56 protein-coding genes and 1 pseudogene (2 of these 57 only partly in view) are annotated in these 56081 nt (G+C 70.2%); 49 read left to right on the forward strand and 8 right to left on the reverse strand.

The features are described from left to right. Positions 1-431: the end of a RelA/SpoT family protein gene (locus ACIA1L_RS27110; protein WP_396075783.1), read on the forward strand. It extends 2044 nt beyond the left edge of the window; 431 of the gene's 2475 nt are visible here — the last part of the coding sequence; its start codon lies off the left edge, out of view; it ends in the stop codon at positions 429-431. A gap of 89 nt (positions 432-520) precedes the next feature. Here the strand turns inward: ACIA1L_RS27110 and ACIA1L_RS27115 are convergent, their stop codons facing one another. Both ACIA1L_RS27115 and ACIA1L_RS27120 read right to left on the reverse strand, forming a co-directional pair. Next, positions 521-1348: a peptidylprolyl isomerase gene (locus ACIA1L_RS27115; RefSeq protein WP_396075784.1), complete on the reverse strand. Its 828-nt coding sequence runs from the start codon at positions 1346-1348 to the stop codon at positions 521-523. Positions 1349-1416: 68 nt separating this feature from the next. Further along, on the reverse strand, positions 1417-2334 hold the full coding sequence (locus tag ACIA1L_RS27120) for a peptidylprolyl isomerase (RefSeq protein ID WP_396075785.1): 918 nt from the start codon (positions 2332-2334) through the stop codon (positions 1417-1419). A 172-nt stretch (positions 2335-2506) separates the two neighbouring features. On the opposite strand from ACIA1L_RS27120, the gene ACIA1L_RS27125 reads away from it, so the two are divergent. Then, complete coding sequence (locus tag ACIA1L_RS27125) at positions 2507-3205, forward strand: MBL fold metallo-hydrolase (protein ID WP_396075786.1); 699 nt, start codon at positions 2507-2509, stop codon at positions 3203-3205. Between the two features lie 23 nt (positions 3206-3228). Further along, the gene (hisS, locus tag ACIA1L_RS27130) at positions 3229-4563 is read left to right on the forward strand and encodes a histidine--tRNA ligase (protein WP_396075787.1); all 1335 of its coding nucleotides are present in this window, start codon (positions 3229-3231) and stop codon (positions 4561-4563) included. A 53-nt stretch (positions 4564-4616) separates the two neighbouring features. Here the strand turns inward: hisS and ACIA1L_RS27135 are convergent, their stop codons facing one another. Continuing rightward, positions 4617-5135 (reverse strand): PaaI family thioesterase, encoded by a 519-nt coding sequence (locus tag ACIA1L_RS27135; protein ID WP_396075788.1) that lies wholly within the window; start codon positions 5133-5135, stop codon positions 4617-4619. Between the two features lie 57 nt (positions 5136-5192). Between ACIA1L_RS27135 and ACIA1L_RS27140 the strand changes: the two genes are divergently transcribed. From ACIA1L_RS27140 to ACIA1L_RS27170, 7 genes and pseudogenes are all read left to right on the forward strand, one after another. Then, entirely contained in the window at positions 5193-5681 is a 489-nt protein-coding gene (locus ACIA1L_RS27140) for a winged helix-turn-helix transcriptional regulator (protein ID WP_396075789.1), read from the forward strand. A gap of 166 nt (positions 5682-5847) precedes the next feature. Then, the gene (locus ACIA1L_RS27145; RefSeq protein WP_396075790.1) at positions 5848-6660 is read left to right on the forward strand and encodes a cyanophycinase; all 813 of its coding nucleotides are present in this window, start codon (positions 5848-5850) and stop codon (positions 6658-6660) included. Then, positions 6657-9389 carry a cyanophycin synthetase gene (gene cphA / locus ACIA1L_RS27150; RefSeq protein ID WP_396075791.1) on the forward strand — a complete coding sequence of 911 codons (2733 nt, stop codon included), beginning with the start codon at positions 6657-6659 and terminating at the stop codon, positions 9387-9389. The genes ACIA1L_RS27145 and cphA overlap by 4 nt, the downstream gene beginning before the upstream one ends. A 483-nt stretch (positions 9390-9872) precedes the next feature. Beyond that, positions 9873-10778: pseudogene (locus ACIA1L_RS27155) on the forward strand (serine/threonine-protein kinase); the annotation flags it as partial. Between the two features lie 249 nt (positions 10779-11027). Then, a complete protein-coding gene (locus ACIA1L_RS27160; protein WP_396075887.1) occupies positions 11028-12158 on the forward strand; it encodes a cellulose binding domain-containing protein in 1131 nt (376 codons plus the stop codon). Between the two features lie 295 nt (positions 12159-12453). Next, on the forward strand, positions 12454-12711 hold the full coding sequence (locus tag ACIA1L_RS27165) for a hypothetical protein (protein WP_396075792.1): 258 nt from the start codon (positions 12454-12456) through the stop codon (positions 12709-12711). Positions 12712-13200: 489 nt separating this feature from the next. Next, positions 13201-14103: a sigma-70 family RNA polymerase sigma factor gene (locus ACIA1L_RS27170; RefSeq protein WP_396075793.1), complete on the forward strand. Its 903-nt coding sequence runs from the start codon at positions 13201-13203 to the stop codon at positions 14101-14103. A 47-nt stretch (positions 14104-14150) separates the two neighbouring features. Here ACIA1L_RS27170 and ACIA1L_RS27175 read toward each other — a convergent pair whose 3' ends face one another. Then, positions 14151-14531: a RidA family protein gene (locus tag ACIA1L_RS27175; RefSeq protein ID WP_396075794.1), complete on the reverse strand. Its 381-nt coding sequence runs from the start codon at positions 14529-14531 to the stop codon at positions 14151-14153. A gap of 93 nt (positions 14532-14624) precedes the next feature. On the opposite strand from ACIA1L_RS27175, the gene ACIA1L_RS27180 reads away from it, so the two are divergent. From ACIA1L_RS27180 to ACIA1L_RS27230, 11 genes are all read left to right on the forward strand, one after another. Beyond that, positions 14625-15824, forward strand: a complete 1200-nt coding sequence (locus tag ACIA1L_RS27180; RefSeq protein ID WP_396075795.1) for an alanine racemase — start codon at positions 14625-14627, stop codon at positions 15822-15824. A 114-nt stretch (positions 15825-15938) separates the two neighbouring features. Continuing rightward, positions 15939-16871 carry a hypothetical protein gene (locus ACIA1L_RS27185; RefSeq protein ID WP_396075796.1) on the forward strand — a complete coding sequence of 311 codons (933 nt, stop codon included), beginning with the start codon at positions 15939-15941 and terminating at the stop codon, positions 16869-16871. After that, positions 16868-17851, forward strand: a complete 984-nt coding sequence (locus tag ACIA1L_RS27190) for a hypothetical protein (protein ID WP_396075797.1) — start codon at positions 16868-16870, stop codon at positions 17849-17851. The genes ACIA1L_RS27185 and ACIA1L_RS27190 overlap by 4 nt, the downstream gene beginning before the upstream one ends. Positions 17852-17973: 122 nt before the next feature. Continuing rightward, positions 17974-18645, forward strand: a complete 672-nt coding sequence (locus ACIA1L_RS27195; RefSeq protein WP_396075798.1) for a hypothetical protein — start codon at positions 17974-17976, stop codon at positions 18643-18645. Between the two features lie 89 nt (positions 18646-18734). Beyond that, entirely contained in the window at positions 18735-20537 is a 1803-nt protein-coding gene (aspS, locus tag ACIA1L_RS27200) for an aspartate--tRNA ligase (protein WP_396075800.1), read from the forward strand. 51 nt (positions 20538-20588) lie between these two features. Then, positions 20589-21083: a GyrI-like domain-containing protein gene (locus ACIA1L_RS27205; RefSeq protein WP_396075801.1), complete on the forward strand. Its 495-nt coding sequence runs from the start codon at positions 20589-20591 to the stop codon at positions 21081-21083. Between the two features lie 70 nt (positions 21084-21153). After that, complete coding sequence (locus ACIA1L_RS27210; RefSeq protein ID WP_396075802.1) at positions 21154-21717, forward strand: ArsR/SmtB family transcription factor; 564 nt, start codon at positions 21154-21156, stop codon at positions 21715-21717. Next, positions 21714-22988: an MFS transporter gene (locus ACIA1L_RS27215; RefSeq protein WP_396075803.1), complete on the forward strand. Its 1275-nt coding sequence runs from the start codon at positions 21714-21716 to the stop codon at positions 22986-22988. The genes ACIA1L_RS27210 and ACIA1L_RS27215 overlap by 4 nt, the downstream gene beginning before the upstream one ends. A gap of 71 nt (positions 22989-23059) precedes the next feature. After that, complete coding sequence (locus ACIA1L_RS27220; protein ID WP_396075804.1) at positions 23060-23269, forward strand: hypothetical protein; 210 nt, start codon at positions 23060-23062, stop codon at positions 23267-23269. Positions 23270-23343: 74 nt separating this feature from the next. Next, positions 23344-24783 (forward strand): replication-associated recombination protein A, encoded by a 1440-nt coding sequence (locus tag ACIA1L_RS27225; protein ID WP_396075805.1) that lies wholly within the window; start codon positions 23344-23346, stop codon positions 24781-24783. Between the two features lie 613 nt (positions 24784-25396). Continuing rightward, on the forward strand, positions 25397-25783 hold the full coding sequence (locus ACIA1L_RS27230) for a hypothetical protein (RefSeq protein WP_396075806.1): 387 nt from the start codon (positions 25397-25399) through the stop codon (positions 25781-25783). A 616-nt stretch (positions 25784-26399) separates the two neighbouring features. Here ACIA1L_RS27230 and ACIA1L_RS27235 read toward each other — a convergent pair. Next, a complete protein-coding gene (locus ACIA1L_RS27235) occupies positions 26400-26621 on the reverse strand; it encodes a hypothetical protein (RefSeq protein WP_396075807.1) in 222 nt (73 codons plus the stop codon). Between the two features lie 583 nt (positions 26622-27204). Between ACIA1L_RS27235 and ACIA1L_RS27240 the strand changes: the two genes are divergently transcribed. The 8 genes from ACIA1L_RS27240 (at position 27205) to ACIA1L_RS27275 (ending at position 34724) form a co-directional block, all read left to right on the forward strand. Next, positions 27205-27660 carry a hypothetical protein gene (locus ACIA1L_RS27240; protein WP_396075808.1) on the forward strand — a complete coding sequence of 152 codons (456 nt, stop codon included), beginning with the start codon at positions 27205-27207 and terminating at the stop codon, positions 27658-27660. Positions 27661-27848: 188 nt separating this feature from the next. Then, positions 27849-28649 (forward strand): hypothetical protein, encoded by an 801-nt coding sequence (locus ACIA1L_RS27245; RefSeq protein WP_396075809.1) that lies wholly within the window; start codon positions 27849-27851, stop codon positions 28647-28649. Between the two features lie 109 nt (positions 28650-28758). Further along, on the forward strand, positions 28759-29205 hold the full coding sequence (locus ACIA1L_RS27250) for a DUF948 domain-containing protein (RefSeq protein ID WP_396075810.1): 447 nt from the start codon (positions 28759-28761) through the stop codon (positions 29203-29205). 29 nt (positions 29206-29234) lie between these two features. Further along, the gene (locus ACIA1L_RS27255) at positions 29235-29510 is read left to right on the forward strand and encodes a hypothetical protein (RefSeq protein ID WP_396075811.1); all 276 of its coding nucleotides are present in this window, start codon (positions 29235-29237) and stop codon (positions 29508-29510) included. Then, positions 29507-32191, forward strand: coding sequence for an alanine--tRNA ligase (gene alaS, locus ACIA1L_RS27260; RefSeq protein WP_396075812.1), 2685 nt, complete (start codon positions 29507-29509; stop codon positions 32189-32191). Before ACIA1L_RS27255 ends, alaS begins: the two co-directional genes overlap by 4 nt. 16 nt (positions 32192-32207) lie before the next feature. After that, positions 32208-32669 carry a Holliday junction resolvase RuvX gene (gene ruvX / locus ACIA1L_RS27265; protein WP_396075813.1) on the forward strand — a complete coding sequence of 154 codons (462 nt, stop codon included), beginning with the start codon at positions 32208-32210 and terminating at the stop codon, positions 32667-32669. Further along, on the forward strand, positions 32666-33853 hold the full coding sequence (mltG, locus tag ACIA1L_RS27270; protein WP_396075814.1) for an endolytic transglycosylase MltG: 1188 nt from the start codon (positions 32666-32668) through the stop codon (positions 33851-33853). Before ruvX ends, mltG begins: the two co-directional genes overlap by 4 nt. Before the next feature lie 10 nt (positions 33854-33863). Continuing rightward, a complete protein-coding gene (locus ACIA1L_RS27275) occupies positions 33864-34724 on the forward strand; it encodes a shikimate dehydrogenase (protein WP_396075815.1) in 861 nt (286 codons plus the stop codon). A 128-nt stretch (positions 34725-34852) separates the two neighbouring features. Here ACIA1L_RS27275 and ACIA1L_RS27280 read toward each other — a convergent pair whose 3' ends face one another. Further along, positions 34853-36106, reverse strand: a complete 1254-nt coding sequence (locus ACIA1L_RS27280; protein ID WP_396075816.1) for a Bcr/CflA family multidrug efflux MFS transporter — start codon at positions 36104-36106, stop codon at positions 34853-34855. Positions 36107-36259: 153 nt separating this feature from the next. Between ACIA1L_RS27280 and aroC the strand changes: the two genes are divergently transcribed. After that, positions 36260-37438 (forward strand): chorismate synthase, encoded by a 1179-nt coding sequence (gene aroC / locus ACIA1L_RS27285; protein ID WP_396075817.1) that lies wholly within the window; start codon positions 36260-36262, stop codon positions 37436-37438. After that, positions 37438-37941 (forward strand): shikimate kinase, encoded by a 504-nt coding sequence (locus ACIA1L_RS27290; protein ID WP_396075818.1) that lies wholly within the window; start codon positions 37438-37440, stop codon positions 37939-37941. Before aroC ends, ACIA1L_RS27290 begins: the two co-directional genes overlap by 1 nt. Here ACIA1L_RS27290 and ACIA1L_RS27295 read toward each other — a convergent pair. Continuing rightward, a complete protein-coding gene (locus ACIA1L_RS27295; protein WP_396075819.1) occupies positions 37931-38623 on the reverse strand; it encodes a Clp protease N-terminal domain-containing protein in 693 nt (230 codons plus the stop codon). The two genes, ACIA1L_RS27290 and ACIA1L_RS27295, sit on opposite strands and share 11 nt — an antisense overlap. 70 nt (positions 38624-38693) lie before the next feature. Between ACIA1L_RS27295 and aroB the strand changes: the two genes are divergently transcribed. The 6 genes from aroB to ACIA1L_RS27325 all read left to right on the forward strand — a co-directional run bounded on the left by aroB (position 38694) and on the right by ACIA1L_RS27325 (position 42533). Then, on the forward strand, positions 38694-39770 hold the full coding sequence (gene aroB / locus ACIA1L_RS27300; protein WP_396075820.1) for a 3-dehydroquinate synthase: 1077 nt from the start codon (positions 38694-38696) through the stop codon (positions 39768-39770). Next, entirely contained in the window at positions 39767-40198 is a 432-nt protein-coding gene (gene aroQ / locus ACIA1L_RS27305; protein WP_396075821.1) for a type II 3-dehydroquinate dehydratase, read from the forward strand. The genes aroB and aroQ overlap by 4 nt, the downstream gene beginning before the upstream one ends. An 85-nt stretch (positions 40199-40283) precedes the next feature. Continuing rightward, positions 40284-40841, forward strand: coding sequence for an elongation factor P (gene efp, locus ACIA1L_RS27310; protein ID WP_396075822.1), 558 nt, complete (start codon positions 40284-40286; stop codon positions 40839-40841). 23 nt (positions 40842-40864) lie between these two features. Continuing rightward, positions 40865-41275 carry a transcription antitermination factor NusB gene (gene nusB / locus ACIA1L_RS27315; protein ID WP_396075888.1) on the forward strand — a complete coding sequence of 137 codons (411 nt, stop codon included), beginning with the start codon at positions 40865-40867 and terminating at the stop codon, positions 41273-41275. A gap of 309 nt (positions 41276-41584) precedes the next feature. Next, positions 41585-41962 carry a hypothetical protein gene (locus ACIA1L_RS27320; RefSeq protein WP_396075823.1) on the forward strand — a complete coding sequence of 126 codons (378 nt, stop codon included), beginning with the start codon at positions 41585-41587 and terminating at the stop codon, positions 41960-41962. A gap of 379 nt (positions 41963-42341) precedes the next feature. Beyond that, entirely contained in the window at positions 42342-42533 is a 192-nt protein-coding gene (locus ACIA1L_RS27325; RefSeq protein WP_396075824.1) for a hypothetical protein, read from the forward strand. A 231-nt stretch (positions 42534-42764) separates the two neighbouring features. Here the strand turns inward: ACIA1L_RS27325 and ACIA1L_RS27330 are convergent, their stop codons facing one another. Next, entirely contained in the window at positions 42765-43253 is a 489-nt protein-coding gene (locus tag ACIA1L_RS27330; protein WP_071807762.1) for a transcriptional regulator, read from the reverse strand. Between the two features lie 304 nt (positions 43254-43557). Here ACIA1L_RS27330 and pyrR point away from each other — a divergent pair, with 304 nt between their 5' ends. The 12 genes from pyrR to coaBC all read left to right on the forward strand — a co-directional run. Next, a complete protein-coding gene (gene pyrR, locus ACIA1L_RS27335; RefSeq protein WP_396075825.1) occupies positions 43558-44118 on the forward strand; it encodes a bifunctional pyr operon transcriptional regulator/uracil phosphoribosyltransferase PyrR in 561 nt (186 codons plus the stop codon). Between the two features lie 103 nt (positions 44119-44221). After that, positions 44222-45145, forward strand: coding sequence for an aspartate carbamoyltransferase catalytic subunit (locus tag ACIA1L_RS27340; RefSeq protein WP_396075826.1), 924 nt, complete (start codon positions 44222-44224; stop codon positions 45143-45145). Continuing rightward, entirely contained in the window at positions 45142-46407 is a 1266-nt protein-coding gene (locus tag ACIA1L_RS27345; RefSeq protein ID WP_396075827.1) for a dihydroorotase, read from the forward strand. Before ACIA1L_RS27340 ends, ACIA1L_RS27345 begins: the two co-directional genes overlap by 4 nt. Then, on the forward strand, positions 46404-47513 hold the full coding sequence (gene carA, locus ACIA1L_RS27350) for a glutamine-hydrolyzing carbamoyl-phosphate synthase small subunit (RefSeq protein WP_396075828.1): 1110 nt from the start codon (positions 46404-46406) through the stop codon (positions 47511-47513). Before ACIA1L_RS27345 ends, carA begins: the two co-directional genes overlap by 4 nt. Continuing rightward, a complete protein-coding gene (gene carB, locus ACIA1L_RS27355) occupies positions 47513-50821 on the forward strand; it encodes a carbamoyl-phosphate synthase large subunit (protein WP_396075829.1) in 3309 nt (1102 codons plus the stop codon). The genes carA and carB overlap by 1 nt, the downstream gene beginning before the upstream one ends. After that, positions 50818-51822 carry a quinone-dependent dihydroorotate dehydrogenase gene (locus tag ACIA1L_RS27360; protein ID WP_396075832.1) on the forward strand — a complete coding sequence of 335 codons (1005 nt, stop codon included), beginning with the start codon at positions 50818-50820 and terminating at the stop codon, positions 51820-51822. The genes carB and ACIA1L_RS27360 overlap by 4 nt, the downstream gene beginning before the upstream one ends. Further along, positions 51819-53078 carry an adenosylmethionine--8-amino-7-oxononanoate transaminase gene (locus ACIA1L_RS27365; RefSeq protein ID WP_396075833.1) on the forward strand — a complete coding sequence of 420 codons (1260 nt, stop codon included), beginning with the start codon at positions 51819-51821 and terminating at the stop codon, positions 53076-53078. The genes ACIA1L_RS27360 and ACIA1L_RS27365 overlap by 4 nt, the downstream gene beginning before the upstream one ends. A gap of 19 nt (positions 53079-53097) precedes the next feature. Next, on the forward strand, positions 53098-53928 hold the full coding sequence (pyrF, locus tag ACIA1L_RS27370) for an orotidine-5'-phosphate decarboxylase (RefSeq protein ID WP_396075834.1): 831 nt from the start codon (positions 53098-53100) through the stop codon (positions 53926-53928). Between the two features lie 183 nt (positions 53929-54111). Next, positions 54112-54429: an integration host factor, actinobacterial type gene (gene mihF, locus ACIA1L_RS27375; protein ID WP_396075835.1), complete on the forward strand. Its 318-nt coding sequence runs from the start codon at positions 54112-54114 to the stop codon at positions 54427-54429. 32 nt (positions 54430-54461) lie between these two features. After that, on the forward strand, positions 54462-55061 hold the full coding sequence (gmk, locus tag ACIA1L_RS27380) for a guanylate kinase (protein WP_396075836.1): 600 nt from the start codon (positions 54462-54464) through the stop codon (positions 55059-55061). A gap of 54 nt (positions 55062-55115) precedes the next feature. Next, on the forward strand, positions 55116-55379 hold the full coding sequence (gene rpoZ / locus ACIA1L_RS27385; protein WP_015623990.1) for a DNA-directed RNA polymerase subunit omega: 264 nt from the start codon (positions 55116-55118) through the stop codon (positions 55377-55379). 247 nt (positions 55380-55626) lie between these two features. Then, on the forward strand, positions 55627-56081 hold the start of the coding sequence (gene coaBC, locus ACIA1L_RS27390) for a bifunctional phosphopantothenoylcysteine decarboxylase/phosphopantothenate--cysteine ligase CoaBC (RefSeq protein ID WP_396075838.1). The gene runs 769 nt beyond the window's last position; 455 of the gene's 1224 nt are visible here — the first part of the coding sequence; its start codon is at positions 55627-55629; the stop codon falls past the right edge of the window.

Consider the following 56081-nt stretch of genomic DNA (forward strand, 5'->3'; position numbering starts at 1 on the left):
ACGTCAGCGATGTGTGGGTGAAGCTGGCCCGCTGCTGCACTCCGGTGCCGGGCGACGCCGTCTTCGGTTTCGTCACCCGCTCCGGCGGCGTGAGCGTGCACCGTGAGGACTGCGCGAACGCCGAGGACCTGCGCGAGCAGAACGAGCGCGTGGTCGAGGTGAGCTGGAAGCCGACGTCGGCCTCCACGTTCCTCGTCGCCATTCAGGTCGAGGCGCTGGACCGGCACAAGTTGCTCGCCGACGTCACCCGGGTGCTCTCCGAGGAGCGTGTCAACATCCTGTCGGCGACGGTCACGACGACCCGCGACCGGGTGGCGGTCAGCCGCTTCACGTTCGAGATGGCCGACCCGAAGCACCTCGGCCATCTGGTAGCGGCGGTGCGCAAGGTGGACGGTGTCTTCGACGCCTATCGGGTGACCTCCGGCGCCTAGGGAACAGACGGCGAAAGCGCATAGCGCAAGAGACAGCGAAAGGGCGGCTCCCCAGGTGGGGAGCCGCCCTTGTCGACGGGTGCCGTGGGTCAGGCCGCAGCCATCGTCATCGTCTTGATGTCGATTTCCTTCTTGGGGTGACCGTCGCCCTGGCCGTTGGAATTGTCGCTGCCCGCCTTGGCCACGCCCTCCACGATGTCGAGCCCCTGGGTGACCGTGCCCAGGACGGTGTAGTCCGGCCCCAGCTCGGTGTCGGCGTACACGATGAAGAACTGGCTGCCCGTCGTGCTGGGAGCCGCGGTCTTGGCCATCGCGATCGTGCCCTTGGGGTACGGCGGCTTGGCGTTGACCGGAAGGTTCTCCTCCGGGTACTTGAAGTTCGGGCCGCCCTGGCCGTCGGTCTCGCGGTAACCCTTGCCCGACGCCGAGGGGTCACCACACTGCAGCACCTTGATGCCCTCGGTGGTGAGCCGGTGGCACTTGGAGCCGTCCCAGAACTTCTTGTCCGCCAGGTACTTGAACGCGGCGCCGGTGCAGGGCGCCTTCGACAGGTCCACGGCGGCCTTGACCGCGCCGAGGCTGGTGTCGATGGTCAGCGTGGCCTCGCCGGTGTTGGGCACATTGGCCGGGGGGACACCGCCGGTGTCCTTGACCTTGCCGCCGCCGCTGCCGTCGTCCGGGATCCAGTTGCAAGCAACAGTGCCGGGCGGCGGTGCGCCAGCCTCGGTGCTCTTGTCGTCGTCGCCCAGCGCGGCGATGACCCAGACTGCCGCTCCGGCAATCGCGACGACGGCGAGGGCCGAGCCGATGATGGCCTGGCGTTGCCGGCGCTTCTTGGCGGCCGCGGACCGCTCGGCCATCTCTTTCTCGAGGCGGGCCCGCGCCGCCGCGCGCTGCCTGTCCTTGATCGACGACACGGTGTTCCTCCTGATATGCCTGCGTGCGTTGAGGGGCTGCGGTCGGGTGGGATGCTGCGCCGCGATGCTTAGGATTTCCTGGACGTGGACGGCGCTGCGGACGGAGCCGCGACCGTGGGCGTGGCCCCGGGCACGGTCGCCGTCTCGGCGCTGGGCTGGCCGACGGTGATGCTCTGCACCGTGATCTTTTCCTTCGGCTTGACCTTGCTGCCCGCGGCGTCGGCCTCGGTCGCGATCCTGCCGATCTTCGTCACCGTGTCCATGCCGCCGCTGACCGTGCCGATGATCGGGTACGCCGGGACCTTGGGCGAGAAGTCCTTGAAGAAGATCAGGAACTGACTGCCGTTGGTGCCCGGCGGGTCGCCGATCAGCGCCACCGTGCCCTTCGGATAGAGCGGAGCGGCGGCCGGAGCCTTCGCCGGCGAGCTGCTGGCGCTGGGCGTGGGCTCGGGAGCCAACGGCACGTTCTCGTTGTAGATGCTGTAGGCCGGGCCGCCCTGTCCGGTGGCACTCGGGTCACCACAGCGGATCGCGCCCTCGGTCGTGATCTCGTGGCAGGTGGTGTTGTCGAAGAACTGCTTGCCCGCGAGGTACGCCAGGTTCGCCGCGCTGCACGGGGCGTTCGCCAGGTCGAGGTTGACCACGATCGGCGCGCCCTGGTCGGTGGTGATCGTCATCGGCCGGCTGCCGGAGGTGGGGATGCCCGAGGTCGGCGGCTCGCCCACGTCCTTGAGGCTCTTGTTCGACTCGACGTTCTGCGCGGTCCACGCGCACACGTCGGAGTCGGCGGCGTCGGTGCTCGATTCATCGTCGTCGAAGGCACCACCCAGCCAGGCGATGCCGCCCACGACGAGCAGAAGTGCGGCCGCGGCGCCGAGGCCGGCCTGGATCTGGCGCCGTCGTCGCTGCTTGGCGGCCCGGCGGACCAACTGGCGATCAAGTTTGACTCGCGCCAGTTTCCGCGCACGATCCTTGCTGGAGACCACCTAGGGCTTCCTTCCTCACTCACCGCCCGTGCGCCACGCCACACGCCCGCAAGAGTGTACGGGTAACGACTGAGAATGTGGTGTGCGAGGTTGCGTGCCGGTGTGTACGGTGCGTCCCGCTAGGCTTTCGAGGGAACCCGACAGCTTTTCGTCAGCTAGAGAGGGGTGCCGAGTGCTCGTCACCGGCTTTCCGGCCGATGCCTTCGGCACGAACTGTTACGTCGTGGCGCCCGGCCCGGGCGAACAGTGCGTGGTGATCGATCCCGGCGTCGGCGTGGTGGACCGCCTCGACGAGGTGCTGGCCCAGCACCGCCTGCACCCGGCGGCGGTGCTGCTGACGCACGGGCATCTCGACCACACGTTCTCGGTGGCCCCGGTGTGTGGCGCGCGGGGCATCACCGCGTACGTGCATCCGGCCGACCGTGAGTTGCTGGCCGATCCGGGCAAGGGCCTGGGTGTCGGCCTCGACGAGCTGTTCGGTGGCCGGCTGACCTACTCGGAGCCGGACGACGTCGCGGAGCTGACCGACGGCGCCACGATGAGCCTGGCCGGCCTCGAGATCACCGTCGACCATGCGCCCGGCCATACCGGCGGGTCGGTGCTTTTCCGGCTGCCCGGCGCGGCCACGTCCTGGGATGCGGAGCAGATCTGCCTCTCCGGTGACGTGCTCTTCGCGGGCAGCATCGGCCGCACCGACCTGCCGGGCGGCAACACCACGGCGATGCTGACCAGCCTGCGGGACAAGATCCTGCCGCTGGCCGACGACACCGTGGTCCTGCCCGGCCACGGACCCGAGACGACGATCGGCCGCGAGCGCGCGGTCAACCCGTACCTGCGGGAGCTGACCGAAGCGCCCAGCCGAGGTTTCTAGACCTTCGCTAGGAGAACAGCACCATGAGCAAGCCCACGCCCATTTCCGGCTTTCCGGAGTGGCTGCCCGCCCAGCGGATGATCGAGCAGAACGTCATCGAGCGCATCCGCGCCACCTTCGAGCTGTACGGCTTCGCCCCGCTGGAGACGCGCGCCGTCGAGCCGATGGATCAGTTGTTGCGCAAGGGGGAGACCTCCAAGGAGGTGTACGTCCTGCGCCGGCTACAGGAGGACCCCGCCGCCGGTGGTGGCGACGATGCTCTCGGCCTGCACTTCGACCTGACCGTGCCGTTCGCTCGGTTCGTCCTGGAAAACAGCGGCAAGCTGCAGTTCCCGTTCCGGCGCTACCAGATTCAGAAGGTGTGGCGGGGCGAGCGGCCGCAGGAGGGGCGGTACCGGGAGTTCCTGCAGGCCGACATCGACGTGGTGGATCGGGACTCGCTGCCGTTCCACTACGACACCGAGATGCCGTTGGTGATCGGTGACGCGTTCCGGTCGCTGCCGATCCCGCCGGCCACGATCCTGGTGAACAACCGCAAGGTGTGCGAGGGCTTCTACCGCGGGCTCGGTCTCGAGGACCCGGACGAGGTTCTGCGCATCATCGACAAGCTCGACAAGATCGGCCCGGCCAAGGTAGGCCAGCTCTTGGCCGACACCGTCAACGCGACGCCTGCCCAGATCGACGCTTGCCTACGGCTCGCGGAGATCTCCGCGGTGGACGGTTCCTTCGTGGATGCGGTCCGCAAGCTCAATGTGGACAACGAGCTGCTGAACGAGGGCCTCGAGGAATTGTCCCGCGTCGTGGAGGCCGCCGCCGAGCACGCTCCCGGCCTGGTCCGCGCCGAGCTGAAGATCGCCCGGGGGCTCGACTACTACACCGGCACCGTCTACGAGACCCAGCTTCAGGGGTACGAGCGCTTCGGCTCGATCTGTTCCGGCGGCCGGTACGAGAACCTGGCCTCGACGGGCAGTGAACGGTTCCCCGGTGTGGGCATCTCGATCGGCGTTTCTCGGATGCTGGGCCTGCTCTTCGGGCACCAGGCGTTGACGGTGTCGCGCAGTGTGCCGACAGCCGTGCTGGTCGCGCTGCCGCAGGAGGAACTGCGCCCGCGGTGCGACCGGGTCGCTCAGTCGCTGCGGTCGCGACGGATCAGCACCGAAGTGGCGCCCTCTGCGGCGAAGTTCGGCAAGCAGATCCGGTTCGCCGAGCGGCGCGGGATTCCGTACGTGTGGTTCCCGGGCATCGATGGCGAACCCGACACCGTGAAGGACATTCGCTCGGGGGAGCAGGTCGAGGCGAGTGCGGGAGACTGGATGCCGCCGGCCAGCGACTTGATTCCCGCGATCAGCGCGAGCTGATCCGCAGCTGACTCAGCCCGCGTCGGTCTCGGCCGACGCGGGCTGCTGCATGCTCAGCGTCCCGCGGGCGCTTCGAAGATCATGCAGCTGGACGTGGCGTGGGCGACGAGGCGCCCGGCGGCGTCGGTCATCCGGGCCTCGGCGAGGGCGGTACGCCGGCCGCGCTGGAGCACGACGCCGGTGGTGGTGAGCCGACCCGAGGCGATGGTGACCGGGCGCAGGAACTTCACGGTAAGGTCGAGGCTGGTGTAGCCGACGCCGGCGGGCAGCGTGGAGTGCACCGAGCAGGCGGCCGCGGTGTCGAGCAGCGTGGAGAGCACCCCGCCGTGCACGGTGCCGAGCGGGTTGTAGTGGAACTCCTGCGGGTGCAGGTGGAGCGTGACGCTGCCGGCGGTGACTTCCATGCCGGCGATGTCGACCATGTGCATCACCGGCGGGGGCGGCAGTTCGCCGGTCGCCATGGCCTGCAGCAGCTCCAGACCTGAGCGGCGGCCGAGCAGCTCGGCGTGCTGGGCCGGGTCCGACCAGGCGAAGGTGCGGGTGCGGTCGGTCTCGGTCTGAGTCTGCGTCATGGATGCAGGTTCCCACCGGCTTGCTGCGTCTGTCAATCAGACCTAGCCTCGACACCTATGACCCCGACCACAGCGCGCCCCCCGGCTCTCGACTGGTCCATCGACACCTGCACGATCGCCCGAGCCATGGCGGTGCTGGGGGAGAAGTGGACCCTCGTGGTGCTGCGCGAGGTGTTCAACGGCGTACGGCGCTTCGCCGACATGCAGGAGCGCACGGCGATTCCCCGGCAGGTGCTGACCAACCGCCTCGCTTCGCTGGTCGAGCACGGCGTCCTGCGGCGGGAGCCCTATCAGGAGCCAGGTGCCCGGGTGCGGCACGAGTATCGCCTCACGCCCAAGGGCTTCGACCTTTATCCCCTGCTGGTCGCGGTGAAGGAATGGGGCGACCGCTACCTCGCCGACCCCGAGGGACCGCCGCTGGAGATGGTGCACCGGGAATGTGGTGCAGAAGTGCACGCCGCCCTGCAGTGCGGGGCCGGGCACGCGGTGACGGAGTTTCGCGAGGTCGTCCCGCGCCCCGGACCGGGCGCTAAGCGCCGTCACTGACCACCTCTCCCTGGATTGAGCAGATGTTTCGCATTTGTTCCGTTTAACCTCATAAGCGAGCCGCGGTCCCGCAGCGCACCTGGCGTTTCGCCCAGCGCAGGGTCGCGGTGCCGACTGGCATCCGCCGGTGCCGGCTGCCGGCGACGGCTCGCGGAGGGGGTGGGTCGTGGCGGCCCGGTTGCTGATCATCGGTGGGGCCGAGCGGCGCGGGACCAGCGGCACGGCCATCCTGGAGCGCTTCGTCCGGCTCGCCGGCGGGATCGCCGCGGACATCCTGGTCATCGCCACCGCCAGCGGCGAGCCCGCCGTCCTGGAAGCCGAATACACCAAGCTCCTCACCACACTCGGCGCCGGCCGGGTCCGTGGACTGCGCATCGCATCCCGGGCCGCGGCGAACGAGCCGGAGGTGGTCCGGGCGCTCGCCGCCGCCACCGGCGTGTTCTTCACCGGCGGTGACCAGACCCGCATCACCACGGTGCTCGGTGGCACCCTCGCCGACTCGGCCTTGCAGACCCTGGTGCGGGACGGCGCAGTCGTGCTCGGCGGCACCAGCGCCGGTGCCGCGATGATGGCCGGCACCATGATCCTCGGCGGGACGGCCCCCGGGGTCACCCGCGACAGCGTCCAGACCGGACCCGGCCTGGAATTCCTGCCCGGCGTGCTGATCGACATGCACTTCGCGGAGCGGGGCCGGTTGAACCGGCTGCTCAGCGCCGTGGCGTTGTATCCGCACGAGTTGGGGCTGGGCATCGACGAGGACACCGCGATCCTCGCCGACGGGGACCGGTTTGAGGTGCTGGGGTCCGGCACGGTCACCGTCGTCGACGCCGGCGCGGCCACCGACATTCGCGTCCCGGATTCCGGGCCGATCACGCTGGCGGACGCACGCCTGCACGTGCTGCCCGCCGGGAGCAGGTTCGCATTGTCCAGCCGCCGCCCCGAGATCGCCGTGGGGGCCGCTCAGGGAGCCGTCCGATGAAGATCCTCAGCTTGCGCCACCTCCGCGGCCCCAACGTGCACGTGTCGCGACCCGCGATGGTCGCCAGGCTGGGCCTCGAGGAGCTCGCCGGCCGGGAGACCACCGACCTCGCCGGCTTTCCCGAGCGGCTGCTGCGCGCGCTGCCGGGGCTGACCGAGCACCACTGTGCGGCCGGTGTCCCGGGCGGGTTCGTGAGCCGGATGCGCGGCGGCACCTACTTCGGGCACGTCACCGAGCATGTCCTGATCGAGCTGTCCCAACGCATCGGGCGGGACGTCAGCTTCGGGCGTACGGTATCGACGGCGGAGCCCGGGGTCTACGACCTGATCGTGGAATGCCCGCAGGACGAGGCCGCGGAGTCGACCCTGCCCGAGCTGCTGCTCGACGCCGCTGTCGAACTGGTGACGACGGTGGCCGCCGGCGCCACGGTGTCCGCGGGCGAGCTCACCGAGCGGCTGCGCAGCCTGGCCGACCGCGCCGAGCGGGAGGCAACCGGCCCCAGCACCACGGCCATCATCGCGGCGGCCCGGCGCCGCGGCATCCCGGTCGAGCGGTACGGCGACCTCAGCCTCCTCCGCCTGGGATGGGGAGTCCGCCGCCGGCTGGCCTGGGCCGCGATGACCGACCGCACCGGCGGCGTTGGCATCGATGTGGCGGCTGACAAGCTAGTGACCCGGCAGTTGCTCGCCGACGCGGGCATCCCGGTCGCTCCCGGCGGCGCGGCGCACAGCGTGGAGGAAGCCGTCCAGCTCCTCGACGACCTCGGCGCGCCGGTCGTCGTCAAGCCGCGCCGCGGTCGTCAGGGTGAGCACGTAGCCCTGAACCTGAGGACGCCGGCGGAAGTGATCGCGGCCTGCCTGGCTGCGGGCGGCGACGTCGTCGTGGAGCGGCAACTGCCCGGTCACGACTACCGCGTCCTCGTGGTCGCCGGTGAGGTGGTGGCCGCGGCCGAGCGGACGGCCGCACACGTCGTCGGTGACGGTCACAGCACGGTCGCCGAGCTGGTCGACCGGGTCAACGCCGACCCGCGGCGCGGTCCCGGACACTCCCGCATGCTGACCCGCATCGCCCTCGACGACACCGCGACCGCTGTCCTGGCTCGGCAGGACTGCACCATCGAGACGGTGCCGGCGGCCGGTCGGCAAGTGTGGCTGCGCGACAACGCCAACCTGTCCACCGGCGGCACCGGGCGCGACGTCACCGGCCGCATCCATCCCGCCGTCGCCCGGCTGTGCCTGCGCGTCGCGGCGGTCGTTGGGCTGGACGTCGCCGGGATCGACCTGCGGCTGCCGGACATCGCCGCCCCCATCCCGCCGACCGGTGACTCCGATCGAATCACCGCGGGCGTCATCGAGATCAACGCCGTACCGGGGCTGCGCATGCACCTTTCACCGGTGCAGGGGCGGGCCCGTGACGTCGGCGATGCGATCGTGCGGGCGATGTTCCCGGGCGGCTCCGACGGGCGAATCCCGGTCGCTGCCATCACCGGGACCAACGGCAAAACCTCGGTGGCCCGGATGACGGCCTACCTGCTCGCCGCCGCCGGGGTTCGGGTCGGCCTGACCACGACCGACGGCGTCAGCATCGACGGGCGCGGGGTCTACCGGGGCGACGCCACCGGCCCGCGCTCGGCCCAGATGGTGCTCGGCGACCCGGGGGTCCAGGCCGCGGTCCTGGAGACCGCGCGGGGCGGCATGCTGCGCCGCGGACTCGGGTACGACCACAGCGACGTCGGCGTGCTCACGAACATCACGGCGGACCACTTCGGCCAGGACGGGCTGGACTCCATCGAGGACATTGCGCACGTCAAAGCCCTGATCGCGGAGCGGGTGCGGGACGGCGGCACGCTCGTGCTCAACGCCGACGACCCATGGGTCCGCAGCCTGGTCGAGCGGCCCCGGGTGCGCGCCGACCGCAAGCGGATCATCTGGTTCGGTGCCGATCCGAGCCAGCCGGTGCTCGCCACCCACCTCGGCCGGGGCGGTACGGCGTACCTGGTGCAGGACGGCTGGCTGGTGCAGGCCACCGGGGCGCGGCGCACTCACCTGTTGCGGGTGGCGGAGGTGCCCGGTGCGTTCGGGGGTGCGGCGCCGTACGCGGCCGTCAACGCGCTCGCGGCCATCGCGGCGGCTCGGGCGTTGGGCGCCTCGGCCACGATCGTCGCCGAGCGCCTGACCGACTTCGAGCCACGGGTCGACAATCCGGGCCGGGGGACGGTGTTGCGGCTCGGTGACGTGCACCTTTTCGTCGACTACGCGCACAACCCGGCGGCGATCGCGGCGGTGCTGCGTACCCTCGACCGTCTTTACGGCCCGGACCGGTGTGTCGCGGTGGTGACGCTGCCGGGTGACCGTCGCGACGATCTGCTCGCGGCGTCGGCTCAGGTGCTCGCGGACGGGGTCAGCCGGGCTGTCCTGCACGATGACGAAGACCATCGTGGACGGGAGCCGGGCGAGGTGTCCGCCCTGGTCGAGCGGGAGATGCGGGGCCGCCGCCCGAAGCTTCGCGCGGTCCGCGTCGAGGGCTATCGGGCAGCTGTGGCGGAGGCTCTGCGACTGGCCGTGCCGGGCGACGTCGTGCTGGTGTTGTACGAGCACTTGTCGCCGATGCTGGCGTATCTCGAGGAGCTGGGCGCGGTGCCAGTGGACGCGCCGTCGGTGGCCGGTCTGCGGCGCGCCGCGCTGACCGCTTTGTCGCACGTTCCGGTGAGCGCGACCAATAAAGCATGATCGGAGCCGGATATTCGGCCGATCGGCCGGGTCGCCGCAGGTCACTGCCCATAGTGAGCGTGCGGTAGCCACTCTCCGTGTCAGACTGTCGACATCGTCGCCGGGTCGGCGGAGGGTGATGCAAGGGCAACTGCACGTGCAGATTCCTTTGTGGATACGACTCGAACGAGGGATACCCGCAAGTACCGACGAAGCGGGCATTAGCCGCGTAGCCCAGCAACCATGATCATTTACGTCGCGCTGACCTGGGATTTCAGAGTTCGTGAGGAGTGCGCACCCCGGGCGCACGCTCCGAAACGGAACGTAACGAACCGCAGGTCCTCCGGGGCCTTGATCAGTCGAGCTTGTGGCCTTTCGTCGGCTACGATCCTGGCCGTCGAGTGGGATTCGGCCGGCCTGTGCAACGGGCCGTTCGGCTACCCCCGCACCGGGCCGCATGGCGGTGTGTCCCGGTGTGTCATCCGAGCGCGCATGTGGGGGCACATGAGCACGACGGACCTGCCCGGTTCGAGTTTGCTGGCCGGTCGATACCGACTGGTCGAGCGCCTCGGTGCCGGCGGGATGTCAGTGGTGTGGCGGGGCTTCGACGAGGTCCTCGGCCGACAGGTGGCGGTCAAGGTGCTGCCCCCGTCGACCAGCACCGACCCCTCGTTCCGGCGCCGGCTGCGCGCGGAGGCCCAGGCCGCCGCCCGCCTCAGCCACCCGCACATCACCAACGTGTACGACTACGGCGAAGCCACCACGGTCGACGGTGAACCGGTCCCGTACGTGGTGATGGAACTGGTCGACGGTGAGTCGCTCGCCGCCGTCCTGGCCCGGTCCCGGCGGCTGCCCTGGCAGGCGGCCGTCCAGATCAGCGCCGAGGTGGCTGCCGCGCTGGCCGCCGCCCACGCCCGCGGCATCGTGCACCGCGACGTGACCCCGGCCAACGTCATGCTGACCCCGACCGGCGCCAAGGTCGTCGACTTCGGCATCTCCGCCCTGATCGGCGAGAACGACATCGACCCGGACGGCAGCCTGCTCGGCACCCCGGCCTACCTCGCGCCCGAACGGCTCGAGGGCGGCCAGGTCAGCCCGGCCACCGATGTGTACGCCGTGGGCCTGCTGATCTACCGCTCCCTGATCGGTCAGCTTCCGTGGGATGTCGGCACCACTACCGCACTGCTCCGCGCCCACCAGTACACCGAACCGGAACCGTTGCCGCCCGTGGAGGGCTTGCCCGCCGCGGTGTCCGCGCTGATCGCCCGCTGTCTCGAAAAGCGGCCTGCCGACCGGCCGGCTAGCGCGGAGCTCGCCCACATCCTCGGTTCGGTGTCGGCCGGAGTCGCCGGCGCCCGGGCGTACGTGCCGGAGTGGGGCGAACCCGGCGAGGACACGACGATCCTGCCGACCGCGCAGTCGCATACCGGAGTTGCGGGCAGCTTCGGGTATTCCGTCGGCCGCGGAGTCGCTGCGGTGCCGGCAGAGGACGAGCTCGCAGCGGCTTCCGTTGCCGAGGAGATCGAGCACGATCCGGCTTTCCCGGATGCTCCGGCCAGCGTCGGCGCCGCCGCGGTCGTGAACGCGGTCGGGATCAATGCGCCGTCGATGCCGCAGTCCGCCCCGCCCCGCGGCGGGCGTAACAGCCGGTTCGGTCCGATGGCACCCGCGGCTGCGCCACCCGTCACCGGGCCACCGCTGGTCGGTCCGTCCTCGAACCCCGCTCTCGGCGAAAGCCCGGAGGATCGGCTCGGCAGCGTCGAGGTGGATCCGCCCGCCCCCGCTCTTCGCCCCGCTCTCGGCACGCCGGCGGCTCAGCCCGGCGCGCCCACCGCGCCCGGTGTGCCGCTTCCCGCCGGCGGCCTTCCCCCCGTGCAGCGACAGCCCGGCGGTCAGCCCGGCACATCTGGCCGGCGCCGGCTTTTCGTGGTGGCCGGTTCGGTTGCCCTGGTGGTCGGTGCCGGCGCGTGGGCGCTCGGTCAGGAGGCTGGCGGCTCGCCGCGCGGCGTCGTTGCCAATTCCGGGCCGCAGCCCACCCAGGTGGCCGGTGCCAACAAGTGCGTGGTCAGCTACGCCGTCTGGTCCGACGACGGCGACCGGTTCAAGGCAGCTGTCACGATCGCCAACCGGGACGTGAAGGCCGTCAAGAACTGGAAGCTCTGGTTCGTCATGCCGGGAGACCAGGTGGTCTCCGGCAACGGCAAGCTCAGCCTGGACCAGCAGTCGCGGGCCGTCACCCTGAGTTCCGGCAAGACGCTGAGCCCGCAGGCGACCGAGACCATGCAGTTCACCGGCCGTTACAAGGACAGCAACGCGGCCCCGATGGTGTTCCAGCTCGACGGGCAGACCTGTGAGACGTTCGTGTCGCCGAAGCCCGGCGAGCCGTCTCGGCCGGTCGAGCACCTGGACAACGGCACCGTACGCCTGGGGACGCCGCCCTCGTCGCGGACGCCGACACCTGGCATCTCGATCGGCCCCGGCGGCGTCGTGGTCCCCGTCCCGGTGAAACCGGGGGAGCCGCAGGTGCCGGGACCGGGCCCCAACCCGTCGACTGGCCCCTCCGGCAGCGGAGAACAGCCCGGCGGCGGTGGGAACGGCAACGGCAACGGTAACGGTAACGGCAACGGGAACGGGAGTGGCAGCGACGATGACGAGCCGGCGCCGCCCGCGCCGCCGCCGTTGCCGGACGAGCCGCCCGTGGACGACGAGGAGCCGTCGGCCCCGCCGTCGATCCCTTCGGAGCCGCCGGAAGACGTGGATCAGGACGGACCACCCGGAACAACGGGATAAATCAGGCGAAATGACAGGCGGTCGATCGGAGTGCCCGGTCGGCCGTCCTTTCGCGCGTTACAGTCAAAAGTGATCCCGGCCGGCAGAAAGGCCCCGTGCGGACTCCCCGCCCGAGATGGACGAGTTCTCCGCCGTCGCCGATATCCATGCAAACTGCATCGGCGCGCCTCCAGGCCCGCCGGACGCCCGCGAGGAAGATAGTTGATACCGGTCCGCAACCTAAGCGGAATCGGTCCGCACCACCGCGAGCGTTAGCTGGATCACAGGCAAGTCGTCGCACATCGGGGAGTCCGACATGATCAGCACCGTTCGAGAGCTCGCAGCGGAGGCCCTGTTCGTCTCCGACCTGCAGCCCTCCCAGTGCCCCAGCCGCGAAACGGTCGAGCGGACCGTCACCGCCATGATCCTGCGCCACGGCAGTGACGGCTGCGCCGCCGGCGTCGCTGAGGAGTTCGGCGACCACCCGGAGGTCGCGGTCCGTCGGATGAACTGGGTGCACCAGGAGCTCCGCAACGTGCTCGCGTCCCAGCGCCGCCCGCACTTCGCCAGCTGAAGCAGCGCTGACACCAGCAGTCCCGCGGTCCACTGACCGCCCCTCCCGGCGCGTCGTTCGCTGACGCGGCCCGAAATCACCTGCCTCGCAGCGGCAACACCGAGTTCGTGATGCGCGGTCAGTGCTCCACAGCTGTCCCCTGTGCGGATCAAGCTGCCCAGCATGCGCATGAGCCACAGGAATCGTCTTCTCTGTCGGCCCGCGGAACCGATCTGCGATCTTGCGTTTCCCGCGCGGGCCCGGCGGGCACATCCAGATTCGCGTCGCGTGTCTTCTTCCGCGGCTGCCGTTACCGCCCTCGCGGCCCGTGTGGCCCCCGGGCTCACCTTTCTTGTGCAGGGGGCGGGAGCCTCGGACAGCACCTGAGCCTTTTCATGAAAAAACTCCATAAATGCAACCGAGTTCGGCTGACGCTGCACCCGTCGGCCGCAAATGTCTTCCTCAACGGCCGGATCAACCTGCCGGCTATGTACGAGCGAGGAGGACTACGTGACCGTCACGACCGAACTCCCCGCCACCATCGGCACGACCCACGACGCGCCGTCCGCGCGCGCCATCGAGGACCTGGTCCGCGAACACATGCCGATGGTGGGCCACCTGGTCCGGGAGCTGCTGAACCGCGTGCCCGGCCATGTCCACTCCGACGATCTGTCGTCGGCCGGGTTCGCCGCACTCCTCGGTGCCGCGCGCTCCTTCGACGTCAGCCGGGGCATCCCGTTCCACCGGTTCGCCGCGGTGCGGATCCGGGGCGCGCTCCTCGACGAGCTGCGCGGGCAGGACTGGGCCAGCCGGTCCGTCCGGGCCCGGGCGAGGCGCACCGCGACGGCTCGGCAGGAGCTGACCGCCGCCCTGGGGCGTACGCCCACCGAGGCCGAGGTTGCCGAGATGCTGGGCATCGGCGTCAACGAGCTCGCCGCGGTTGAGGACGACGTGCAGAAGGCGGCGCTGTTGAGCCTGCAGGGGTTCCCGACCGGTGCGGCCGAGGAGATGGTGCCGGAGCTGTCCGAAGGCCCGGAGGACCTGCTGCTCAAGCGGGAACGCCTCGGGTACCTGCACCAGGCGATCCAGGCTCTGCCGGAGCGGCTGCGCATGGTCGTCACCCAGTCGTTCCTGCAGGAGCAGCCGCTCAGCGAGGTGGCCGCCGAGCTGGGGGTGACCGAATCCCGGATCTCCCAGCTGCGCACCGAAGCGCTGCGGCTGCTGCGGGAGGGCTTGAACAGCTCACTGGCGCCGGAGCTGCTGACGGTGGCTGCGGGCGGCCCGCGGACGCGCAAGGGTTGTCTGCAACGCCGCCGCAGCGAGTACTTTGCGCGCGTCGCCGAGCAGGGCAATTTGCACACTCGGCTGGCGTTGACCGACAGTCACGGCGTACCCATCGCTTTTGCTGCTTGATGGCCGCGGACGGCCGCACGGTTCGCGGTGAACCGTGCGGCCGTTGCTCACGCTCCGGTGTAGAGGATCGCGTCGAGCTCGATGTCGAAGCCGACCAGCCCGACCGGCACGGTGGTGCGCACCGGCAGCGGATTGCCCTTGATGTACTGCTGGTAGATCTCGTTCAGCTCCGCGAAGTCCTGATAATTGCGCAGATAGACACCGAGCTTCACCGCTTGGTCCAAGCTCGCGCCGGCAGCGTCAGCGACAGCTGCCAGGTTCGTGAAGGCCGCGTGGGCCTGCTCGGCGAAGGTGCCTGTCACCCGGGTGCCGTCGGGTAGCGCCGGGATCACGCCACTCAGGTAGATCGTGTCGCCAGCGACCACGGCCTGCGAGTACGGGCCGGCGGCCGGTGCGGCCCGGTCGGCCACGATGGCGCGGATCGGCATGTCGGATTCTCCTTGTCGGATAGGGGGAAACGCCCGATATTGTCCTACGTGGATGGACCCGGATCGTCGGTGTTCCGTAGTAGCTTCCACACCATGCGTGACGATGCTGCGATGGTCAAGAGAGCGGCGATCATCGATACCCCGGACGAATTACTCGACTGGCGGGCCAAGGGCTTCTGGCTCCCCGAAGGCGAGGTGCCCACCCGCACGTTCGCCGCCGCCCGCCACTCACTGTTCGACGGTTCCTTCACCTGGCCGCTGCTGGTCGTCCGGGAATCGGCCGTACGAGCCAACATCGCCACCATGGCCGAGTTTGCGCACCGGCACGGCTTCGCCTTCGCCCCGCACGCCAAGACGACGATGGCGCCGAGCCTGCTGGCGGCGCAGCTTGACGCGGGGGCCTGGGCGTTGACGGTCGCCACCGCGAACCAGGCGCTGGTGCTGCGCCGCCTCGGCGTGCCCCGCGTGCTGATCGCCAACCAGGTGCTCGACCGCACCGCACTGAGGTGGCTGGCAGCTCAGGCGGCCCAGGGCTGGGAGGTGCTGGTCCAGGTCGACTCGGTCGCCGGGGTAGCTGCGGTGTCCGAGGCGGGCGGGCTGCGAGTACTCGTGGAGCTCGGTCATGCGGGTGGGCGAACCGGCTGCCGTACCGTCGAAGGGATCGTGGCTGTCGCGCAAGCTGCCGCCGAGGCGCCGGGGGTGACCCTCGCCGGGGTGACCGCTTATGAGGGTGCGCTGACCGAGGTGGCCGCCGTCGACGCGCTGCTTGCTGCGCAGGTCGAGTCGGTCCGGGCGATCGCCGACCTGCTCCCCGCCGAAGTGATCGTTTCCGCCGGTGGCAGCGCGTGGTTCGACCGCGTGGCGCACGCCTTGGCGGGGCAGTGGTTGCCGGGGCACACCGTCCGCGCGGTGCTGCGCAGCGGCGCATCGGTCACCCACGACGACGGCTTCTATCGGCTGCGGACACCGTTCACCCGGGTGCCCTCCGAGGGCGCATTGACGCCGGGGCTGGAGATGTTTGCGCAGGTCCTTTCCACTCCCGAACCCGGCTTGGCGATCGTCGGCATGGGCAAGCGGGACGCGCCGTTCGACGAGGGCTTCCCGCTCCCGGCCGCCGGCGAGGTGGTCCGGATGAACGACCACCATGCTTACGTACGCGGCAGCTCGGCGGCCGTCGGCGATGTGATCCGATTCGGACTCTCGCATCCCTGCACGGCGTTCGACAAGTGGCGGTTCATCCCGGTGGCTGACGACGCGGACGTGGTGGTGGACGTGCTGCACACGTACTTCTGAGCTGGCGGCTGGCCTGCGCGATCGCGGGACACTTCCGTGGGATTGACCGGCCTCGGGGACGTCATAGGCTTTCCATAGCTTTTCGCCTGCTGCGTGAGGCTTTGAGGAGTTCGCGTGAGTTCTGCTGATCTTCGGAACGTGATCGTCGTCAGGCAGCGGGAGCTCGCCTCCCGCCACGAGGTGCTGGGCCGCGAAGGCCGCGACCCCGGCCGGTACGAGGACCTGCTCCTGCGGGTCTTCGACGCCACCAACGACCTCATGCGGGACCTGGACCGGCTGCAGGCCCGGACTGCCCGACGCCGCCGGCTCCTGGCCGCGGGGTGCGGCGGAATCGCGTTGGTCCTCGCGGTGCTGGTCGCCACAGCGGTGCTGCCGAGCTACGGGCTGATCGGGGCCGCGGTCGCGGTGGCCGCGGCGGTCGTGCTGGGACTGCTGGCCCGCGCTGCCGCACCGCCGGAACCCCCACCTCCGGGCTCAGCGGGACAGGTCGATCCGCTGCTCGGCGGCCCGGAGCCGGCCGACCCGGGCTTCGAAGCCCCGGCGCCGGGCAACGCGCCGGCCTCCGGGCCTCCGTCGCCGTCGCCGTCGCCCGGCCGATCCACGCCCGCCGCCGCCACGCCACCCGGTCGATCCACGCCGACTGCTGGCGCGTCGCCCGGCCCCGCTACGCCGACTGCTGGCGTATCACCCGGTCGACCATCGGCCGCTGCCGGTCCGTTTGGCCGCGCCGCACCCGCCAACGCGGCGCGGACGGCGCCGCAGGCAGCACCGGCGGCTCCGAGCGCCCGCCGGCAAGGCCGGGCCTCCGCCGCTCGGCCGGCAACACCGAAGGAAGCGGCAGCCGGGCAGGCGGGATCGCAGACTGTTTCCGCTCAGTCCACGCAGCCTCCCGCACGCAGCCAGAAGACCGTCTACATCCCGCAGCAGGTGCTCGAACGCCGGGACGCCGGGTCGAGGCCGGCCGGTGTCGGCGGGCGCCCGGCCCAGAAATCCCTGTCCGCCGAGGCGGACGCCGACCCCGGCGAATCCCGGAAGGCGGGCGCATGACCAGCACCGAGGCACCCACCGACCTCGCCCGCGTCGCCGACGCGCTGCGCAACGAGCTCAAGCGCAAACTCAACACCCTGCGCCTGCAACTGACCGAAGACCTGCGCGAGGTGGCGCGAGCGGACGAGGAACGAGCGCGGCAGCTGTCTCGCCGGCTTGACGAGTCCGACGATCGCGTTGCCCAACTCGCCGAACTGCACGACGAACTGCGGCACCAGGTCGAGGCGGAGCTGCGCGGCGCCCGGCAGGCCATCACCCGGCTGACCGGCGAGATCCACCTCATCGAAGGACGGCTGCGGCTGGAGCACGGGGTTCGCCCAGTCGACCTGGACGCGATCCCGCCGGACCTCGAAACGGTCGTCGCCGAGGTGCGGGCGGCCGAGGCAATCCGGTCCGGCATGCTCGACGACAAGACCCGCGAGGCGCATCACACGGTGCTGGACGCGTACGCGGAGCTGCGCCGGCTTGCCGCAGAAAGCCGGGCGCGCGCCCTGGATGCCAGTTCGGTCCTGGCTCGCGCGCGGTCCGGCCGGCGTGGTTTCCGTCGGGCAGCCTCCTCCTATCGGCACCACTGGCAGCGGCTCGGCGCCCAGAACGCGGAACTGGCCGCGACCCGAGACGCGGTCGCCGTCGCCGAGGCCGAGCTGGCCGCCGACATGCGACAGCAGAAGGAATTCCGTACGCATCGCGGCGCGGTCGCCGTCCCCGAACTCACCGCCGAGCTGCGCCGGCGCATCGAGGCCGCCGTGGAAACCCATGCGCTGTTCCCGTCGTGGTTCACGATCACCGAGCTCGGACATCGCCCCAGCGCCGCCCGCGCCGGCGCGTGGTGTGAGGTAGCCACGCGGGTCGCGCTCTACCGGATCACGTACGGGATCACCGACACCGTCTCCGCGCTGGGTGAGCAACCCGCAGGCGGACACCGCGCGCAGCGGTACGCCGAAGTGCGCGCCGCACTCGCCGAACTGGCCGCGGGATGAGCGTGCCCCCTTTGGGGGATGGGCGGCGCCAGGCCGTGATCTTAGGGTCGGTCAATGCCGGTCTGTGGCGGTTCGCCCCGATCACCGGTGCCCGCACGACGACCCTGCGAGCGGAGTCGCCCATGTCGGTTTTCCGTGGTTCGAACTCGTCCACCGCCTGGCCCGAGCAACCCGAGCCGATACCCGACGGCCCCACCGAACGCCTCGGCGGCGTTGACCCGGACCGGCTGTCCGCCCCGCCCCGGCGCGGCGCCATCCTCGCCGTGCTGCTCGCCATGCTGGCCTTGCTGGCCGCCGCCGGATCCGGCCTGCTCGCCTGGCGGGCCCTGGAACGCGCCGACCAGGCGTACGCCCGCCCACTGCCCGTCTCCCAGGCGACCACGGCAGCAGGTGGGTACGGCGAAGAGGTGCTCCGGATCCAGGCCGGCTGCACCGGGGTGACCTTCCTCGACCTGGACGAGCCGCGGGTCAACGCCGCCGGCCCGGTCAGCGACCTGCGCTACGACAGCCGCTGCGACGACGGGATCCCCCAGCTCACTCTGGCACCCGGAGCGCTGGGCGGCAGCGACGTGGGCGCCGTCGACGTCGACGGGCCGGGCTGCGCCAAAGCCGTCCGCACCAGCCCGCTGGGCGGCGGCCTGATCGTCCAGGTACGCACCGGGCTGGTCATGTGCGTACTCACCGGATCCGGGACCCCGCCCACCGCCGGTGTTCGCCTGGTCCGGGTCCGCGTGGACGAGGTGAAGCGGGACGGCACCGCCCGCCTCCGCGCGACCGCCTGGCCGGCCGGCTGACCGCGGGATCCGGGCCGGTGCCGGTGCCGCCGCGCGGGTGCTGACAGAATGTCGGGTGCGCCCTGTAACCCGTGTGAGGAGACGTTTCCGTGATCCGTACCCATGACGCCGGCAGCCTCCGGGCCGACCACGCCGGTCAGACGGTGACGCTCGCCGGGTGGGTGGCCCGCCGGCGCGACCACGGCGGCGTGATCTTCGTCGACCTCCGCGACTCCTCCGGCGTCGTGCAGGTCGTCTTCCGCGAGGAGGACGCGCACGCGCTGCGCAACGAGTTCTGCGTCAAGGTGACCGGCGAAGTCACCGCCCGCCCCGACGGCAACGAGAACCCGGAGCTTGCCACCGGCGCGATCGAGGTCAAGGTCAGCGAGCTGGTCGTCCTCTCCGAGGCCGCGCCGCTGCCGCTGCCCGTCGACGACAACATCGAAGCCGGCGACGACCTGCGCCTCAAGTACCGCTACCTCGACCTGCGTCGCTCCGGCCCGGCCAACGCCCTCAAACTGCGCAGCCGGGCCAACCAGATCGCCCGCGAAGTGCTGCACGCCCGGGACTTCAACGAGATCGAGACTCCCACGCTGACGCGGTCCACTCCCGAGGGTGCCCGCGACTTCCTGGTTCCCGTACGCCTCCAGCAAGGCACCTGGTACGCCCTGCCGCAGTCGCCGCAGCTGTTCAAGCAGCTCCTGATGGTCGCGGGCATGGAACGCTACTACCAGATCGCCCGCTGCTACCGCGACGAGGACTTCCGCGCCGACCGGCAGCCCGAGTTCACCCAGCTCGACATCGAGATGTCCTTCGTGACCCAGGAAGACATCATCGAGCTCGGTGAGGAGATCGTCACCAAGCTGTGGGGTGAGCTCGCCGACTACACCGTGCCCACCCCGATCCCGCGGATCACCTGGCACGACGCCATGAACCGGTACGGCTCCGACAAGCCCGACCTGCGCTACGGCGTCGAGCTGACCGAGCTGACCGACTACCTGAACGGCACCGAGTTCCGCGTCTTCGCCGGCGCCATCGCCGCAGGCGGCTACGTCGGCGCGGTCGTCATGCCCGGCGGCGCCGCACAGACCCGCAAGGAGCTCGACGGCTGGCAGGACTGGGCCAAGGCCCGCGGTGCCCGCGGTCTGGCGTACGTGGTCCTCGACGACTCCACCGGGGAGGCGCGCGGTCCCGTCGCCAAGAATCTGTCTCCGGAACACCTCTCCGGTCTCGCGGACGCCGTGGGCGCCAAGCCGGGCGACGCCATCTTCTTCGCGGCGGCCACCGAGCGCCGCGAAGCCCAGGAACTGCTCGGCGCGGCCCGCATCGAGATCGCCAAGCGCTCCGGCCTGATCGACGAGTCCGCCTGGGCGTTCTGCTGGGTCGTCGACGCGCCCATGTTCGAAAAGACGGACGAGGGCGGCTGGACGGCCGTGCACCACCCGTTCACCTCACCCAACGAGGACTGGCTCGGCCGCTTCGAGGAGGCGCCCGACCAGGCCCTCGCGTACGCGTACGACATCGTGGTCAACGGCAACGAAATCGGCGGCGGCAGCGTCCGTATCCACCAGGCCGACGTGCAGAGCCGGGTCTTCGCCCTGCTCGGCATCACGCCTGACGAAGCCCAGGACAAGTTCGGCTTCTTGCTGGAGGCCTTCAAGTACGGCCCGCCGCCGCACGCCGGCATCGCGCTCGGCTGGGACCGCACCTGCATGCTGCTCTCCGGCAACGAATCCATCCGTGAAGTCATCGCCTTCCCGAAGACCCGCGGCGGTTTCGACCCGCTGACCGGCGCCCCGACGCCGATCACCACCGAGCAGCGCAAGGAAGCCGGCATCGACGCCAAGCCGAAGGCAACCACCGGCACGCCCGGCACCGACGGTCAAGCCGTACCGGTGGAACGCTCCAACTGACGCGTGCGTGGTCCGGCGGCGTCGCCCCGCCGGACCCGGCATGATGGGCCGATGTTGGCTGAACCCACCATCGTCGAACGCGCCGAGCAGACCTACGTCGGACGGCGCGAGTCCATCACCATGACCGAGTTCGCCCAAGTGGCGGACCATCTGCCCACGATGTTCGACTGGCTGGGGGAGCGCGGCGTCACGCCGACCGGGGCGCCGTTCTTCCGGTACCGGGTCATCGACATGTCCGCCGAGTTGGTCGTCGACGCGGGAATCCCGGTAGCGGCGCCGATCGACGTCGAAGAACCCACGTTTGTCGACGTGCTGCCCGCCGGGCGGTACGCAACCGTCTCGCACATCGGCCACCCGGACGAGCTGATGGGGGTCACGGCAAACCTGCTCGACTGGGCGCAGCAGCGCGGACTGGAGTGGGACATGACGCCGACGCCCGAGGGTGAGGTGTGGGGCGCCCGGCTGGAGCTCCTGATGACCAACCCCGTCGAGGAGCCCGACATGCACAAGTGGGAAACGGTGCTGCTGTTCAAGCTGGCTGACTGAGCGGACGCTCTGCACAAAAATCTTGCATAAAAGCGTTGCACAATTTCTGTGCACAACTATTCTGCAATGTATGGCGCAGCGCGAAGTGCATCTCGACTCCCGGCAGATCAAGGTGCTTGCCCACCCCCTGCGGTTCCGGCTGCTGGGCCACCTGCGGATTGACGGCCCGGCAACCGCGACCCGGCTCGCCCAGGCGCTCGACACCAACACCGGGGCCACCAGCTACCACCTGCGGCAGCTCGCCGAGGTGGGGCTGGTCCTCGAGGAAGTCCGCCCCAGCACCGGCCGGGAGCGCTGGTGGCGGGCCGCGCACGACAGCTCCAGCTGGCAACGGGACAACTTCGCCGGCGACGCCGACGCCACCGCGGCAGCGGACTGGCTCGAGGGGTCCTGGCTGCGCAGCTTCGTGGAACGGGCCGAGGCCTGGCAGCGCGCCGAGGCGGCAGCGCCGCCCGAATGGCGGCAGGCCACCAGCTTCGCCGACTTCTGGCTCGACCTGTCGGCTGAGCAACTGGAAGCCCTGAACGCCGAGCTCTACGCCGTTCTCGAACGCTACCGGGCCGCCGGTGCGGGACCGGACGCCCGCCAGATCGCCTATTACCTGTACGGCCTGCCCAGAGTGGATCCCTCATGAGCGTCCTCACCACCGTCCAGGCCCAACGCCGCTTCCTGCTGCTCTGCGCCCTGCGCTGGCTACCGGTCGGCCTGATGATCCCGGTCATCGTGCTGCTCCCGTTGGAACGTGGCCTCACCCTCGCCCAGTACGGTTCCGCGGCAGCGCTGCAGGGCCTCACCGTCCTGCTGCTCGAACTGCCCACCGGCGGCCTGTCCGACGCCATGGGCCGCCGTCCGGTCCTGTTGCTCGCCGGAGCCGTCGACATCGCCGCCCTGTGCGTGCTGACCGTCGCCGACTCGATGCTGCTGTTCGTCGTCTTCTACCTGCTGCAGGGTGTCTACCGCGCCCTGGACAGCGGCCCGCTCGAATCCTGGTACGTCGACCAGTCCCTCGCCGCCGACGCCCAAGCCGACATCGAAACCGGTCTGAGCCGCAGCGGTGTGGTGGTCGGCGTCGCCATCGCCGGCGGGGCGCTGCTCACCGGTGGGCTGGTTGCGCTCGGCCCGTTCGGTAGTGTCACCGCGCTCAGCGCGCCCGTCTACGTCGCGCTCGGACTGCAGATCGTCTCGCTGGCGGCGGTGGCAACTCTGATGACCGAGCCTCGCGCCCGGCGCGGCGTGGGCGCCCTGGTCGCCTCGGTGCGCGGAGTGCCGGCGGCGATCGGGGGAGCGCTCGGGCTGCTGCGGCGGTCCCGCGTCATCGTCGCGCTCATCGCCGTGGAGATCTTCTGGGGATTCGGCATGATCTCCTTCGAGAGCCTGACGTCCGTACGCCTCGCCGACGTGCTCGGCGACCCCACTCAGGCCTCGGCGCTGATGGGGCCGGTCGGGTCGGCGGCCTGGCTGGCGTCGGCGGGCGGGGCGGCGCTGGTTCCCATCCTGGCGCGGCGGATCGGTGCGCCCTGGACCGGCTTCGCGCTGCGCATCGTGCAGGGGCTCACCGTCGCAGGAATGGCGCTGCTGGCCGGGCCGGCTGGTGTCATCGCCGCGTTCCTGCTCTGCTACGCCGTGCACGGCGCCGCCAACCCGGTGCACAGCGGGCTGCTGCATCGACAGGTCGACGGACCGTACCGGGCGAGCCTGCTGTCGCTGAACTCGATGGTGGCGCAGCCCGCCGGCGCTCTCGGCTTGGTGGTCCTCACGGCGATCGCCACCCAGGCCAGCCTGGTTGCCGCGCTATTGACCGGCGCCGTCGTGCTCGCCGCCGCCGCGCCGCTCTACCTGGTCGCGCGGCGGGGTGCACCCGAGACTGTCGCCGCCGGCGCACCGGAGGTGGTTCCGGCGCCGTAACAGCGGGGTTTGCGCGCGATCACCCCCGGGGTATCAGCACGCCAGCGCTCTCACCCCCCAGGAGGACCCCCATGCTCGCCATCGCCGCGGCCGTCGTTTTCGGTATCTGGCTGCTCATCGACCTGCTCGATGTCCAGACCACCGACCTCTTCAACTTCCCCACCTTCGCCTCCCTCGGCCTGCTGCTGCTCTCGCTCTACCTGGCCGGGGTCGGCAGCGGTCCGCGCTCCGGCTCGGGCAGCGGCCGCCGTTTCTACGGTCGTCGTCCCGGCCGCGGCTGAACCGCCCCGCGTTCCGGCCCGCCTGATTCGGTGCATTTCCGGCACCACCGGGCGGGCCGGTACTGTCGTTGCCGATGGAATTCGACGGACTCTTCCCCCTGACCGGCCCGGGCGGCCTGCGCGCCGCGGCACCGGGCGGCGCAGAGTCCGGCTTCACCCGGCCCGCCGCCGACTCGCCACTGCCCGTCCGGATGCGGCCTGCCGGCCTCGACGAACTGGTCGGCCAACAGCATCTGCTCGCGCCCGGCGCGCCGCTGCGCCAGCTCGTCACGGGCACCACCCCGATGTCGGTCATCCTCTGGGGCCCGCCCGGCACCGGCAAGACCACCATCGCGCACCTGGTCGCCGCGGCCACCGACCGGACGTTCGTTGCCATGTCTGCCCTGACCGCAGGCGTCAAAGACGTCCGAGCGGTCATCGACAAGGCCCGCCGCGAACGCCGCTCCGGCGGTTCACCCACCGTCCTGTTCATCGACGAGGTGCACCGCTTCAGCAAAACCCAGCAGGACTCGCTCCTCGCCGCCGTCGAGGACCGCACGGTGACACTGCTCGCGGCGACCACCGAGAACCCCTACTTTTCGGTCATCTCCCCACTGCTGTCCCGCTGCGTCCTGCTCACCCTGCGCGCCCTTGACGAAAGTGACGTCCGCGGCCTGCTGCGCCGCGCGGTCGCCGACGAGCGCGGCCTCGCTGCCGCGGTCACCCTTTCCTCCGAAGCAGAAGATCATCTGGTACGCCTGGCAAGCGGCGACGTCCGCAAAGCCCTCACCGCGCTGGAAGCCGCAGCCGGGTCCGCGGCCGCGCAAGGAGTCACCGAGATCGACCTCGCCACCGCCGAGAAAGCGGTCGATGTGGCCGCCGTCCGCTACGACCGTGACGGCGACGCCCACTACGACGTGACCAGCGCATTCATCAAGAGCATGCGCGGCTCCGACCCGGACGCGGCCCTGCACTACCTGGCCCGGATGCTGGTCGCCGGCGAGGACCCCCGGTTCATCGCCCGCCGCATTGTCATCTTCGCCAGCGAGGACGTGGGCATGGCCGACCCGCAGGCCCTCCTCGTCGCCACCGCCGCCGCCCAAGCCGTGCAGTCGGTCGGCCTGCCCGAAGCCCAGCTCAACCTGGCTCAGGCCGTCGTCCACCTCGCCACCGCCCCCAAATCCAACAGCGTCACCACCGCCATCGGCGCGGCCATCGCCGACATCCGCGCCGGCCGCGGCGGCGCCGTCCCCGCCCACCTGCGCGACGCCCACTACCCCGGATCACGTGGTCTCGGTCACGGTAAGGGCTACCGCTACCCACACGACGACCCCAAGGGTGTTGTGAGGCAGCAATACGTACCGGATGATCTGATCGGCGCGGAGTACTACACCCCGACCGACCACGGCGCCGAACGCGCGGTGGCAGACCGCTTGCCCCGGTTGCGCAGAATCGTCCGGGGAACCAGCCCGGCCGCCCAGCCGGCCCCGCAACGTGACGACAGCGGCACAGCCGCCGGAAAGGACCAGCCGTGAGCAGGCGCGGTGCCGACAGGCCCGACGACTTCGACGACCAGCGCAGCGAGCCGACCGGCCGCGGCCGCCGGCTGTTCGGTCGCGGCCGTCCGGAGCCGGTCGAGCCCGACGAGGTCCCCAGCGAAGAAACCGGCTGGCTCGACGACCTCCGCACCGCCAAAGAAGAAGGCGCCGCGATCGGCCCCGGCACTGCCCCCGGCGAGGCCCGCACGAGCAAGAGCGGTCGGCGTGCCCCCGGCCCCGACGACGCCGAGTCCCTCCCACCCCTCCCGTCATCCGCACCCCGGTCCCCAGCGGCGCCGGCCGCCCCCGAATCCCGCACTTCTTCCCGGCGTACGGCGGCTCACTCGCCGTCGCCTGCGGCACCCACGTCGCCGTCTCCTTCAGCACCTACGTCGCCGGCACCCCGGCGCCCTGCGGACTCGACGCCCTCTGCCGTACCCCCCGCGCCAACGCGGCGGCGTGCTGCCGCCCCGCCGCAGCAGCCCCCCGCGGCCGCGCCGCGTCCCTCCGCCGGCCCGCCCGTCGCAGGCCAGCGCCACCCATCCGACGCAACCGAACCTCGTCGGGGGCGCCGCGGCCCCGAACCCACCGCTGACGCACGGCCCCAGTCATGGCCGCCGCGTTCTCCCGCCACGCCCACCTCAGACGCCCAACCGGCTGCCGCTCCCACCTCCGGCGCACGGCCTCCCGCGGCACCCATTTCCGGGGCGCGGCCCCCGGCCGGGCCGTTGTCCCGAGCGCAAGCGCCGGGGACGCCTTCACCCGGGATGCGCCCTCCGGCTTCGCCTACCTCTGGCGCGCGGCCCCTGGCCTCTGGCGCGCGGCCCCCGGCTTCGTCCGCCTCAGGTGCGCGGCCGTCGACGACGCCTCCTGGCGGGACGCGGCCTGCGACGACGCCTCCTGGCGGGATGCGGCCTGCGACGACGCCTCCTGGCGGGATGCGGCCTTCGGGTTCGCCGACCTCTGGCGCGCGCTCGTCGGCTCCGCCTTCGTCTGAGATGCGGCCTTCGGCAGAGCCACCAGCTGGAGCGTGGCCGCCGGTGCCTGCCTCGGGTAATGCGCCAGAGCTTCCTGGTGCAGCCCAGCCGATCTCGCCTGGCCGTTCCCCGGGCAGTCCGGGCTCGCCAGGCCGACCGGTAGGCGGCCAAGGCGCCTCCGGTCGATCGGCCACCGGTCCGAATGAGGTGGGACCGCAAGGCCGCCAGCGTCGGCGCAGCGCGCCCGGTCAACCCGGACAGGTAACACCTGGCGCTCCCAGTAACCCGGCACCCGACCAGCCGGTTCGTGGCGGGAACCTGCCTGGGGCCGATCGCGCGCCCGGTCTTGGTCGCCGGCCGCTTGCCGGTGACTCAAGCTCTGCAGGTCACTCTTCTGCCGGTGTATCACGGTCTGCGGGCCGCCTGCCCGCGGGTGATCCGCGGTCTGCGGGGCGCCCGCCCGCAAGCGACTCTCCATTAGCGGGCCGCTCATCCGCGGGTGGTCCTCCATCCGTCGGCCGTCCGCCCGCTGGTGGTCCTCCGTCCGCAGGTCACACTCGCGCCGCGGGCGGACCGCCTGCCGGTGGCCGACACGGCGACTCCACCGAACTGGACCTGGGCGGTCGCCACGGCTGGTCAGATCGGCAGGAAGAGTCCGGCCGGCACGGTAGCGCTGAGCAGGACCATGGTCGTGACGGTGGCCGGCACGGTAGGCCCCATGGCGACGGCAACCGCCGCGGTGTGTCGGACCAGGATGCTGGCCGTCATGGTCCGCGGGGCCAGGAAGCAGCACGCCATGGCGGGGCGGAGCAAAGCGCCGGTCGGCATGGCAGCCCGGATCCGGCGGCCGGTCGTCATACTCCGGCGGATCCGTCCGCCAGTCGGCGTAGCTCAGCCGCAGATGCCGGGCCGTCACGGGCCGGTGCAGCTGTCGTGCCCCCCGTGGTTCCTGGTCGTCAAGGTGTCCGTACCCCGCCTGTGCCCGGCCGTGCCGGGGCAATGGCCGGCAGCACTTCCGGAGTGATCGGCCACCCTGCACGTGACGGCCAGCCGGGCGGTCGCCCCGCGGGCACCGCACCTGGTGGGCCGGGAGGTACGCCACATTCGGAGCAAGGCCAGCGGACGGGTGCCGGACGACCGGTCTCGCCCGCTCATGGGCAGCCGCTTCAGGAGCGCTCTGCTCGAGGCCAGGCCGGGTCCGGTAAGGCTGGGCCAGGACATGCATCCGGGGCTACGCCGCAACCAGTACCACCGCAGTCGGCGCACAGTCAGGAAGGCCTGCCGGCTCATAGCGCGCGTGTTCAACAACCCGGCCAGGACCAGCGAGCGCCGAGCCAGCCCGGCCATCGTCAGCAGGGCCTGGGCCAGCAGGGTCGGGGCCAAGAGAGTCTGGGCCAGGCAGGGCCGGGTCATGCGGGGCCGGGTCAGCAAGGTCTAGGTCATGCGGGGCCGGGCCAGCAAGGTCTGGGTCAAGCGGGGCCGGGCCAGCAAGGTTCGGGTCAAACTGGACAGCGTCAGCGAGGGCCGGTTCAGCCTGCGCAGCCTCAGCAGGTGTCAGGCCAGCGGCAGCCGGGTCTGCGGCCTGAGGAAAGCCAGGGAGGTCCGAGCCAGTCTGGTCGAGGCCGGTCTGGCGCCGCAGCTGGTCATGCGAGTGCCGATTCGGTCGAAGGGCCGGCGCGCAGTGGACCGCAACTGCCAGAGCGGGCCCGCGGGGGTCGTGCTGCGGCCGGCATGGCTGCGAGCGGGCGGGGTGCTGCCAGCCGGCCTGGCACGACGACCGGCGGTGTTGCCGGGAGTGCCCGCGTCGCTGGTGCGGCCGCCGTACCGGGAAGCGCGGTTGCCGGGAACGCCGCGGCAGAAAACGCTGCTAGGAACGCTCCCGGACACACTTCCATGAGAAACGCCGCAGCGACGGGCCAGGCAGCAACAGGCAGTGCCGCGATTGGTAGCGCCAGCACTGGCAGCGTCGCGGCGGGCGATGGTGTGGCAGGGACCGCTACCACCGGCCACGGCGCGACGGGCAAGACCGGGAAGGCTTCCGTCGGGAGCAACCGCGCTGGTCGTGCGGCCGCGGGGAGTTCTTCGGTGGCAGGACCTTCGGGCCCCGAGGGGGAGCGAGCGGTCGGGCCGGCGGCGACGTCGGTCCGGGTACGGGCGGCCGCGGGTCCGGCCGACGTCGACGGCGCGGAGTCCGGGGGACCGCTGGGGAGTTTGCGGGGTGCCCGGTCGGAGCTGCGGAACCAGATGCGGGCCAAACGGCGCCTGCGGGTGGTGACCTTGCTCTCGTTGAGCGTGCTCGTGTTGGGCCTGCTGCCGTTGGTGTTCGGCGTACGGTCCGCTTTCCAGGATCCGGTGTTCCAGTCACTCGACGCGTTGCAGGTGCCGGGGTGGGCGGGGCGGGACGTCGATGACCAGAGTGACGGCAGTCGATGGTGTTTCCTGGATTGCCGGTTCCGGGAGCGCACTGCGCAGTCTGAGCGGCCGTTCGAGGAGACGAGCCAGACCTACGCTGCCGCGTTGCAGTCGGCGGGTTGGAAGGCGCGTGCCGGACAGTGCACGGATCAGCCCGGCATGCAGGGGAAGTACACCTGCTGGACCCGGGATGAGTTCACTCTGGACCTGTATGTCCGGCAGCCCGAGTGCGCGGTCGACGCCGTGGCGAAACGGGATCCTGCGGTGGTGCCGTCGACCGGCCCGGATGGGACCGTGGTGACGCCCGATCCGGCGAAATGTGTCGGCTCGACCGTGACGATCAAGGTGCAGAACGCGGTGACTGACGTCCGGGGACGGACGGAGCCGGCGGTGGATCCGTCGCTGATCGGCGAGACACCGGACCCCGTGTTGACGAACGACCCGCTGCTCACCCCGTCGCCCGCGGCCTCCTGACACCACGGCGCAGCGGGCACCGAGGCGTCGTGACGCGGACCGCAGTGACGGACGGTAGGGTCTGCACGTTGTCACGCTTAGCGGTCCGTCGGTAGAGGAGACGCGTGTAATGAACGCCGGAGAAATTGCAGGCCTGATCGCGGCGGGCGCGTTCCTGATGCTCGTGTTGGTGCTTGCTGTGCCGATTCTCAAGCTCCGGCACACCGTGGACGCGGCCACGCAGGCCATCAACGATCTGAACGACCGGACCGGCCCGCTGCTCGGCGGGGTTACCGAGACGGTGGAGAATGTCAACACCGCGCTGGGCCAGGTGCAGGTCTCTTTGGACGGTGTGAACGTCCAGCTCGCCAAGGTCGACACGATGACCGAGCACGCGCAGAACGTCACGGCGAACGTTGCCAACCTGGTCACCGTCGTGTCTGCCGCCGCCGCGAATCCGCTGGTCAAGGTCGCCTCGTTTGGGTACGGGTTGCGTAAGGCCGCCGCCGCGCGCCGGCACGCCGAAGAGGAGCGCGACATCCGCGCCACGCTGAAGCAGCGCCGCAAGTCCCGCTGACGCTGAAGAACGAAACCGGAGAGAGTCCCATGAAGCGGTTGCTCTGGCTGGGCGTGGGCCTGGCTGTCGGTGCCATCATCGTGCGCAAGGCTACGCAGAAGGCCAACGAGTTCACCCCGTCGGGCATCGCCACCTCGTTGTCGGAATCCGCTGGCGGCCTCGTCGAGTCGCTGCGTAGCTTCGTGGACGACGTCCGCGTGGGGATGGCCGAGCGTGAGCAGGAGATCCACGCGGCGTTCGCTGCGGGTGAGCTCTACGAGGACAAGTTCGCGGAGCTGCGCGACGACGAGGGGGATCGGCGATGAAGACAGCGGAGATCAAGCGGCGTTTCCTGGCGCATTTCGAGGCGAACGGGCACACGGTTGTCCCGAGCGCTCCGCTGCCGGCTATCGACGACCCGAACCTGCTGTTCATCAACGCGGGCATGGTCCAGTTTGTGCCGTTTTTCCTGGGTCAGCGCACCCCGCCGTACCGCACGGCAGTGTCGGTGCAGAAGTGCATCCGGACGCCGGACATCGACGAGGTCGGCAAGACCAGTCGGCACGGCACGTTCTTCCAGATGAACGGCAACTTCTCGTTCGGCGACTACTTCAAGGCCGGGGCGGTCAAGCTCGCCTGGGAGCTGTCGACCAGGTCGGTGGCGGACGGCGGTTTCGGGCTGGACGCGGACCGGATCTGGCCGACGGTCTACCTGGACGACGACGAGGCGTACGAGCTGTGGCGCGGCATCGGCGTCCCCACCGAGCACATCGTGCGCCGCGGCAAGAAGGACAACTACTGGCACATGGGCATCCCCGGTCCGGCGGGCCCGTGCTCAGAGCTGTTCTACGACCGTGGCCCGGCGTACGGCCGCGAGGGTGGTCCGGAGGTCGACGAGGACCGCTACCTGGAGTTCTGGAACCTGGTCTTCATGCAGGTGGAAATCACCAACGTGAAGAGCAAGGAAGACTTCACCATCGTCGGTGACCTGCCCGCGCAGAACATTGACACGGGCATGGGCCTGGAGCGCATCGCGTCGATCCTGCAGGGCGTCGACAACCTGTACGAGATCGACGAGGTCCGCCCGATCCTGGCGCGTGCGGCGGAGCTGACCGGCAAGGAGTACGGCAAGCAGTCCGGCCAGGCCGCCTCCGAGAGCCACCCCGACGACGTCCGCCTCCGCGTGATCGCCGACCACGTCCGCACCTCGCTGATGCTGATCGGTGACGGCGTGGTGCCGTCGAACGAGGGCCGCGGCTACGTGCTGCGCCGGATCATGCGGCGGGCGATCCGGGCGATGCGGCTGCTGGGCTGGCAGGACAAGGCGCTGCCCGAGCTGCTGCCGATCGCGCGCGACTGCATGGCGCCGTCCTACCCGGAGCTGGCGCAGGAGTTCGAGCGGATCTCCACGTACGCGTACGCGGAGGAGGACGCGTTCCTCTCGACGTTGCGTTCGGGCACGACGATCCTCGACACGGCGATCACGGACACTCGGGCGAAGGGCGGCAAGGCGCTGTCCGGCGCGCAGGCGTTCCAGCTGCACGACACGTACGGTTTCCCGATCGACCTGACCCTGGAGATCGCGGCGGAGCAGGGCCTGTCCGTCGACCAGGAGGGTTTCCGCCGGTTGATGGCGGACCAGCGGTCCCGTGCGAAGGCGGACGCCGCCGCGCGCAAGACGGGCCATGCGGACCTGTCGTCCTACCGGTCGGTGCTGGACGATGGTGGTCCGATCGAGTTCACCGGCTACGCCGAGGTGTCTCGGGAGTCGCGAGTGCGGGCGCTGCTCGGCTCCGGCGGCACGCGGGTCGAGGCGGCGGGTGAGGGCGAGTACGTCGAGCTGGTCCTGGACAGCACCCCGTTCTATGCCGAGGGCGGCGGCCAGCAGGCGGACACCGGCCTGATCAACGTCGGTGGCGGCCAGGTCGAGATCGTCGACGTGCAGCAGCCGGTGCCGGGCCTGATCGTGCACAAGGCGCGGGTGGTCCGGGGCGAGGTGCGCGCGGGTGAGGCCGGCTTCGCGGAGATCGACGTGACCCGCCGCAAGGCGATCTCGCGGTCGCACACCGCGACCCACCTGATCCACCAGACGATGCGCGCGTTCCTCGGGGAGTCGGCGACCCAGGCGGGTTCGCTGAACGCCCCGGGCCGGCTGCGGTTCGACTTCAACACCCCGGGCGCGGTGCAGCCGAGTGTGCTGCACGACGTGGAGCAGCAGGTCAATGAGGTGCTGCTGCGCGACCTCGAAGTGCACGCGTTCATCACCTCGCAGGAAGAAGCGCGCCGGCTCGGCGCGATGGCCCTGTTCGGGGAAAAGTACGGCGACGAGGTTCGCGTGGTGGAGGTCGGCGACTACGCCCGTGAACTCTGTGGCGGCACGCATGTGGCTCGCTCGGGCCAGCTGGGCCTGGTGAAGATCCTCACCGAGTCGTCGATCGGCTCGGGTGTCCGCCGGGTCGAGGCGCTGGTGGGCATCGACGCGTTCGGCTTCCTGGCGAAGGAGCACCTGCTGGTGTCCCGGATCGCGGAGCTGTTCCGGGTGCCCGGCGATCAGGTGGCGGACCGGGTCGAGCAGACCGTGACGGCGCTGCGTGATGCCGAGAAGGAGCTGGAGAAGATGCGCGCCCAGATGGTGCTGGGTGGTGCGGGTGCGCTGGCTGCGCAGGCCCGGGACTTGCGGGGTGTGGCGTTCGTCGGTGCCGAGGCGCCCGAGGGCGCGGCGGCCAACGATGTGCGTACGCTGGCGCAGGAAATTCGCGGGAAGATCGACGCCGGCCGGCCCGCCGTGGTCGCGGTCGCGGCCCGGACCAACGGCAAGGCGTCGCTGATCGTGGCGCTCAACGCGGTAGCCAAGGACCGCGGCCTGTCCGCGGCCGACCTGGTCAAGGGCGCGTTGTCCGGCCGGGGTGGCGGTAACGCCGACCTGGCGCAGGGTGGCGGAGTGCCCGCGGACCAGGTTCCGGCGCTGCTGGCGGCGGTCGAGAAGGCGGTCGGTGACGCCGCCTGAAGGGACGGGTGGCGCCATGTTCGCACTGCCGCGGGGTAGGCGGCTGGGCGTCGATGTCGGTAAGGTGCGCGTCGGGGTCGCACTCTGTGACCCCGACGGGATCCTCGCCACCCCCCTGGTAACGGTCTCCCGTGACATGGCGGCGGCGCCCGATGCCGTCCCTAGCGACATCGCCGAGCTCGTCCGCCTCGTGGGGGAGCACGAGGTGGTGCAGATCGTGGTGGGACTCCCGGTACGCCTGAATGGTGCCGAGGGACCTGCCGCCGCGGACATCCGCGCGTACTCACTGCGACTCGAACAGGCGGTTGGGCCGGTTCCGGTCGTGCTGGCGGACGAACGGATGTCGACCGTGGTGGCGACCCGTAGGCTTGCCGAGCGAGGAGTTCGGGGTAAGCGGCAACGGGCGGTCGTCGATCAGGCGGCTGCGGTGGAGATCCTGCAGAGCTGGCTGGACGCACAGCGGAGGCAGACGAGATGATCGACGAGCTGGACCTGGCGTTCGACGAACAGGTCGAACGTGGGAAACCCCGTCACCGGCGGGGTTCTCGCGGCGCCCAGGGCGGCAAGGGCAGGTCCACCGTCGCGTTTCTGATGGTGTTCGTGTTGCTCGGTGTGCTGGGCGTGGGCGGCTATCTCGGCTTCGAGAAGGTCAAGGGTTTCTTCACTGCCGCCGATTACGACGGTGCAGGCTCGGGCGAGGTGGAAGTCACCCTCCCCGAGGGGTCGTCGCTGACCGAGATCGGCAACAAGCTCGCCGAGGCCGACGTGGTGAAGAGCCCGGCTGCGTTCATCGATGCGGCCGAGGCGAACCCGCGCGGCAAGAACATCCAGCCGGGCACCTACAAGATGCGCGAACAGATGTCCGCCGAGAACGCCGTCACGATGTTGCTGGACCCGAAGACCCGCATCACCAACGGCGTGACCATTCCCGAGGGAAAGACTTCGGTCGAGATCTATGCGGTCCTGTCGAAGGCGACCGGCGTGCCGGTCAAGGACTTCCAGGAGGCGGCCAAGGACCCCGAGGCCTTGGGCGTGCCGGATTTCTGGTTCAACCGTACGGACGAGCAGAAGGTCACCAAGTCGATCGAGGGTTTCCTCTTCCCGGACACCTACGAGTTTCCGCCGAAGGGCACCGCGAGCGATTACCTGAAGCTGATGGTGAAGCACTTCCTGTCGGTGGCGCAGGAAGTCGACTTCGTGAAGAAGTCGGAGAACGACCGGCGCATCAGCCCGTACGAGGTGTTGACCGTGGCGTCGCTGTCGCAGGCCGAGGCGGGTAACGCGGAGGACCTCGGCAAGGTGTCCCGGGTGGCGTACAACCGGCTCTATGGCACCGAGTTCCACTGCAAGTGCCTGGAGTTCGACGTCGGCATCAACTACTACTACCGGATTACCGGCAAGCCGACGAAGTCGTCCGGTCAGATGACGACGGCCGAGCTGCGCGACCCGAAGAACCCGTATCGCCTGCATGGTAAGGACGGTTTGACGCCTACGCCGATCAACAACCCCGGCAAGGCCGCGTTGGAAAGCGCGGTCGCGCCACCGAAGGGTGATTGGCTGTACTTCGTCGCGATCGACAAGCAGGGGCATTCGGCGTTCACCGCGGATTACAACCAGCATTTAGCCAACATCGAGAAGGCCAAGAAGAACGGCGTCCTCTAGGGTCGGTCCCGTGCCTTCGAATTCCGGCCGCCGGGCGGCTGTCTGCGGCAAGCCGATTGTTCACTCACTGTCGCCGGTCGTTCACGCGGCGGGGTTCGCCGCCACGGGACTGCTCGATTGGACGTACACGGCGATGGAGTGCGCCGAGTCCGAGCTGGCTGACCGGGTCGCCAGCCTGGGCCCGGAATGGGCTGGCTTGTCCCTGACCATGCCGCTCAAGGAAGCGGCCTTGACGGTAGCCGCGGCCGCGTCGCCGGTCGCGGTCGCGACCGGCGCGGCAAACACTCTGGTACGCCGGGACGACGGCACCTGGTTCGCCGACAACACCGACGTCCCCGGCATGGTCCGGGTGCTCCGCGACGCGGGTGTGGCCGGAGGCTCATCCCATCAGCAGCAGGGCGTTCCGTCAGTGGCCGTGCTGGGGGGCGGTGGCACGGCCCGAGCGGCGTTGGCCGCCGCGGCCGAGCTCGGCGCCGCCGAGGTGACGGTGGTTACCCGTCGCCGTGAGGCGCTTGCCGAGTTGGCTCCGGCCGCCGCCGCGTTGGGCGTAACGATCGTCGGAATGGGCTGGCCGGACGCTGCTGCGGCCTTCGGCGCCGATGCGGTCATCTCGACCGTGCCGAAGGGGGCCGCCGATCATCTCGCCTTGCAGGTGCACTGGCGGCCCGGCACGGTGCTCTTCGACGCGATCTACGACCCGTGGCCAACCCCGCTCGCCGCCTCGGCGATCACGCACGGCGTTCGAGTGGTGTCCGGCCTCGATCTGCTGCTCGCCCAGGCGATCGGCCAGTTCGAGCTGTTCACCGGCATCTCCCCAGCCCCGGAGGCCGCCATGCGCGAAGCCCTGCTCGCCGCAGCGGCCGTGCGTTGACGAATGGCGCTGCGGCCGCCGTGCGTTGACGAATGGCGCTGCGGCCGCCGTGCGTTGACGAATGGCGCTGCGGCTGCCGTGCGCTGACGTAGGGCGCCACGGCCGCCCGGGTGTTGCGCAGCGAGCAGCTACGTCGTCCGGCGGGATTGGACGGTGAGCAGCAGCATTGCCAGGAGAGCGGCCACGGCGAAGGTGAGCACGGCCGCAGCCATCGGCACGCCTTTACCCGGATCGCTCAGGCCGACGAGCGGCGCCGCCAGCGCGGCGATCACTGACTGGATGCCGCCCATGACCGCCGCGGCGGTTCCGGCCCGGTCAGGGTGCCGGTCCAGGGCCAGCGCGGTCGCGTTCGGCATCACCATGCCGATCACACCGACCATCACGAACAGGCCTGCGGCCAGGGCGATCAGCGCGCCGAGCAAGGCCGCCACCAGCACCAGGACACCGGCAAGGGCTTGCGTGACCAGGGCGGTGCGGAGCAGCCCGCGGGGTGCGAACCGGTCCAGGAGGCGGCCGTTCGCCTGACTCAGCCCGATCAGGGCGCAGGCGTTCACTCCGAACAGGACGCTGAACAGCGTCGGCGACATGCCGTACCCGTCCTGGAAGACGAACGGCGAGCCGGAGAGGTAGCTGAACATGGCCGCGAAGACGAAGGACTGGGCGAGTGTGTAGCCCACGTACACCCGGTCGGCGAGCAGCGAGCGGGCGGTACGGGCGGTGTCGCGCAGACCACCGGGACTGCGTCGGTCCTCGGGCAGTGTCTCCGGCATTCGCCACGCGAGCAGCGCGGTCAGCAGGGCGGCGATGACGCCGAGCACGACGAAGATGCCGTGCCAGGACGTGACCTTCAGCACTGCGCTGCCCAGCAGCGGCGCTGCGATCGGTGCCACCCCGAAGATCAGGGTGAGCTGCGAGAAGAACTTCGCCGCTTCGACTCCGGAGTAGAGGTCGCGGACGATGGCGCGTGCGACGACCACACCGACTCCGCCGGCGAATCCCTGCAACAGTCGCGTGCCGGCAAGCAGGGGCGCACTCGGCGCCAGCGCGCAGAGCAGGGAGCAGACCGCATAGGCCCCCACTCCCAGCAGCATCGGCCGGCGTCGTCCCCACCGGTCGCTGAGTGGGCCGCAGACGAGTTGTCCCAGCGCCAGGCCGATGAGGCAGGTCGTGAGCGACAGCTGCACCGAGGTGGGCTGCACGTGTAGGTCGGCGGCGATGGCGGGGAAGGCGGGCAGGTACATGTCGAGCGAGAGCGGCCCGATCGCGGTGACGAGCCCGAGCATGACCACCAGCAGCGGGCCGTGCGGCGCCCGGGTGGTGCCGGGGCTCGGCGCCGGGGAATTCTGCGCGGGGGAGTTCGGTGCGGTGGGCTGCGGAGACACCCGAGGAAGATACCTCTGACTTTTCGTCCTGCAGGCCCAGATGGTCCGGAAGGCAGGCCCAGATGGTCCGGAAGGCAGGCCCAGATGGTCCGGAAGGTAGGACTGCCCCGGGCTCGCGGCGGCTGCGATGATCCCCATGACAGACTGTGACCCGTGTTGCGCTGGCTGACCGCAGGGGAATCGCACGGACCGGCGCTCGTCGCCCTGATGGAGGGCGTGCCCGCCGGGGTGCGGGTGACGAGCGAGGACATCGGTCGTGATCTCGCACGTCGCCGCCTCGGCTATGGCCGCGGCGCGCGGATGTCGTTCGAGCGCGACGAGATCGAGGTGGTCGGCGGCATCCGGCACGGGCTCACGCTCGGTAGCCCGGTGGCGCTGCGCGTCGGCAACTCCGAATGGCCGAAGTGGCAGACGGTGATGGCCGCCGATCCGGTGGATCCGGCGGAGCTGGCGGCGCAGGCCCGCAACGCGCCGCTGACCCGGCCCCGGCCCGGCCACGCCGACCTCGCGGGCATGCAGAAGTACGGCCACACCGACGCCCGGCCCATCCTGGAGCGCGCCAGCGCCCGGGAGACGGCAGCTCGGGTGGCTGTCGGCGTGGTGGCGAAGGCCCTGATCAAGCAGGCGCTCGGCATCGACATCGTCTCGCACGTCATCGAGCTCGGCTCCGTCGCCGCGAAGCCGGGCATGCTGCCGGTGCCCGAGGACGCCGACCGCATCGACGCCGACCCGCTGCGCTGCCTCGACCCGGAGGCCAGTGCGCGCATGGTGGCCGAGGTGGACGCGGCGAAGAAGGACGCGGACACTCTCGGTGGCATCGTGGAAGTGCTCGCTTACGGCGTACCTCCGGGTCTGGGGTCGCATGTGCAGTGGGACCGCAAGTTGGACGCCCGGCTTGCCACCGCGCTGATGTCCATCCAGTCGGTGAAGGGCGTGGAGATCGGCGACGGCTTCACCCAGGCCCGGTCCCGGGGCTCGGTCGCGCATGACGAGATCGTTCCGACGCCGGCGGGCGTGAAGCGGGTCACCGACCGGGCCGGTGGCCTGGAAGGCGGCATCACCAACGGCGAGTGCCTGCGGGTCCGCGCCGCGCTCAAGCCGATCTCCTCGCTCAACCGGGCGCTGCAGACGGTCGATGTCACCACCGGCGAGCCCACCACCGCCATCAACCAGCGGTCCGACGTCTGCGCCGTCCCGGCCGGCGCGGTGGTGGCCGAGGCGATGGTCGCCCTGGTGCTCGCTGAGGCGGCCACCGAGAAGTTCGGCGGCGACTCGGTCGCGGAGATCCAGCGCAACCTGGCCGGATACCTCGACAGTCTGTTGATTCGCTGATGGCGCCGGTGGCCGTGCTCGTCGGCCCGCCCGGCGCTGGCAAGACCACGGTCGGCCAGGCGGTCGCGGCGCTGCTCGGCGTCGCGTTCGCCGACACCGACCACCTGATCGCGGCGCGGGCCGGCAAAGCCATCCCGGAGATTTTCTTCGACGACGGCGAGGACGAGTTCCGCCGGCTCGAACGCGAGACGATCGCCGCCGAGCTGGGCTCGTTCGACGGTGTGCTCGCACTCGGCGGCGGTGCCGTCCTCGACTCTGGCACCCGTGCACTACTGGCGGCGCACCGGGTGGTTTTTCTGACGGTCGAGCTGGCCGACGCGGTCAAACGAGTCGGTCTCGGCTCGGGCCGCCCGCTGCTGAGCGTGAATCCGCGGGCGACCCTCAAATACCTGATGGACCAGCGCCGCCCGCTCTATCAGGAGGTTGCCACGCACACCGTGCCGACCGGTGGACGCACCCCGGACGAGCTGGCCGCCGACATCGTCGCCCTGCTCAAGGCCTAGCTTCCAGCGCCTCCAGCCGCCGCACCAGCGGCGCAATCTCCGCCCGTACGGCGGTGAGCAGGCCCTCGGTCGGCGTCGCGGCCTTGAGGTGCGCGTAGCCCGCCATCGCCGTCGCCACCGCTCGCCGGGTCGTTTTGGCGTCGACGCCCAGCTCGCGCAAGGTGCGCCCGGCGGCGCCGTCCGGCTCGGCGGCCAGCGCGATCACCAGGTGCTCGCAGCCGACGTAGTTGTGGCCCAGCGCCACCGCCTCAGCCACGGTCAACTCGACGACGTTCGCGGCGGCGGTGCTGAACCGGAGCCCTTCGCCGCCGCCCGGCTCCGGATCGTCCGGTGCGGTGATCGCCGCGGGGTCCATCTCCAGCGCGGACAGGATCCGCAGCGCCAGATTGCCGCCTTCGGCGAGCACTCCGTGCAGGAGGTGCCCGGTGGTCACCGTCCCTGCACTCGTCTCGCGCGCCCGCTGGACGGCCAACGACACCGCCGTCACCGTACGCGCGGTGAACTGTGGGAGCCGGTCGGTGAGCTCAGCGGCGTCCAACTCGCCCAGCACGGTCTGCCGGATCGTGGTGATCCGCCGGATGGCCTGCTCCAACGCCCGTTGGCAAATGGCCGACACGGGCAACCCGGCGGCACGCACGGCCTCGGCGAGCTCGTCGGGAAGGTACACGTTGATTTTCGGCATGGCTCATAGCTAACCCCTACTGGGGTTAGCTGTCTATAACCCCATACGGCCGGCATTAGCATCGAGGCCGATGGACGACATGACCCGTATCTCCGTTGCCGGTGACCGCCCCTACGACGTGCTGGTCGGCCGAGACCTGCTCAGCGCCCTACCGGGGCTGCTCGACGGTGCAGTACGCGTCGCGGTCCTCTACGCCGCGCCGCTCCAACAGCACGCCGAGGCCGCCGCGGACGTCCTGCGCGCCGCTGGGATGCGCCCGCTGCCGATCGAGGTGCCGGACGCCGAGGCCGGGAAGTCGATCGAGGTCGCTGCGCGGTGCTGGGACGAGCTGGGGGCGGCGGGCTTCACGCGTACGGATGCGGTGGTCGGAGTCGGCGGAGGAGCAGTGACCGACCTCGCCGGGTTCGTGGCCTCCGCCTGGCTGCGCGGGGTGCGCTGGGTGCCCGTCTCGTCGTCGCTGCTCGGCATGGTCGACGCGGCAGTCGGCGGCAAGACCGGCGTGAACACCGCCGCCGGCAAGAACCTGGTCGGCGCGTTCTACCCGCCCGCCGGCGTGCTCTGCGACCTCGACCTGTTCGCGACGCTGCCCGCCGACGACCTGCTCGCCGGGCTCGCCGAAGTCGTCAAATGCGGCTTCATCGCCGACCCCGCCATTCTCGACCTGATCGAAGCCGACCCGGCGAAAGCCACCGATCCGCACGGCCCCGAAGTGCGTGAACTGGTCGAACGCGCCATCCAGGTGAAAGTCGACGTCGTCGGGGTCGACCTGCGCGAATCCGGGCTGCGCGAAATCCTCAACTACGGGCACACCCTCGCCCACGCCATCGAAAACCGCGAGCAATACACCTGGAAACACGGCCATGCGGTCGCCGTGGGCCTGGTCTACGCCGCCGAGCTGAGCCGCCTCACCGGCCACCTCGACGACGCCACCGCCGCCCGGCACAAGGCGGCGCTCGAACTGCTCGGCCTGCCGGTGTCCTACCCGGCGGACGCCTGGGCCGACCTGCTCGCCGCGATGCGCATCGACAAGAAGGCCCGCGCCGACACGCTGCGATTCGTGCTGCTCGACGGCCTGGCCCACCCCAGCACCGTGGCCATCGCCGACGAAACAGTCCTGGAACGCGCGTACACGGCGGTGGCCCGATGAACCGCGTCGTCGTCCTCAACGGGCCCAACCTCGGTCGGCTCGGCACCCGGCAAGTCGACGTGTACGGCCTCACCACGTACGCCGACCTGGTCTCGATGTGTGAAGAGACCGGCCGCGAGCTGGAGCTGGAGGTGGCAGTCCGGCAGACCGACGCCGAACACGAAATGCTGGCCTGGCTGCACGCCGCCGCCGACGACCACACCCCCGTGGTGCTCAACCCAGGCGCCTGGTCCCACTACTCGTACGCCATCCGCGACGCCTGCGCCCTGCTGCAGGCGCCCCTGGTCGAGGTGCACATCTCCAACATTCACGCCCGCGAGCAATTCCGGCACCACTCCGTCGTCTCCGCCGTCGCCACCGGCGTCATCGCTGGCCTCGGCGTCGACGGCTACCGGCTCGCCCTGCGGCACATCGCCGGACTGCTCTGAGGGTTGCTCCGCCCCGATTCGCTGGTTGGCGGTCCGCGCCGGTAAACTCCACCGGTCATCTCTACGTTCAAGAACAAGGCAGGACATGGCTTCCACCAACGACCTGAAAAACGGCCTGGTTCTCAACCTCGACGGCGATCTGTGGGCCGTGATCGAGTTCCAGCACGTCAAGCCGGGCAAGGGTGGGGCATTCGTGCGCACCACGCTCAAAAACGTGCTTTCCGGCAAGGTCGTGGACAAGACCTTCAACGCCGGCACGAAGGTCGACACCGCGACGGTCGACAAGCGCACCATGCAGTACCTGTACCTGGACGGTGAGGACTACGTCTTCATGGACCTGGACACCTTCGAGCAGATCCACGTCTCCGGCGCCACGGTCGGCGACGCGGCCAACTACCTCCTCCCCGAGGCCGAGGCCACCATCGCGACCCACGAGGGCGTGCCGCTCTACATCGAGCTGCCGACCAGCGTCTTCCTCGAAGTGACCTACACCGAGCCCGGCCTGCAGGGCGACCGCTCGACCGGCGGCACCAAGCCCGCCACCGTCGAGACCGGCGCGACCGTCCAGGTTCCGCTCTTCATCACCACCGGCGAAAAGATCAAGGTCGACACCCGCGACGGCCGTTACCTCGGCCGCAGCTGATGGCGGAAGGCCCCAAGACGCAGATGCCTGCGCGCCGCAAGGCGCGCAAGCGCGCACTCGACGTCCTCTACGAGGCCGACCTGCGCGACCTGCCCCCGAACCAGGTCATGGCCACCTACCTGGAGCGGATCGCCAAGCCCCACCCGGACCACCTGGAATACAGCATCGGCCTGGTCGAAGGCGTCGCCCGCCACCTCGACCGGATCGACGAGCTCATCGCCAGCTACGCCGAAGGCTGGACCCTCGACCGCATGCCGGTCGTCGACCGCAACCTGGCCCGCATCGCCGTCTACGAACTGCTCTACCTCCCCGAGATCGACGACCCGGTCGCCATCTCCGAGGCCGTCGAGCTCGCCAAGCAGATGTCGACGGACGACAGCCCCCGCTTCCTCAACGGCATCCTCGGCCGCATCGCCGAATTCGCCACCCGGTAACCACCCGGCGCAGCACCCCGAAGCCCGCATCGCACCCGCGATGCGGGCTTTCGTCATTCCCCGCACCCTGTGCAAGTCTGGTCGTCGTGACCACACCCGCGGACTTCACCCCCGCCCGCGTGATCGAGGTGGCGCAGGCCGCAGCGCGGGCGATGGATCTGCCGAGCAGACGGCCCAACTGATCCGGCTGGGCTCGAACGGGATCGTCCGCCTCCCCGGCGGGATCATCGCCCGGGTCGGCCGCGACTCTTCCTGGTGGGAGACTTCCGACCGCGAGGTCCAGCTCGCCCCTGGCCGGTGGCGCTGCCGGTGGATATCGCAGGCCACCCCGTCACGTTCTGGATCGAGCTGGACATCTCGCCAACGCCGCCAGGCATGGACGAGCTGGGCACCATCCTGCGCCAACTACACAGTGCCACGGTCGATCTTCGGCTGCCCGCCCTCGACCCGTGGGGCCACACTCCAGACCGCATTCAGCAGGCGCCCATCGAGGAGCGGCAGCGGCGGATTCTGGGGAATGTTCTCGCTGTCCTTCGGGACCAGTGGGCCGCTGTCACGTTCACCCTCGGCGACGGCCTCCTCCACGGCGACGCCCACCTCGGCGAGTTGACCCGCGGTCAGCCTTTTCGCTGCCCGCGCCTGCGCGAACCGTTCGTTGCGAGCCACCTGGACCTCCGCCTCGACTGAGCCCCAGTCTCCCGGCTGCGAGCCGGCCTCCGAAAGCTGTCCCTGCTCAGAATGCCGGTCAAGATGCTGACTCGTCCTCCGGGCAACGTTCCGTTCCCCCGACTGCTCCGACGCGGGAAAGTCCCGGCATGAGACATCGACGACGCCGACGCCTGGTGCGCAGAGCCAGATGCACCTGCGGTCTGACCTGGCCTTGCCCAGATTCTGTGGCCTGGCCCGAAGCCTCACCTATTCCGGATGGCCAGACCCGGCACCCATGGAACGCGCCGACCACCGTGCTCCCGTCCTGTGGTGAACCGCGGGTCGGTCGGCCCGGATGGCTGGCGCTCGGTCAGCAGTACCGCAGCCGCCTCCGTTCCGATCGGACGGCCTGAGCGTCATGCTGCGTAACGACCTGATCGTGCTGCTGAGCCAGTACGACAACGACACCGTGACGGTCGACGTGCGAGGAATCATGATCGACATCGAGTCGGTCGGCACCGACCGGGACAGCCTCGTCCTTCACCTCCATCGAGATGACGTACACAGCGTCATGCAGAACGCTGCGCGGAAGTCACGTGACCCGAAGTAACTTCGGGCACGCAAAAGCCCGCATCGCAAAGGCGATGCGGGCTTCCAAATCCAACCTCAGCCACAACCCGGTGTAACCGCCACCAAAGTCGGATCGCGCCCGTCGTTGTCGAGGGCGCCGAAACGGACAAGGCGTTCTTTGCCGTGGTCCGTTTCGGTGTCCTCGACAACGACCCTCAGGGGCGCGATCCACGCCGAGCGAAGCGAGGCCATGTAACAGCCATGGAACAGCTCAGCTCGCGAAGAAGGCGCGGGGGTCGGCGACCAGGACGCCGGCTTCGGTGAGGCGCTCGATCAAGCCGGACGGCGAGATGTCGTACACGATGGCGAGGGCGCGCAGGTCGTCGGCGCGGATCGAGAGGACGCGGCCGTTGTAGTCGCCGCGCTGCTGCTGGATGGCGCGGGCGTAGCGGGCGACGTAGGCGAGGTCTTCGCCGGCGGCGTCGTACAGCTTCTCGAGGTCGAGGACGATCTTGTTGGTGGCTTCGAGCCGGACGCCGCTGCCGTCGGGCAGCAGCTCGGAGACGGGCACGCGGTAGAAGTCGGCCAGCTCGGCCAGGCGGGAGACGGTGACGGCACGGTCTCCACGCTCGTACGAGCCCACCACGACGGCCTTCCAGCGGCCGTTCGACTTCTCTTCCACGCCCTGCAGAGAGAGGCCCTGCTGCTGGCGGATGGAGCGCAGGCGGGCGCCCAACGACTTGGCGTACTCAGACGGCATTCGGAAACTCCAAAACTGTGCTGGCCCGGGGGGTTCTTCCCCCGGATCGCTACGCTGCGTGACGGTACGGAGTTTGGCAGCCCGGGTCAAGTGTCGGCCGAGGAGTCGCCGAACCAGGGGGAAAGTTGCCCGCATTCGTCCGACTGGTTCCGGGGTCAGCCAGGTCACCATGGTCAACGCTGCGCTCACTGGTAACGTTGCGTCAGCCATCGGGTGGCCCTTGATCGGGGTCCCCGCCGGCCTGCACGTTAAACACCGACGTCCTTTAACGACCTGTCCCGTGAGGCAGGGAAGGAGGTCAGCCGTGGCGTACCCACGTGCCGACACCACCAAGATCATTCTTTCGGGTGCCGACCTGCATCGGGTGGTCGACCGGATCGCTCATCAGATCCTGGAGAAGACCTCCGGCGCCACCGACACCGTGCTGCTGGGCATTCCGACCCGCGGCGTTCCGCTGGCCCGCCGACTCGCCGCCCGGATCCACGCCTTCGAGGGCGTGGACATTCCGGTCGGGGCGTTAGACATCACTCTCTACCGCGACGATCTGCGGATGAACGCCACCCGGGCGCTCGGTAAGACCGACATTCCGCCGGGTGGGCTGGACGGCCGCCGGGTCATTCTCGTCGACGACGTGCTGTTCTCCGGCCGGACCGTGCGGGCCGCGCTGGACGCGCTCAGCGACGTCGGCCGCCCGAGTTCGGTGCAGCTCGCTGTGCTGGTCGACCGGGGGCACCGGGAGCTGCCGATCCGCGCTGACTATGTCGGCAAGAACATCCCGACCGCGCTGGCCGAGAAGGTCCGCGTCTCCCTCGCCGAAACCGACGACGGCGTCGACGAGGTCAAGCTCTTCGGCGGTGCCGCATGAGTGCGCGCGATGTGGCAGGCCGCGAGGCAGCGGGCCGCGAGGCAGCGGGCCGCGAGGCAGCGGGCCGCGAGGCAGCGGGCCGCGAGACTGAGGATGGTGCCGCGTGATCAAGCATTTGCGTTCCGCCGCGGATCTGGACGCGGACACCGCCACACTGATCCTGGACACCGCCGCCGAAATGGCGACGCTAGCCGGCCGCGAGGTCAAGAAGCTGCCGACGCTGCGCGGCCGCACGGTTGTCAATCTGTTCTATGAGGACTCCACCCGGACCCGGATCTCCTTCGAAGCTGCGGCCAAGCGGCTTTCCGCGGACGTCATCAACTTCTCGGCCAAGGGGTCCAGCGTCTCCAAGGGCGAGAGCCTGAAGGACACGGCGCTGACCCTGCAGGCGATGGGCGCCGACGCGGTCGTGATCCGGCATCCGGCCTCGGGTGCGCCGCACCGGCTCGCCGCCTGGGTGGACGGGTCGGTGGTTAACGCCGGCGACGGCACCCACGAGCACCCGACTCAAGCGCTGCTGGACGCGTACACAATGCGGTCTCGGTTGGGGAAGATCGACGGCCTGCGGGTGGCGATCGTGGGTGACGTCCTGCACAGCCGGGTTGCCCGCTCGAACGTTCTGCTGCTGACGACGCTCGGCGCGCAGGTGACGGTGGTCGGACCGCCGACGCTGATCCCGAAGGACATCGCCCCGGCTCTCGCCACGGACACCAAGGTCTCCTACGACCTGGACAGCGTCCTGCCGGACACCGACGTCGTGATGATGCTGCGGGTGCAGACCGAGCGGATGCAGAATTCCTACTTCCCTTCGGCCCGTGAGTACAGCCGTCGCTACGGCCTGGATGTCGCGCGCATGCGGAAGCTGCCGGAGCACGCGATCGTGATGCACCCCGGCCCGATGAACCGCGGCATGGAGATCGCGCCCGAGGTGGCCGACTCGTCCCGCTCCACGATCGTCGAACAGGTCGCCAACGGTGTCAGTGCCCGAATGGCGGTCCTCTACCTGCTCCTCGGAGGCAAGGCATGAGTTCGTACCTGATCAAGAACGTTTCTGTCCTGGGCAGTAAGCCGACCGACTTGCTGATTCGCGACGGGTTGATCGCCGAGGGCAAGGGCAAGGCCGACGAGACGATCGACGCGACCGGCCTGGTGGCGCTGCCCGGCCTGGTCGACCTGCACACCCACCTGCGCGAGCCGGGCCGCGAGGACGCCGAGACGGTCGAGACCGGCTCGCGCGCGGCGGCCCTCGGCGGCTACACGGCGGTCTTCGCGATGGCGAACACCTCGCCGGTCGCGGACACGGCGGGCGTGGTCGAGCAGGTGTGGCGGCTGGGCCGCGAGGCCGGGCTGGTCGACGTCCTTCCGATCGGCGCGGTCACCGTCGGGCTCGCCGGCAAGCAGCTGGCCGAGCTGGGTGCGATGGCGACCTCCGCCGCCAACGTACGGATCTTCTCCGACGACGGTTTCTGCGTCGCCGACCCGCGTCTGATGCGCCGCGCCCTCGAATACGTGAAGGCGTTCGACGGCATCATCGCCCAGCACGCCGAGGAGCCGCGGCTCACCGAGGGCGCCCAGATGCACGAGGGCGAGGTCTCCACGCGGCTCGGCCTGACCGGCTGGCCCGCGGTCGCCGAGGAAGCGATCATCGCCCGCGACGTGCTGCTCGCCGAGCACGTCGGCAGCCGCCTGCACGTCTGCCATGTCTCGACCGCCGGGTCGGTCGAGGTGCTGCGCCAGGCCAAGGCCCGCGGCGTCCGCGTCACCGCCGAGGTCACCCCGCATCACCTCCTGCTCACCGACGAGCTGGCCGCCAGCTACGACCCGGTCTTCAAGGTCAACCCTCCTTTGCGTACGGCCGCAGACGTCGAAGCCCTGCGCCAGGCCTTGATCGACGGGGTGATCGACGTGGTTGCCACGGACCACGCCCCGCACGCCGTCGAGGACAAGGAATGCGAGTGGGCGTACGCCCGCCCCGGCATGGTCGGCCTCGAAACCGCCCTCCCGGTCGTGCTCAGCGTCCTGGGTGAGCAGTGGGACCTGATCGCCGAGCGGATGTCCCGCGCTCCGGCTCGGATCGCGGGCCTGGAAGGGCACGGCACCGACCTGAGTGTCGACTCGCCCGCCAACCTGACGCTGGTGGATCCCACGGCCCGCCGCGTCGTCGAGCCGGCCGAACTGGCCAGCCGCAGCCGCAACACCCCGTACGCGGGCACCACCCTGCCGGGTCGCATCGTCGCGACCTTCCTCCGGGGAACGCCGACCGTCCTGGATGGAAAGGCCGTCAAGTGAAACCAGCGATTCTCGTGCTCGAGGACGGGCGCACGTTCTCCGGCTCCGCGTACGGCGCCGAGGGGGAGACCTTCGGCGAGGCGGTGTTCACCACCGGCATGACCGGCTACCAGGAGACGCTGACCGACCCGTCGTACCACCGGCAGGTCGTCGTGCAGACGGCCCCGCAGATCGGCAACACCGGCGTCAACGACGAGGACGACGAGTCGAGCCGGATCTGGGTGGCCGGATACGTGGTCCGCGACCCGGCCCGCCGCCCGTCGAACTGGCGCGCGACCGGTGACCTGGGCGAGCGCCTGGCCGCCGAGGGTGTGGTCGGCATCAGCGGCATCGACACCCGCGCGCTGACCCGGCACCTGCGCTCCCGCGGCGCGATGCGGGTCGGCATCTCCACCGTCGACCTCGATCCGGCCTCGCTGTTGGCCCGCGTCAAGGCCGCGCCCGAGATGCTGGGTGCCGACCTGTCCGCCGAGGTGACCACGGCCGAGCGCTACACGGTCGACGCCGTCGGCGAGCACCGGTTCACCGTCGCCGCCCTGGACCTGGGCATCAAGCGCAACGTCTCGCGGCGCCTCGCTGAGCGCGGCGTCACCACGCACGTCTTCCCGGCGTCCTCCACGCTGGAGGATCTGCTCGCGGTCAGCCCGGACGCGGTGTTCCTGTCGCCCGGTCCGGGCGACCCGGCCACGGCGGACGGGCCGGTCGCCCTGGCCCGCGCCGCGCTGACGCGCCGCGTGCCGCTGTTCGGCATCTGCTTCGGCAGCCAGATCCTCGGCCGCGCGCTCGGCTTCGGCACCTACAAGCTGGGGTACGGCCACCGCGGCATCAATCAGCCGGTGCTGGACCGCACCACCGGCAAGGTCGAGGTGACCAGCCACAACCACGGCTTCGCGGTCGACGCGCCGCTCGACGCCGTGATCAACACGGAGTTCGGTGGCGTCGAGGTCTCGCACGTCTGCCTCAACGACAACGTGGTCGAGGGCCTGCGCGCCCTGGAGACGCCCGCGTTCACCGTCCAGTACCACCCCGAAGCGGCCGCGGGCCCGCGCGATGCGGACTACCTGTTCGACCGGTTCGTCGCACTCGTCGAGAAGGTGGACGCCTGATGCCGAAGCGCACCGATCTGCAGCACGTCATGGTGATCGGCTCCGGCCCGATCGTGATCGGCCAGGCCTGTGAGTTCGACTACTCCGGCACCCAGGCCTGCCAGGTGCTGCGCGCCGAGGGCCTGCGCGTGTCCCTGGTCAACTCCAACCCGGCGACGATCATGACGGACCCGGAGTTCGCCGACGCCACGTACGTCGAGCCGATCACTCCCGAGTTCGTCGAGATGGTCATCGCCCGGGAGCGGCCGGACGCGATTTTGCCGACGCTGGGCGGGCAAACCGCGCTGAACACCGCGGTCGCCCTGCACGAGAACGGCGTCCTCGACAAGTACGGCGTCGAGCTGATCGGCGCCAACATCGACGCGATCCGCCGCGGCGAGGACCGGCAGCTGTTCAAGGACATCGTGGCGAAGGCCGGCGGCGAGACCCCGCGCAGCCGGGTCTGCCACTCGATGGACGAGGTCCACGCGACCGTCGCCGAGCTGGGCCTGCCGGTGGTGATCCGGCCGTCGTTCACGATGGGCGGCCTCGGCTCCGGCATGGCGCACACCGACGAGGACCTGGCCCGGATCGCCGGTGACGGCCTCGCCGCCTCCCCGGTGCACGAGGTGCTGATCGAGGAGAGCGTGCTCGGCTGGAAGGAGTACGAACTCGAACTGATGCGCGACAAGCACGACAACGTCGTGGTGGTCTGCTCGATCGAGAACGTCGACCCGATGGGCGTGCACACCGGCGACAGCGTCACCGTGGCCCCGGCCATGACGCTGACCGACCGTGAATACCAGAGCCTGCGCGACCTGGGCATCGCGGTGCTGCGCGAGGTGGGCGTCGACACCGGCGGCTGCAACATCCAGTTCGCGATCAACCCGGACAACGGGCGCCTGGTCGTCATCGAGATGAACCCGCGGGTGTCGCGGTCCAGCGCGCTCGCGTCGAAGGCCACCGGCTTCCCGATCGCGAAGATCGCCGCCAAGCTGGCTATCGGTTACACCCTCGACGAGATCCCGAACGACATCACGCTGAAGACCCCGGCCGCCTTCGAGCCGGCGCTTGACTACGTGGTCGTGAAGATCCCGCGGTTCGCGTTCGAGAAGTTCTCCGGCGCGGACCCTGAGCTGACCACCACGATGAAGTCGGTCGGCGAGGCGATGAGCCTGGGCCGCAACTTCGCCGAGGCGCTCAACAAGGCGATGCGCTCGATGGAGACCAAGGCCGCCGGGTTCTGGACCGCGCCGACTTTCACCGACCGCGACGAGGCTTTGGCCGCACTGCGCATTCCGCACGACGGCCGTCTCTACACAGTGGAGGCTGCGCTGCGGCTCGGCGCCAGCGTCGAGGAAGTGCACGCGGCGAGCGGGCGGATCGACCCGTGGTTCCTGGACGAGATCAAGGCCCTGGTCGACCTGCGCGAGGAGATCCTCGCCGCGCCCGTGCTGGACGAGGAACTGCTGCGCCGGGCCAAGCGGTCCGGGCTCTCCGACCGGCAGCTCGCTGCGCTGCGGCCCGAGCTTGCGGGCGAGGACGGCGTACGGGTGCTGCGGCACCGGCTCGGGATCCGGCCCGTCTACAAGACCGTGGACACCTGCGCGGCCGAGTTCGAGGCGGAGACGCCGTACCACTACTCCACGTACGACGAGGAGACCGAGGTCGCGCCGTCCGACCGGCCGAAGGTCATGATCCTCGGGTCGGGGCCGAATCGGATCGGGCAGGGCATCGAGTTCGACTACTCGTGCGTGCACGCGGTCATGGCGCTCAAGGGCGAGTTCGAGACCGTCATGGTCAACTGCAACCCGGAGACCGTGTCCACCGACTACGACACCGCCGACCGGCTGTACTTCGAGCCGCTGACCTTCGAGGACGTCCTCGAGGTGTTCCACTCCGAGGACTCGTCCGGCAAGGCCGCGGGCGGACCCGGCGTAGTCGGCGTCATCGTGCAGCTCGGCGGGCAGACCCCGCTCGGGCTCGCGCGGCGGCTCAAGGCGGCCGGCCTGCCGGTCGTCGGCACCTCGCCCGAGTCGATCGACCTGGCCGAGGACCGCGGCGCGTTCGGCGCGGTGCTGGCGCGGGCCGGGCTGCGCTCACCCGAGCACGGCACGGCCACCTCGTTCGAGGAGGCCAAGGCGATCGCCGACGCGATCGGCTACCCCGTGCTGGTCCGTCCGTCCTACGTGCTCGGCGGCCGCGGCATGGAGATCGTCTACGACGAGCCGACCCTGGCCGACTACATCGCCCGTGCCACCGAGATCTCGCCCGACCACCCGGTGCTGGTCGACAGCTTCCTGGACGACGCGATCGAGATCGACGTGGACGCGCTCTGCGACGCCACCGGCGAGGTCTACCTCGGCGGCGTGATGGAGCACATCGAGGAAGCCGGCATCCACTCCGGCGACTCGTCCTGCTCGCTGCCGCCGGTCACCCTCGCCGGGTCGCACCTCGCCGAGGTACGCCGCTACACCGAAGCCATCGCCCGCGGTGTCGGCGTCCGGGGCCTGCTCAACGTCCAGTACGCCCTCAAGGACGACACGCTGTACGTCCTGGAAGCCAACCCGCGAGCCTCGCGGACCGTGCCGTTCGTCTCCAAGGCGACCGCCGTGCCCCTTGCGAAGGCGGCGGCTCGGATCATGCTCGGCGCCACCATCGCCGAGCTGCGCGAGGAGGGCATGCTCCTGCGGTCTCGCGACGGCGGCGACATCCCGCCGAACGCGCCGATCGCGGTCAAGGAGGCGGTGCTGCCGTTCAAGCGGTTCCGCACCCCCGCGGGCAAGGGCGTCGACAGCCTGCTCGGCCCCGAGATGAAGTCCACCGGCGAGGTCATGGGCATCGACCCCAGCTTCGGCCCGGCGTTCGCCAAGTCGCAGGCCGCCGCGTACGGTTCGCTGCCGACCAGCGGCAAGGTCTTCGTCTCGGTCGCCAACCGGGACAAGCGTTCGATGATCTTCCCGATCAAGCGCCTCGCCGACCTGGGCTTCCACATCGTCACCACCTCGGGCACCGGCGAAGTCCTGCGCCGGCACGGCATCGACTGCGAGATCGTTCCCAAGCACTTCGAGAGCCCGGGCCGCAACGCGGTCGAGCTGATCGCGTCGGGGGAGATCGCCCTGATCATCAACACCCCGCAGGGCTCCGGCGCCAGCGCCCGCTCAGACGGCTACGAGCTGCGCAGCGCGGCGGTCACCTACGACATCCCGAGCATCACGACAGTGCCGGGTGCCGCCGCGGCCGTCATGGGCATCGAGGCGCTGATGCGCGGCGACATGTCCGTACGCCCGCTGCAGGAGCTGCACGCCGCCTTGCGGGAAACCGAGTGACCCTCTTCGAGACCGCCGTCCGCCCGGTGCTGTTCCGGGTGGGCGGCGGCGACGCCGAACGCGCCCACGAGTTCACCCTGGACCGGCTCGCCGGGCTTCGACCCGGCACCCGCGCCCTCTTGCGTCGGCGTTATGCCGTCCGTGCCCCCGTCGAGGTCTTCGGGGTGCGGTTCCCCAACCCGGTCGGTCTCGCCGCCGGGATGGACAAGAACGGGGTCGCGCTACCCGCGTGGCCCGCCCTCGGGTTCGGCTTCGTCGAGGTCGGCACGGTGACCGCGCAGCCGCAGCCCGGCAACGACAAGCCCCGGCTGTTCCGGCTGCGCGACAGCGAGGCCGTGATCAACCGGATGGGCTTCAACAACGACGGCGCGGCGGCACTCGCCGGCCGCCTGAAAGCCCTCGGGCCGCTCGACGTCCCGCTCGGCGTCTCGCTCGGCAAGTCCAAGGTCACGCCGCTCGAGGCGGCGGTGCAGGACTACCTCACTTCCTACGAACTGCTGCATCCGTACGCGGACTACATCGCCGTGAACGTCTCCTCGCCGAACACCCCCGGCCTGCGCACGTTGCAGGACAAGTCGGCGGTCGCCGCGCTGCTCGGCGCGCTCGTCGGCAAGACGCCGGTGCTGGTGAAGATCGCCCCCGACCTCGCCGAGCCCGCCATCGCGGAGCTGCTCGAAGTCTGTCTCGCGTACGGCGCAGCCGGGGTGATCGCCACCAACACCACGTTGAGCCGCGACGGACTCGCCGTTGCTGACCAGTCCCGAGCCGCCGAGACGGGTGGCCTGTCCGGGCGCCCGCTGACCGAACGGTCCCGGGAGATCGTCCGGTTCGTCCATGAAGAGACCGACGGCAAGCTACCGATCATCGGCGTGGGCGGCATCGTCGAGGCCGACGACGCGGCCCGGATGTTCGACGCGGGTGCCGCGCTGGTCCAGCTCTACACCGGCTTCATCTATCGAGGCCCGGCACTGGTCAAGGCGGCAGCCCGGACCCGCCGATGAACCTGCTGGACCTGGACCGGGCACACGTCTGGCACCCGTACGGTCCCATGCCCGGCCGGTCCGAGCCGTTCGTGGTGGACAGTGCCCAGGGCGTGCGCCTGCAGCTGGCCGACGGCCGTGAGCTGGTCGACGGCATGTCGTCGTGGTGGGCGGCGATCCACGGCTACCGGCACCCGGTGCTGGATGCCGCGCTCGCCGAGCAGGCCGGCCGGATGAGCCACGTGATGTTCGGCGGCCTCACCCACGCGCCCGCGGTCGAGCTGTGCCGCACGCTGGTCGAGCTGACTCCGGACGGTCTGGAACACGTGTTCCTGGCCGACTCCGGTTCGGTCGGCGTCGAGGTCGCGATCAAGATGGCGCTGCAGGCCCAGCTCGCGAACGGGCGCGGCGACCGGCGCCGGCTCGCGACGTGGCGTGGCGGGTATCACGGCGACACGTTCCACCCGATGAGCGTCTGCGACCCGGTCGGCGGCATGCACTCCCTGTGGACCGGAGTCCTGCCCGCGCAGATCTTCGCCGAACCACCCCCGGCGGACTGCACCGAGGCCTATGCCGCGTCGCTGGTGGAGCTGGTCGAGCGGCACGCGGGCGAACTGGCCGCGGTCATCGTCGAGCCGGTCGTGCAGGGCGCAGGCGGGATGCGGTTCCACCATCCGGCGTACCTGCGGGTGCTGCGCGAGGTCACCGCGAAGCACGACGTTCTGCTGATTTTCGACGAGATCGCCACGGGCTTCGGGCGCACCGGGGAGTTTTTCGCCGCGGACCACGCCGGCGTGACGCCCGACATCATGTGCCTGGGCAAGGCCCTGACCGGGGGATACCTCACCCTGGCCGCCACTCTCTGCACCCCGGCCGTGGCGCACGCGGTGAGTGCCGGAAGTGCGGGCGGTCTCGCCCACGGTCCTACCTTCATGGGCAACCCGCTGGCCTGCGCCGTCGCCAACGCCTCCATCGCGCTGCTACGCGGTCAGGACTGGCGCACCCAGGTTCACGCCATCGAGCGGGGTCTACAGACCGGTCTGGAGCCGCTGAGGGGGGCTTCCGGGGTTGCTGACGTGCGGGTTCTCGGCGCGATCGGGGTGGTGCAGCTCGATCGCCCGGTGGACATGGCCCGTGCGACCGCCGCAGCAGCCGACGCGGGCGTGTGGCTGCGCCCGTTCCGCGACCTGATCTACACGATGCCGCCGTACGTCACGGACGACGCCGATCTCGCCCGCATTACCCGGGGAATCGCCGCCGCGGTGTCCGCCACCTGACACGAAAGGGGAACACCCCATGGAGACCTTCGGACGACGGCTGCGTACGGCCATGGACACCCGGGGGCCGCTATGCGTCGGCATCGATCCCCACGCCGGGCTGCTCGAGCGGTGGGGCCTCACCGACGACGTCGCCGGCCTGGAACGTTTCACCTTTACGGTTGTCGAAGCACTGGCCGATCGGGTCGCCGTACTGAAGCCACAGTCGGCGTTTTTCGAGAGATTTGGATCACGCGGCATCGCTGTCCTTGAGTCGGCTATCCGACAGTCACGAGAAGCCGGCGCGCTCGTCCTGCTGGACGTCAAACGGGGCGACATCGGCTCCACGATGGCCGCGTACGCGGACGCCTACCTAGATCCGGACAGTTCACTGTGTGCTGACGCGATTACTGTGAGTCCCTATCTCGGCGTGGGTTCGTTGCGCCCAGCCTTCGACGCTGCAGCCATTCATGGCGGTGGAGTCTTCGTCCTGGCGCTTACTTCAAATCCCGAGGGCCCGACCGTCCAGCATGCACAGACGGCGGCCGGCCGGACCGTCGCACAGACGGTCATCGACGAGATTTCCCAGCTCAATGCGGGTGCGGACGAGCTCGGCAGCGTCGGACTCGTCGTCGGCGCGACGATCGGCGAGACCGGCCACGACCTCTCCCGCGTGCACGGACCCCTGCTCGCGCCGGGCCTCGGCGCACAGGGCGGCGACCCCGCGGGGCTCGCGAAGATTTTCGGCGGAAGCCTGCGGAACGTGCTGCCCTCGTACTCACGGGAGGTTCTGTCGGCGGGCCCCGACGCGGCCGCGCTGCGGGCCGCCGCGGACCGCGCGGTGGCCGCCTGTCGGGCCGTGATCGGGTGAAACGAGCCGCCTACCAGGCGCTGCCGCAGGCCGATGAGGGGTACCCCCACGTTGCCGAAACGGCCATTGACCGCTAGTTTTCCCGGCGCCGGGAACCACATGCCCCTTTGGTTCCCAGGCACACCACGTTTCACAGATGCGCCGGTATTTGTTACCGGCGCGATAGGGACCTGAGGAGAACTGGTGCCGCTCCCGTCACTGACCCCCGAGCAGCGTGCCGCCGCGCTGGAGAAGGCCGCGGAGATTCGCAAGGCCCGGGCCGAGCTGAAGGAACAGCTCAAGTCTGGCAAGACCACCCTCGCCGCCGTGCTCGACCGGGCCGAAGGCGACGACGTCGTCGGCAAGCTGAAGGTCTCGGCCGTGCTCCAGGCGCTGCCGGGCATCGGCAAGATCCGAGCCACCCAGATCATGGAGAAGCTCAAGATCGCGGACAGCCGTCGCCTTCGTGGCCTCGGTGAGCAGCAGCGTAAGGCCCTCCTGGGGGAGTTCGCTGCGAACTGACTCACCGGCTCGTGTTGAATGAGCCTGTGAGCATGGATGACGACGCGCGCCCGGCAGCCCGACTCACCGTCCTGTCCGGCCCCTCCGGGGTCGGCAAGGACAGCGTGATCGAGCTGATCCGGGCGCGTTCGCCATGGATCAAGTTGTCGGTGTCGGTAACCACCCGGAAAAAGCGCGACTACGAGACCGATGGCGAGCACTACCATTTCGTGACCCGTTCCGAATTCCAGCGCCTCGTCGACGGCGACCAGCTGCTGGAATGGGCGGAATTCGCGGGCAACCTCTACGGCACGCCACGCGCGCAGGTCGAGGGCTGGATCTCGCAGGGCCGCCCCGTGTTGCTGAAGATCGACCTGCAGGGCGCCCGCCAAGTGCGTGGCACGATGCCCGACGCGCAGCTCGTCTTCCTCGCCCCGCCCAGCGTCGAAGAGCTCCGCCGCCGCCTGGTCGGCCGCGGCACCGACGACGAGGAGACCATCCGGCGCCGCCTTGCCCATGCGGACGAGGAACTGGCCGCTGAGAAAGAATTCGACCGTACGGTGGTCAACGACTTCGTCGAGCGTGCCGCCGACGAGCTGGTAGGATTGCTCGGTTCGTCGTTCCTGACTCCCGCGCAGGCGCCGGAGTCGTAAGGGGAGCGCGAGCCACGCAGGCTCAGTTCCGCCAATCGTGAGGAAATCAATTCCGTGGGAACCATCGCCAACCCCGAAGGCATCACCAACCCGCCGATCGACGAGCTGCTCGACAAGACCTCGTCGAAGTATTCTCTGGTGATCTTCGCGGCCAAGCGCGCCCGCCAGGTCAACGCCTACTACAGCCAGCTCGGCGAGGGCCTTCTCGAATACGTCGGCCCCCTCGTGGAGACGACGCCGCAGGAGAAGCCGCTCTCCATCGCGATGCGCGAGATCAACGCGGGGCTGCTGACGGCCGAGGCCACTGACAACCCCTGACGCTCTGCTCCCTTCCCACGCCCGCCGGACGCGGCACCTTCGCCGCCCGCTGGGCGCGCCGGAGGGGTTCCGGGTCCGCCGCCTGCCGGTCGGGCCACCGGCGAACCCGCGCCCGCAGTCCGCGAGCGCGGGTTTCGTGTTTGTCGCGCGCCACTCGACCGCGTGACTCGAGCTCGCGGGCTGTTTGTCGTGTTCTTGCTTGTTGCTGTCGCTGTCGTCGCGTTCGCTTTCTGTCGCGGGAGGTGCCATGACCGAGATCGTGCTCGGGGTCTGCGGCGGGATCGCCGCCTACAAAGCGTGTGAGCTGCTGCGGCTGTTCACCGAGTCGGGGCACGGGGTTCGGGTGGTCCCGACCGCCTCGGCCCTGCGCTTCGTCGGTGAGCCCACCTGGTCGGCCCTGTCCGGACGACCGGTGACTGCCGAGGTGTGGGACGACGTCCACGAGGTGCCGCATGTGCGGATCGGCCGGCAAGCCGAGCTCGTGGTGGTGGCTCCGGCCACCGCCGACCTGCTCGCCAAGGCCGCCCATGGGCTTGCCGACGATCTGCTGACCAACACCCTGCTGACCGCGACCTGCCCGGTGGTCTTCGCGCCCGCGATGCACACCGAGATGTGGGAGAACGCCGCCACCCGGGCCAACGTGACCACCCTGCGCGAGCGCGGGCACATCGTCATCGAGCCCGCTGTCGGCCGGCTTACCGG

The sequence above is a fragment of the Actinoplanes sp. NPDC051859 genome (assembly GCF_044452725.1).
Classification (GTDB): domain Bacteria; phylum Actinomycetota; class Actinomycetes; order Mycobacteriales; family Micromonosporaceae; genus Actinoplanes.

Excerpts from the sequence above, each read along its gene's own strand:
- ACIA1L_RS27175 (WP_396075794.1), bottom strand. The coding sequence starts at position 14,531 with ATGCCGATCCGCGCCATCGTGGCCGACCGGGCCGCACCGGCCGCCGGC.
- mltG (WP_396075814.1), top strand. The coding sequence starts at position 32,666 with ATGATCGACGAGCTGGACCTGGCGTTCGACGAACAGGTCGAACGTGGG.
- ACIA1L_RS27255 (WP_396075811.1), top strand. The coding sequence starts at position 29,235 with ATGAAGCGGTTGCTCTGGCTGGGCGTGGGCCTGGCTGTCGGTGCCATC.
- carB (WP_396075829.1), top strand. The coding sequence starts at position 47,513 with ATGCCGAAGCGCACCGATCTGCAGCACGTCATGGTGATCGGCTCCGGC.
- ACIA1L_RS27230 (WP_396075806.1), top strand. The coding sequence starts at position 25,397 with ATGGCCGCCGCGTTCTCCCGCCACGCCCACCTCAGACGCCCAACCGGC.
- aroB (WP_396075820.1), top strand. The coding sequence starts at position 38,694 with ATGGACGACATGACCCGTATCTCCGTTGCCGGTGACCGCCCCTACGAC.
- nusB (WP_396075888.1), top strand. The coding sequence starts at position 40,865 with ATGCCTGCGCGCCGCAAGGCGCGCAAGCGCGCACTCGACGTCCTCTAC.
- ACIA1L_RS27330 (WP_071807762.1), bottom strand. The coding sequence starts at position 43,253 with ATGCCGTCTGAGTACGCCAAGTCGTTGGGCGCCCGCCTGCGCTCCATC.
- ACIA1L_RS27290 (WP_396075818.1), top strand. The coding sequence starts at position 37,438 with ATGGCGCCGGTGGCCGTGCTCGTCGGCCCGCCCGGCGCTGGCAAGACC.
- hisS (WP_396075787.1), top strand. The coding sequence starts at position 3,229 with ATGAGCAAGCCCACGCCCATTTCCGGCTTTCCGGAGTGGCTGCCCGCC.
- ACIA1L_RS27165 (WP_396075792.1), top strand. The coding sequence starts at position 12,454 with ATGATCAGCACCGTTCGAGAGCTCGCAGCGGAGGCCCTGTTCGTCTCC.
- alaS (WP_396075812.1), top strand. The coding sequence starts at position 29,507 with ATGAAGACAGCGGAGATCAAGCGGCGTTTCCTGGCGCATTTCGAGGCG.
- pyrF (WP_396075834.1), top strand. The coding sequence starts at position 53,098 with ATGGAGACCTTCGGACGACGGCTGCGTACGGCCATGGACACCCGGGGG.
- ACIA1L_RS27345 (WP_396075827.1), top strand. The coding sequence starts at position 45,142 with ATGAGTTCGTACCTGATCAAGAACGTTTCTGTCCTGGGCAGTAAGCCG.
- ACIA1L_RS27180 (WP_396075795.1), top strand. The coding sequence starts at position 14,625 with ATGCGTGACGATGCTGCGATGGTCAAGAGAGCGGCGATCATCGATACC.
- ACIA1L_RS27235 (WP_396075807.1), bottom strand. The coding sequence starts at position 26,621 with ATGACGACCGGCCGCCGGATCCGGGCTGCCATGCCGACCGGCGCTTTG.
- ruvX (WP_396075813.1), top strand. The coding sequence starts at position 32,208 with ATGTTCGCACTGCCGCGGGGTAGGCGGCTGGGCGTCGATGTCGGTAAG.
- ACIA1L_RS27365 (WP_396075833.1), top strand. The coding sequence starts at position 51,819 with ATGAACCTGCTGGACCTGGACCGGGCACACGTCTGGCACCCGTACGGT.
- ACIA1L_RS27295 (WP_396075819.1), bottom strand. The coding sequence starts at position 38,623 with ATGCCGAAAATCAACGTGTACCTTCCCGACGAGCTCGCCGAGGCCGTG.
- efp (WP_396075822.1), top strand. The coding sequence starts at position 40,284 with ATGGCTTCCACCAACGACCTGAAAAACGGCCTGGTTCTCAACCTCGAC.
- ACIA1L_RS27240 (WP_396075808.1), top strand. The coding sequence starts at position 27,205 with ATGCGGGGCCGGGCCAGCAAGGTCTGGGTCAAGCGGGGCCGGGCCAGC.
- ACIA1L_RS27215 (WP_396075803.1), top strand. The coding sequence starts at position 21,714 with ATGAGCGTCCTCACCACCGTCCAGGCCCAACGCCGCTTCCTGCTGCTC.
- ACIA1L_RS27210 (WP_396075802.1), top strand. The coding sequence starts at position 21,154 with ATGGCGCAGCGCGAAGTGCATCTCGACTCCCGGCAGATCAAGGTGCTT.
- ACIA1L_RS27225 (WP_396075805.1), top strand. The coding sequence starts at position 23,344 with ATGGAATTCGACGGACTCTTCCCCCTGACCGGCCCGGGCGGCCTGCGC.
- aroQ (WP_396075821.1), top strand. The coding sequence starts at position 39,767 with ATGAACCGCGTCGTCGTCCTCAACGGGCCCAACCTCGGTCGGCTCGGC.
- ACIA1L_RS27205 (WP_396075801.1), top strand. The coding sequence starts at position 20,589 with ATGTTGGCTGAACCCACCATCGTCGAACGCGCCGAGCAGACCTACGTC.
- cphA (WP_396075791.1), top strand. The coding sequence starts at position 6,657 with ATGAAGATCCTCAGCTTGCGCCACCTCCGCGGCCCCAACGTGCACGTG.
- ACIA1L_RS27325 (WP_396075824.1), top strand. The coding sequence starts at position 42,342 with ATGCTGCGTAACGACCTGATCGTGCTGCTGAGCCAGTACGACAACGAC.
- ACIA1L_RS27140 (WP_396075789.1), top strand. The coding sequence starts at position 5,193 with ATGACCCCGACCACAGCGCGCCCCCCGGCTCTCGACTGGTCCATCGAC.
- gmk (WP_396075836.1), top strand. The coding sequence starts at position 54,462 with ATGGATGACGACGCGCGCCCGGCAGCCCGACTCACCGTCCTGTCCGGC.
- ACIA1L_RS27135 (WP_396075788.1), bottom strand. The coding sequence starts at position 5,135 with ATGACGCAGACTCAGACCGAGACCGACCGCACCCGCACCTTCGCCTGG.
- ACIA1L_RS27195 (WP_396075798.1), top strand. The coding sequence starts at position 17,974 with ATGTCGGTTTTCCGTGGTTCGAACTCGTCCACCGCCTGGCCCGAGCAA.
- ACIA1L_RS27250 (WP_396075810.1), top strand. The coding sequence starts at position 28,759 with ATGAACGCCGGAGAAATTGCAGGCCTGATCGCGGCGGGCGCGTTCCTG.
- ACIA1L_RS27190 (WP_396075797.1), top strand. The coding sequence starts at position 16,868 with ATGACCAGCACCGAGGCACCCACCGACCTCGCCCGCGTCGCCGACGCG.
- ACIA1L_RS27160 (WP_396075887.1), top strand. The coding sequence starts at position 11,028 with ATGGCACCCGCGGCTGCGCCACCCGTCACCGGGCCACCGCTGGTCGGT.
- ACIA1L_RS27220 (WP_396075804.1), top strand. The coding sequence starts at position 23,060 with ATGCTCGCCATCGCCGCGGCCGTCGTTTTCGGTATCTGGCTGCTCATC.